The sequence below is a fragment of the Pseudomonas sp. WS 5411 genome, assembly GCF_012985595.1.
GTDB lineage: Bacteria > Pseudomonadota > Gammaproteobacteria > Pseudomonadales > Pseudomonadaceae > Aquipseudomonas > Aquipseudomonas shahriarae.
The window spans coordinates 513,782-571,452 of record NZ_JAARMC010000001.1 but is presented as its reverse complement, the minus strand read 5'-3'; the positions used below and the strand labels follow the sequence as shown (position 1 = coordinate 571,452).

The following is a 57,671-nucleotide window of genomic DNA, read 5'->3' as shown; positions in this document are numbered from 1 at the left end:
GGCGCCTTACCTGGGGCTGGAAATTGCCAGTCTTTCCAATGACCGCCTTACCACCAGCCTTTCGGGTCGTGAAGTGATCTGGTGGCAAGCCTGGGACATGATCCGCGAACGGCCGTGGCTCGGTTTCGGGCCGATGCACTTTGCCGATATCCCCAACCCGATTGCTGCCCATCCGCACCAGGCAATCCTGCAGTGGGCCAGTGAGTGGGGTGTGCTCTCGGCCCTGTGCGTCGCGTTGCTGGCGCTGCGCGGCGGCTGGGCCACACTGAGGGTCATTCATCGGCAAGGGCCGTCAGGGGCACCGCAAGACCTGCTGCGCCTGTGTCTATTCGCCGCGCTGCTGGGCGCGACGGTGCAGGCGATGGTCGACGGGATTATCGTGATGCCCTATTCGCAACTGTGGTTGGCGCTGGTGGTGGGTTGGTTGATGGCATTGCATCCGTGGCGCACGCCGGTTGTCGAGCCGATGCCGCTGTTGCGCGGGGCCTGGCAGGCGTCGGCTGTGCTGTCGGTGGCGTTGCTGGTATTTGTCGTGTACCGCGACCTGCCAGGCGCGACGGAACGCAGCCAGCACTACATCACTATCACCAAAAGACTTCTGCAGCCGCGCTTCTGGGTCCAGGGAGTCATTGCGCCGCACATTCGGTAAGTTGCCGGGCGCCCATTGCAGTGCTAGCTTTAGCCCACCGCCCGTGTAGCTCAGTTGGTAGAGCAGCGCACTCGTAACGCGAAGGTCGCAGGTTCGATTCCTGTCTCGGGCAAAAAGGCACCACAGTTTTCAGATGATCCCAGAATGGTTCTGAAGGCCAGACGAACCGGTATTCGTGCCCGTTCTTTTGTATCTGCGCAACCTTGATGACCCAGATGCATCCCCATTCCTTCGATCTAAGAGAACGACATGACCACGACAGAAATGACCCAGGAAGTGCGGCACGCAGAAGCCCTCAAGAAATACCTCGAGGAGTCGGCGCAGCTTAAGGAAGAGATCAAGGACCTGAGCGCTGATGATCAGCGCGACCAGATCCAGTGGGCATTCGAGGACGAGGCCGAGAGCCAGGGCTTCCAGCCTTGGGAACTGACCCTCAAGTACACCTGCACAGCGGAAGAATTCGAAGCTGCGCGCCTGGCCCTGCACAAAGAGGCGGCCGAGGTGCTGGGTGTCGAGTGGGAAGAGTATTGCGAGATGAACAATCTGGTGGTTTAGAAGCTACGGCAGGTTTCAAGCTGCAAGTGTCGCCACGCGCCCTTGCAGCTTGAAGTTTGCAGCGACTCAGATACTGAGCCGCATCGACAGATCCACCGCCTTCACATCCTTGGTCATCGCGCCGATAGAGATGTAGTCCACGCCGGTCTCGGCAATGGGCAGCAAAGTGCTTTCGTTGATCCCGCCACTGGCTTCCAGCTTGGCCTTGCCGCCGTTCAAGCGCACGGCTTCGCGCATGTCGTCCAGGCTCAACTCATCCAGCATGATGATGTCGGCACCTGCCGCCAGGGCCTCGCGTAACTCTTCCAGGCTTTCCACTTCGACTTCCACCGGCTTGCCCGGGGCGATCTTGTGGGCGGCAGTAATGGCCTGTGCAATCCCCCCGCAGGCGGCGATATGGTTTTCCTTGATCAGGAACGCGTCATACAGACCGATGCGGTGATTGTGGCAACCGCCGCAGGTCACCGCGTACTTTTGCGCCAGGCGCAGCCCCGGCAGAGTCTTGCGGGTGTCCAGCAGCTTGACCTGGGTGGTGGCGACAAAGTCCGCCAGGTACTGCGCGCGGGTGGCCACGCCTGACAACAGTTGCAGGAAATTCAGCGCGCTGCGTTCGCCGGTCAGCAATGAGCGGGCAGGACCTTCGAGGTGGAACAGCGCCTGGTTGGGGCTGACGCGTTCACCGTCGCGTACCTGCCAATGCACGGCAACCCGTGGGTCCAACTGGCGGAACACGGCATCGACCCAGGCGGTGCCACTGATAACCGCAGCATCACGGGTGATGATCGTGGCCTTGGCCAGGCGTTCGGCCGGGATCAGTTGCGCGGTGATATCGCCGCTGCCGATATCTTCCAGCAGTGCGCGGCGCACGTTGGCTTCGATTTCGGCGGTGAGGTCGGCGAGGCGTAGATTCGGCATAGCGGGCTCCACATACAAAGTGCCTCGATTATAGGGGCATGGCAGCGCCGAACCCAAGGTATGCCGGCATAACCTGGCTGATTACAAAGCCCGTACAGAGTTTGCTGGCGCTACAGGGTCTATTTGCAAGATAATCTAGCGCCTTGCAATTGGCGTCATAGCTTTGACGTCTCGGTGATCTACAAATAATCGTGGTAGCCGCCGGTATTCCATCGGTGGTTGTGGCGATCGTTCACAAAACCGAACCCCGTCGCTCCAGGAGGCCAGCATGCACAATGACGCAAAGGTGGTGCCGATCAACAGGATCGCCGCACAAGCGATGCCGTCGCCGCTCGCCCGCCTGCCTGTGATTGTGCTGCAGGTGCGTGACAAGGCCACGCAGCAACTCGACCGGGGGCTGCAGGAGTTGTTCGATAACGCCGACGACACTCTGTTCGAGATGGCCGACAAAGCCCGCAGCAGCGCCGACCACAATATTTTTTTTGAAGCCATGCGCGACCTGCGCCTCAAGCGCAAGAACTTCGAGCGCATGTTCATGGAACAGCTCTTCGACGCATTTGCCAACCTGGGGCAGGCCGGGCAAGGCGAGTTGCTGTTGCCGACGGTCTCCTACGAAGCAGCGCCCGGCGCGTGCGCCGATGACCTGGAAAAAGCCGTGGCCCTGGAGGCCATGCTCGACAAGGTCATGCACCGTGACGGCCTGGCCCTGGGGCAACTGACCGCCCGCCTCGGTGCGCTGCTGGGCAAGCACCTCGACGATCGGGAAAACCCCCTGGGCCCGGCGATGCTCTGCGAGTACTTCCTGCGGGCCGGGCGCAGCCTGGGGGTGGAGATCCGGGTCAAGCTGATCATTTTGAAACTGTTTGAAAAATACGTGCTCAGCGATGCCGACCTGCTGTACGGCGAGGCCAATCAGTTACTGGTGGCCACGGGTGTGCTGCCCGAGCTCAAGGCTGTGCCCTCACGACGTCCCGGCGAACGTGCCAGCCGGGTCCGCCCGCCGGCGGAGGTAGCTCCGGCTGCCGACGCCCAGGCCGACGAGGGTGAGCAACAAGTGTTCGCGGCCCTGCAGGAACTGTTGCTGACAGTGCGCGGCAGCGTCGCCCCGACCTTGGAGGCCAGCGCCCAGGCCCAGCCTATTTCCACCCGCGACCTGCTGCGTCTGCTCTCCCACTTGCAGCAATATGTGCCAGACCCTGCGGTCGAGGACGATTTTGACCTGCGCCGCCAGTTGGAAGAACTGCTGACCCGGGTCAGCGTCAAGAGTGGCAAGTCGCGGGTGGTAGAGGATGCCGACGAGGACGTGATCAACCTGATCGCCATGTTGTTCGAGTTCATTCTCGACGACCGTACCTTGCCCGACTCCCTCAAGGCGTTGATTGCGCGCCTGCAGATTCCCATGTTGAAAGTGGCCGTGCTGGACAAGAGTTTTTTCAGCCGTGGCAGCCACCCGGCGCGGCGCCTGCTCAATGAAATCGGCACGGCCGCCTTGGGCTGGGGCAAGCGTGATGACTATCAGCGTGACAGTCTTTATGTGCGCATCGAGCAGGTGGTGCAGCGCCTGTTGAACGACTTTGTCGATGACCCGGCGATTTTCGCCGTACTTCTGCAGGAGTTCACCGCGTTTACCCAGGACGAGCGCCGCCGCAGTGAGCTGCTCGAACAGCGTACCCGCGACGCCGAAGAAGGGCGCGCCCGCACCGAACAGGCGCGGCAGCGGGTCGCCGATGCGGTGAATCAACGGTTGCGGGGCAAGGTCTTGCCGCACTTCGTGGTGCTGTTCCTGCAGCAGGCCTGGAGCCAGGTGTTGTTGCTCGAATGCCTCAAGCACGAGCAACCCTCGCCGCAGTGGCAGGCGCGGCTGCGGGTCATGGACGAATTGATCTGGAGTGTCGGCCTGAGTGAAGACACCGAAGCCGGCCGCCGCCTGCTGGAACAATTGCCCGCGTTGCTCAAGGCCCTGCGTGAGGGGCTGAGCGAGGCGGCGTTTGATTCCTTTGTGACCCGTGAGTTTTTTATCCAGTTGCAGGCCCTGCATACCCAGGCGTTCCAGGGGGCGGCGCTTCCCAATGTGACGCTGATCGAAGTGCGCGAAAACTCAGGCGCTGCGCCGCCGGTGGAGGCGGTCAGGCTGGCAGAGGACGATCCCGATCTGCTCAAGGTCCGGCAATTGCGCATCGGCAGTTGGGTCGAGTTCCGTGAAGATGAGGAAAACACCCTGCGCTGCAAGCTGACGGCGATCATTGCCCCGGCCAACAGCTATATATTTGTCAATCGCACTGGCCTCAAGGTCCTGGAAAAAACCTGCACGGAGCTGGCCCTGGAGTTCAAGCGTGGCGGGGTCCGCACCCTGGATGATGCACTGCTGTTCGACCGCGCGCTGGCGTCGGTGATTGGCAGCTTGCGCCAACTCAATCGCGCCAAGTGATCGCAACCACCCTGCGGATCACGGCATACTGAGCGCTCCCAAGTCGTGCGCAAGGAACCTGTATGCAGTTGGACCCCACCAGCGGTTGGTGCCAGGGCATTGCCCATTGCCCGTCGCCCAACTTCAATGAACGCCCAGGCGGCGAGATTTCCCTGTTGGTGGTGCACAACATCAGTTTGCCGCCGGCCCAGTTCGCCACGGGCAAAGTGCAGGCGTTTTTCCAGAATCGTCTGGATGTCACGGAACATCCCTACTTTGCAGGCATCGCTGACCTACGGGTATCCGCGCATTTTCTGATTGAGCGTGATGGTACGGTGACGCAATTTGTCTCCTGCCGGGACCGTGCCTGGCATGCTGGCGTCTCCTGTTTCGAGGGACGCGAGACCTGCAATGACTTTTCCCTGGGGATCGAGCTTGAAGGGACCGACGACCAACCCTTTACCGACGCCCAGTACCATTCCCTGATCGAACTGAGTCGCCAATTGCTGGCCGCCTACCCGGGCATCACGCACCAGCGCATTTGCGGTCATAGTGACATCGCCCCAGGACGCAAGACCGATCCTGGACCGGCTTTTGATTGGGCGCGTTTTCGCGGCGCCTTGCAGGATGGAGGACATGCACAATGAGTTTCCTGGTGTTGGTGCTGGCAGTGTGGATCGAGAAATTCTCGGCCTTGCGTCAGCGGGTACAGCGTGATGGCCGTTGGCTGCGCCAACTGGCCCGGCTTGAGTCGAGCGCGCGGCTGGGCAAACAACCCTGGCTGATCCTGGCGCTGCTGGTGTTGCTGCCGGTGGCATTGCTGGGGCTGTTACTGCTGGTCCTGGAGCCGCTGGCCTATGGTTTGCTGGCGCTGCCGGTGCACCTGTTGGTGGTGATCTACAGCCTGGGCCGCGGCGATTTGCTGGGCCAGTTGGGGCCGTTTCGCGATGCCTGGCGCCGGGGTGACTTGCAAGCCGCTGAACACGTTGCCGAACGTGACCTGGGCATTGGCGCCGACAGCGGCGAGCAACTGCTGGAGCGGGTCCAGGGCCATTTGCTGTGGCAGGCCTATCAGAGTTTTTTTGCGGTGATTTTCTGGTACTTCCTCCTCGGCCCGGTGGTGGCCCTGGCCTACCGCCTGTTGGCCCTGGCCAGTGAACACGGGCAGAACCCGCTGGTGGTCGAGCGCGCCGGGCAATTGCGCCATGCGTTCGACTGGTTGCCGGTGCGGTTGCTGGCGGCGAGCTTTGCCTTGGTCGGCAATTTTGTCGCGGTCAGCCGGGTAATGCTGCATGAACTGTTGAACTGGGATATCAGTGCGGCGCAGTTGGTGGAAAAGGTTGGCCTGGTGGCCGGCGAAATTCCTGCGCCGGTGGTCGGTGCCGAAGGGATCAACAGCCTGGATCGGTTGTGGGAACTGCTGCTGCGAGCGGCCGTGTTGTGGTACGCCGGGTTTGCGATCTGGACCGTCCTGCCCTGAAAAACACCTCTTGTGGGAGCGGGCTTGTGTGGGAGCGGGCTTGCCCGCGATGCGGTGTAGCAGTCAAAAAATCCGGTACTGACACACCGCTCCCACACAAACCCGCTCCCACAAAGAGCCCGTAATGGCTTCAAAAATCGGTCGGCCGCCAGGCCCCGCCGATCGCGTTAACCTTAAGTTACAAAACTTCCCGCCGATTTAAGCTATACAGACAGCGCGCCCAATAGTGGCTTTCTGCCGCTGCCCTGCGCCTTCAATAAAAATAAAAGAAAAGGGAGTTCATCTGTGAAGAGCTTGCTCTATCCCGCCATCGCGCTGATGAATCGCCTGAGCTTCGGCATGAAGTTCAGCCTGATCAGTGTGTTGTTTTTCCTGCCCATGCTGGTGACCAACTATTACCTCGTCCGCGATTCCTGGCGTGAGTTCCAGGGCACGCAGGTTGAGTTGCAGAGCCTGGACCTGTTGGGCAGCAGCCTGATCCTGCGGCGCGACCTGGAAACCCTGAACAATCAGGTGCAGATCAACGCCACCCTTGGGCAGGCGGGCAAGGCGGGGGATATCGAAAGTCAAATCAGCGCTTTGGAGCAGCGCGTACTGGAGCGTCTGCAAGGTTTCCAGGCGATGACGACCGATCCCGAGCAGGTCGCGGTGTTCGAGGGCAAGCGCGATGAGATGATTGCGGCCTTCAAGGCCCAGCAAAGCGAGTCTTCACTGCTGAGCAAAAGTGCCTTGATCGGCAAGTTGCTGAACAAGGCGCAGATGTTCAGCCAGATCATTGCCAGCCAGTCGGGGTTGAGTCGTGATGTCCAGGGCGACGTGCGCCAACTCAGCGAACTGATTACCAGCGTCACTCCGCAAGTCACCCAGACCCTGGGCGAAGGCCGGGCCATGGGCGCATATTCCCTGGGCCAGGGTTTTCTCAACTCATCGTCCAGCACGCGTTTTGACGAACTGCTGCAGCAATTGGAAAAACTCCAGGCGGAATACGGTTTGAAAGTGCAGGACGCCCTGGGCTCCAGCAAGGCCGCCCATGGTTCACTGGATGCCTTGGCCCAAGCCAGCCAGGCCAGCCTCAAGCAGGGCAGCGAGCTGTTTGAAGAGCAGGTGGTGATGGCCGAAACCCTGGAGGCGCCATGGCAGACCTTCTATGACGAAGTGACGGCCTTGATGGCCAAGACCTATCAACTGGACGACGCGACCCTGTCCTTCCTCGACCAGCAACTGCAGCAGCGCCTGGCCCAGAACCGTACGCACATGGTGCTGCTGGTCACAGCGCTGGCGGCGGTGTTCTTGTTGATTTTCTATCTGTACGGCGGCTTCTACGCCTCGACCCGCACCACCCTGCGCCACCTGGGGGCAATGATGGATAAGGTCGCTGCCGGGGACATGACTGTCAGCTTCAAGTCCCAGAGTCGCGATGAGCTGGGTGAATTGGGCGAAGTGTTCAATGGCACCGTGGCGAAAATCCACGACCTGATCGAGCGGGTAGGGCAGACCGTCCAGGAGGTCGAGCATCAGGCCGGGCAGGTGGAGTCGGTGTCGGCGCGCAGCAATCAGGCGGTGTCGGGCCAGCGCAGCCAGATCGAGCAGGTGGCGACGGCCATGAACCAGATGTCGGCGACTGCCCATGAAGTGGCGCGCAGTGCCGCGGCGGCTGTCAGCAGTGCCCATAGCGTCAACGATGAAACCCTTAACGGGCGTGGCCTGGTGCAATCCCAGCAGGGCAGCATCGCGCTACTGGCATCGGAGATCGACCAGTCAGTGCTGGTGATCAACCAACTGGCCATCGACAGTCAATCCATCAGCAGCGTGCTGGAAGTGATCAAGAGCATTGCCGAACAAACCAACCTGCTGGCCCTGAACGCGGCCATCGAGGCGGCGCGGGCGGGGGAGCAGGGGCGTGGGTTTGCCGTGGTGGCCGATGAGGTGCGCACCCTGGCCCGGCGCACCCAGCACTCCACCGAAGAAATCGAGCAGATGATCGCCAAGTTGCACCAAGGCGTCGGCGCGGCCGTGAAGGCCATGGGCAGCAGCCATAAAATGGCCAGCGGCACGGTCGGGCAGTCGGAACAGGTCCAGTTGGCCCTGGAAAATATCCTCGGTGCGGTGGGCATGATCGTCGATCAGAACCAGCAAATCGCGGCGGCGGTGGAGCAGCAGACGGCGGTGGCCCACGACATCGACCAGAATATCGTCGAGATCAATCGGGCTGGCGAGCACGCGGCCCAGGGCGCGCACCAGACCGAAGAGGCCAGCCGGCAATTGTCCTTGCAGGTGATTGAGTTGAAAAAGCTGATCGGTGCCTTCCGCGTGTAAGACTTGGTTGTAGGCTTTATCCCTTTGCTATGTGGTGCATGTCCTGTTTTCCCGCGTGAGCTTTTTTTGCGCTGGGATTGGGTGAGAATTTGTTTCACCCCATCCAGCGCTTCCGGGAGGCAGGGCCATGACCGCGACAACTCCAGGCGTGAAAGGGCATTGCGCCCATTGCGATATCACCTTTGTGCTCAAGCCCTGGCAGCTCAATGCCATTGCACTCAACGAGCCCTTTGATTGCCCGTATTGCCACAAAGTCCTGCTGCTCAATTGCCCCAGGCAACTGCGTCAGTTGAAGTCCCTGGACAACCTGGCCCTGCTGCGCCCGAGCATGCTGGTGCTGACCTGCGTGGCCTTGTTGGTGGCCCTGGTGGTCGAGTGGGTCGGCTTGATCAGCAAGATCGGGCAATTGAATGTGTCGCTGGTGGCGATCCTGATTCACTTCCTGACCCTGCGCCACGCCCGCCACCGGCACCGCATGACCCTGACGCTAGAGGCGGTCAACCCCGTCATCGACGGGCCAGTGGAACACTTCGCAGGCGTTGCGGGTGCTCGCTTCGGCCAGCGCTGAAGGGCTGATGCCCATCAGTTCGGCCAGGGCGCTGCAGATGGCCGGCAGGTGTTGCGGGCTATTGCGTTGGCCGGGGTACATGGCGGGCGCCATGTCCGGCGAGTCGGTTTCCAACACCACTGATTCCAGCGGCAGTTGGGCGATGACCTTGTGCATGCGCAGGGCCTGAGGCCAGGTTGGCGCGCCGCCCAGGCCCAGCTTGAACCCCAGCTTGATGTATTCGCGGGCTTCTTCGCGGCTGCCGGCGAAGGCATGGATGATCCCGCCCCGGGGCAGGCGAATGCGCTTGAGGGTGGCGATAACGGCCGCATGGCTGCGCCGCACATGCAGCAGCGCCGGCAACTGGAAGTCCACGGCCAACTGCAACTGGGCTTCAAACAGGGATTGCTGGCGTTCGCGGTCCAGGTGCGCCAGGAAGTAGTCCAGGCCGATTTCACCCACGGCGCAGAGCTGGCGATGGCCCTTGAGGCGGGTCAGCCAGTCGCCCAACTCGATCAGGTCTGCGGGGCGATGCTCATCCAGGTACACCGGGTGCAGGCCGAAGGCCCCGTGCAGGTCCGGGTCCTGTTGTGCCAGGTCCCATAGCCGTTGCCAATTGCGCTGGTACACCCCTAGCACCACCATGCGCCGCACGCCGAGCTGGCGACTGTGCCTGAGCACCTCGTCGCGATCAGCGTCGAAGTCCTCGAAGTCGAGGTGGGTGTGGCTGTCGACCAGCTCCATGCCTATATCTCGTGAATCCGCTGCTTGAAGGTCCGGCCAATGGCATGCACACCCGGCTGGTAGTGTTGCTCTTCAATCGCCGCGAGTGCCAGGCGCAGGGCCGTCTCGGCGATCAGCGCGTGCTGCTGGGCCATGGCGTTGACCGGCAGCGGCAGGAAGTCCAGCAACTGGGTGTCACCAAAAGTGCCCAGGCGCAGCGGCCGGGATTTGAGCGGGAAGTCATGCAGCGCGTCAAACACCCCTTGCAGCAGGACGTAGGAAGTCGTCACCAATGCATCGGGTAAATGCCCCAGGCGTTGCAGGAGTTCTTCCATCAACTGGCGACCGCAGTCGCGGCTGAAGGCTTCGCCGTGCTCGACCAGCACATCACCTTTGAAGTCTTCAAGTGCTTGCTGGAAACCCGCCGCGCGCTCCTGGCTGATGCTCAGCTCGGGGCGGGCACCGATCAGGACGATCTGCCGGGGCAGGGGTTGCAGCAGGCTGCTGGTCAATTGCTGGCAGGCCTGGCGGTCATCGCTGACCACCGAGCAGAACTGCTCGGCGTCCATCACCCGGTCGATGGCAATCACCGGCAGGCCCTTGGCTTGCAGCTCGCGATAGCTGTCATCGCTGGCGGGCAGGCAACTGGCGACGAACAGTGCATCGCAACGCCGCGCGCGGAACAGTTGCAGCAACTGGCGCTCGCTGTTGGCATCGTCGTCGGAACTGGCGATCAGCAACTGATAGCCACGGGCCCGTGCGCCTTGTTCCAACAGCTTGGCGATCCGTGCATAACTGGGGTTTTCCAGGTCCGGCAGGATAAAGCCCAAGGTACGCGTGTGCCGGCTGCGCAATCCGGCGGCCTGGGGGTTGGGGGTAAAGCCGTGCTCCTCGACCACCGCCTGCACCCGTTCCACGGTGGCGCTGCTGATCCGTTGCTGTGCGGCTTTGCCATTGATGACGTAGCTGGCGGTGGTCACGGACACACCGGCTAAGCGTGCAATATCACTGAGTTTCAAACCGGGATTTCCTTGTTTTTTAGAGCTTGCCCCGACATTTTGTCCAATCGTAACCGATTCCTGCACGCGACCATTGTCGCAACTCAAGCGCCGAGCGGTGCTTCAAGGATGCAGAATTACCCAGTAATCTGCCATAAATTATAGATTAAACGTTTCAGCAGGCGTATTTTTACGATGATCGCTGCTGAGTGCCTACTGCCAATTGACCACTCAGTCAGTTATTTTTGCACGGTTTAATCAAAACAATACCTAGTGCGCACCCCGCACTAACTAGGAGAAAGGCATGCTTGAGCTCACCGTAGAGCAGATATCCATGGGCCAGGTGGCTGTGGATAAGTCTGCTGCCTTGCAACTGCTCGCCGAAAAACTGGTGGCCGATGGCCTGGTCGCCGAGGGTTACCTGAGCGGCCTGCAAGCCCGTGAAGCGCAAGGCTCGACCTTCCTTGGCCAAGGTATTGCGATCCCCCACGGCACTCCCGAAACCCGCGACCAGGTATTCGCCACCGGCGTGCGCCTGCTGCAATTTCCCCAAGGCGTGGATTGGGGTGATGGCCAGATCGTCTACCTGGCGATTGGCATCGCGGCCAAATCCGATGAACACCTGCGCCTGCTGCAACTGCTGACCCGCGCCCTCGGTGAAACCGACCTGGGCCAGGCGCTGTGCCGCGCCACCTCGGCCGACGCCTTGCTCAAACTGCTGCAGGGTGCGCCCCAGGAGCTGGCGCTGGATGCACAGATGATCGGCCTGGGCGTGTCCGCCGACGATTTTGAAGAACTGGTGTGGCGCGGCGCGCGCCTGTTGCGCCAGGCCGATTGCGTGAGCAATGGTTTTGCTGCCGTGTTGCAGCAAGTCGATGCATTACCCCTGGGTGATGGCCTGTGGTGGCTGCACAGTGAACAAACGGTCAAGCGCCCGGGCCTGGCCTTTGTCACCCCGGACAAACCCATGCGCTACCTTGGCCAGCCATTGAGCGGCCTGTTCTGCCTGGCCAGCCTCGGTGAGGCCCACCAGGCCCTGCTTGAGCGCCTGTGCGCCTTGCTGATTGAAGGGCGCGGCCAGGAACTGGGGCGCGCCACCAGCAGCCGGGCGGTCCTCGAAGTACTGGGTGGCGAACTGCCCGCCGACTGGCCCAGCGCACGCATTGCCCTGGCCAATGCCCACGGCCTGCATGCGCGGCCGGCCAAGGCACTGGCGCAACTGGCGAAGGGCTTCGACGGCGAGATCCGCGTGCGAATCGTCGACGGGCAGGGCGGCGCAGTGTCGGTCAAGAGCTTGAGTAAGCTGCTCAGCCTCGGCGCCCGCCGTGGCCAGGTGCTGGAGTTTGTCGCCGAGCCGGCGATTGCCGACGATGCGCTGCCGGCGTTGTTGGCGGCTGTGCAAGCGGGGCTTGGTGAAGACGTCGAGCCGCTGCCGGCCGTCAGCGCGCGGGTTGAAGTCATCGAGGCCGAACCACCGCTCAGTGCGCCGCTCTCCGGCAGCCTGATTCAGGCAATCCCTGCGGCACCGGGGATCGCCATCGGTCCGGCCCATATCCAAGTGTTGCAGCCTTTCGATTATCCACTGCGGGGCGAGTCGGCCAGCGCCGAGCGCGAGCGCCTATCCGCTGCGCTGCGTGATGTGCGCCACGATATCCAGGGCTTGATCGAGCGCAGCACGTCCAAGGCGATCCGCGAGATTTTCATCACCCACCAGGAAATGCTCGACGACCCGGAACTGACCGACGAAGTCGACACCCGCCTCAAGCAAGGCGAAAGCGCCGAAGCGGCGTGGATGAGCGTGATCGAAGCGGCCGCCAAACAGCAGGAGTCCTTGCAGGACGCGTTGCTCGCCGAACGCGCCGCCGACCTTCGGGATATCGGCCGGCGGGTGCTGGCGCAACTGTGTGGCATCGACACCCCGCAGGAGCCCGACGAACCTTACATTCTGGTGATGGATGAGGTCGGCCCGTCGGATGTGGCGCGCCTCGACCCGACGCGCGTGGCGGGGATCCTCACCGCACGCGGTGGTGCCACCGCACACAGTGCCATCGTCGCCCGCGCCCTGGGGATTCCCGCATTGGTTGGCGCGGGGCCGGCGGTCTTGCTGCTGGCCTCGGGCACGCCACTGTTGCTCGACGGCCAGCGTGGGCGCCTGCATGTGGATGCCGATGCCGGCACCTTGCAGCGCGCCACGCAGGAGCGCGACACCCGCGAACAACGCCTGCAGGCCGCCGCCGCCCAGCGCCATGAACCGGCCATGACCCGTGATGGGCATGCCGTGGAAGTGTTCGCCAATATCGGCGAAAGCGCAGGAGTGGCCGCGGCGGTCGAGCAGGGCGCCGAAGGCATTGGCCTGCTGCGTACCGAACTGATTTTCATGGCCCATTCCCAGGCCCCGGACGAAGCCACCCAGGAAGCCGAATACCGCCGGGTGCTCGACGGCCTGGCTGGGCGACCGCTGGTGGTGCGCACCCTGGATGTGGGTGGTGATAAACCCCTGCCTTACTGGCCGATTGCCAAAGAAGAAAACCCGTTCCTGGGTGTGCGCGGCATCCGCCTGACCCTGCAACGCCCGCAGATCATGGAAACCCAACTGCGTGCGCTGTTGCGTTCGGCGGACGGTCGCCCGCTGCGCATCATGTTTCCCATGGTCGGCAGCGTCGATGAGTGGCGTCAGGCCCGGGACATGACCGAGCGCCTGCGCGAGCAGATCCCGGTAGCGGACCTGCAACTGGGGATCATGATCGAAGTGCCTTCGGCGGCCTTGCTGGCGCCAGTACTGGCCAAGGAAGTGGACTTTTTCAGCATTGGCACCAATGACCTGACCCAGTACACCCTGGCCATCGACCGTGGGCATCCCACCCTGTCGGCCCAGGCTGACGGGCTGCACCCGGCAGTGCTGCAACTGATCGACATCACCGTGCGCGCCGCCCATGCCCATGGCAAATGGGTCGGGGTGTGCGGTGAGCTGGCGGCCGACCCGCTGGCCGTGCCGGTGCTGGTCGGCCTTGGCGTCGACGAGTTGAGCGTGTCGGCCCGCAGCATTCCCGAGGTCAAGGCCCGGGTCCGTGAATTCACCCTGAGCGAGGCCCAGACCCTCGCACAAAACGCCTTGGCCGTGGGCTCTCCCGCGCAAGTGCGCGCCCTTGTGGAGGCTGTGTAAATGGCAAGGATTCTAAGCCTGACGCTGAACCCGGCGTTGGACCTGACCGTACAACTGGCGCGCCTGGAGCCAGGGGCGGTCAATCGTAGCCAGGCCATGCTGACCCATGCGGCGGGCAAGGGCGTGAATGTCGCCCAGGTGTTGGCGGACCTTGGCCATCAAGTGACGGTTGGCGGATTCCTGGGGGCAGACAATCCCCAGGCGTTCGACGCGTTGATTGCCCGTCGGGGTTTTGTCGATGCGTTTATTCGTGTGCCGGGGGAAACCCGCAGCAATATCAAAATCGCTGAGCACGACGGCCGGGTGACCGATATCAACGCCCCGGGGCCACAGGTCAGCGCGCAGGCGCAAGAGGCGATGCTTGAGCAGTTGACGCGGATTGCCCCCGGCCATGATGTGGTGGTGGTCGCTGGCAGTCTGCCCCATGGGGTCAGCCCGCAGTGGCTGTACGCCTTGTTGCAGCACCTGAAAACCCTGGGTCTCAAAGTCGCCCTGGACACCAGCGGCGAGGCTTTGCGTGCCGGGTTGCAGGCCGCTCCCTGGTTGATCAAGCCCAACACCGAAGAACTGGCCGATGCGCTGGATTGCCCAGCCGACACGCCTGCGCAACAGGCCCAGGCGGCCAAGCGCCTGCATGCGCAAGGTGTGGAGCATGTGGTGGTGTCCCAGGGTGCCGAGGGGGTCAATTGGTTCACTGCAAACGGCGCGCTTCATGCCACGCCGCCCCGCGTCACCGTCGCCAGTACGGTGGGCGCGGGTGACTCGTTGCTGGCCGGCATGCTCCACGGTCTGCTGGTACAGGACAGCGCACATACGACCCTGGCGCGGGCCACGGCCATCGCCGCCATGGCCGTCACACAGATCGGTTTCGGCATCAGCGATGACGCGCACCTGGCGCGCCTCGAAAGCGGCGTGCAAGTACGCCCGCTGACAGAACAATAAGAGGGTTTGTCATGAAGTTAGCCATTGTTACCGCCTGCCCCAACGGCATGGTCACCAGTGTGCTGTGCGCCCGCTTGCTGGACGCCGCCGCACAACGCCAGGGCTGGAGCACCAGCGTGGAAGTGGTGGACGTGAACCACCCCGAGCGCGCCCTTTCCCAGGCCACCCTCGACGCGGCCGAATGGGTGTTGTTGGTCGCCAGTACGCCCGTGGACATGCAGCGCTTTGTCGGCAAGCGCGTGTACCAGAGCACTCCGGCCCAGGCGTTACAGGACGTTGAAGCGGTGCTGCAACGGGGCGCGCAAGAGGCCCAGTTGTACGTTGCCAGTACCACAGTGCCGACGGTAAAAAACGTGCCGCGCATTGTCGCCATCACCGCCTGCCCCACCGGCGTGGCCCACACCTTTATGGCCGCCGAAGCGTTGCAGCAGGCCGCCAAGGCCAAGGGTTACGACCTGCAGGTAGAAACCCAGGGCTCGGTAGGCGCACGTACGCCCCTGAGCGAGCAAGCCATTCGCGATGCCGACGTGGTGCTGCTGGCCGCCGATATCGAAGTGGCCACCGAGCGCTTTGCCGGCAAGAAAATCTACCGCTGTGGCACTGGCATTGCGCTCAAGCAGTCCGCCGCGATCCTCGATAAAGCCCTGGCCGAAGGCCAGCAGGAAAGCGCCGCCAGTGGTACGGCGGCCAAACCAGAGAAAACCGGGGTCTACAAACACCTGCTGACCGGCGTGTCATTCATGTTGCCGATGGTCGTGGCCGGGGGCTTGTTGATTGCCCTGTCCTTCGTCTTCGGTATCCACGCCTACGAAGAGCCCGGCACTCTGGCGGCGGCTCTCAAAGCGGTCGGCGACCATGCCTTCACCCTGATGGTGCCGCTGCTCGCCGGCTACATCGCCTATTCGATTGCCGACCGTCCGGGCCTCGCGCCGGGGATGATCGGCGGCCTGTTGGCCAGCACCCTGGGCGCAGGTTTTATCGGCGGGATCTTTGCCGGGTTCCTCGCCGGCTACAGCGTCAAGCTGATTACCCGCGCGGTGCCATTGCCGCAGAGCCTGGAGTCGCTCAAGCCGATCCTGATCATCCCGTTGCTGGCGAGCCTGATCACCGGCCTGGCGATGATCTACCTGATCGGCCCGCCGGTGGCGCAGATGCTGGCGGGCCTGACGGACTTCCTCAGCACCATGGGCACCACCAATGCGGTGCTGCTGGGCATCCTGCTGGGCGGGATGATGTGCGCCGACCTTGGCGGGCCAATCAACAAGGCGGCCTACGCGTTCTCCGTCGGCCTGCTGGCCTCCCAGAGCGGCGCACCGATGGCCGCCACCATGGCCGCGGGCATGGTGCCGCCGATTGGCATGGCAATCGCCACGTTCCTGGCCCGGCGCAAGTTCGCCCAGACTGAGCGCGAGGCCGGCAAGGCTGCGTTGATCCTAGGCATGTGCTTTATCTCCGAAGGCGCCATCCCGTTTGCCGCCAAGGACCCGCTACGGGTGATCCCGGCCAGCATCGCCGGCGGCGCATTGACCGGTGCCTTGTCGATGTACTTCGGCTGCAAGCTGATGGCACCCCACGGCGGGCTGTTTGTGATGCTGATCCCGAACACCATCAACCATGCGCTGTTGTACCTGTTGGCGATCGTCGCTGGCAGCGTGCTCACCGGCTTGGTGTATGCCGTGATCAAGCGCCCCGAGGCCGTCGCCTCAATGTAGGTGTCGGCGCCTGTCATCTGTGCTTCATCCGCCCATGCTTTAGTTTTCCTTTTGCTGTGCAGAGGGAAAGCCATGAGCCACTTCAACCCCGGCCGTCGCCGGGTGATTCAGGGTGTCGGCGCCGGCCTGCTGTTGCCGGGGCTGGCACCGGCGGTGATCGCGTCGGTCAAGGACCGGCCGCAGTTGACCGATGGCGTGCAGTCCGGCGACTTGCTGGGCGACCGCGCCATGATCTGGAGCCGCTGCGACCGCCCGGCACGGATGGTGGTCGAGTGGGATACCCGCAGCCTGTTCAGCAACCCGCGCCGATTCATCTCGTCTTTGGCCGACAGCCGCAGCGACTTCACCGCCCGCGTCGAGTTGACCGGGCTGCCCGCCGACCAGGCGATTTTCTACCGTGTGCAATTTGAGGACGCGCAGACCGGCGTGGCTAGCGAGCCCTGGTTCGGCCACTTGCGCAGCGTGCCGCAACAGCGCCGCGATATCCGCTTTGTGTGGAGCGGCGACACCGTCGGCCAGGGCTTCGGCATCAACCCGGACATCGGCGGCATGCGCATCTACGAAGCCATGCGTCTGCGCCTGCCGGATTTTTTTATCCACAGCGGCGACACCATCTACGCCGACGGCCCGGTGCCGGCGCAACTGACCACCGAAAGCGGGCGTATCTGGCGCAACCTCACCACCGAGGCCAAGAGCAAAGTCGCCGAAACCCTGGATGAATACCGTGGTAACTATCGCTACAACCTGATGGACGAAAACGTGCGCCGCTTCAATGCCCAGGTGCCGCAGATCTGGCAATGGGACGATCACGAAGTGGTCAACAACTGGTCGCCTGGCAAGCAACTGAACGAGCGTTACCAGACCAAGGACATCACCACCCTGGTGGGCCGCGCACGCCAGGCCTGGCTGGAATATGCGCCGATGCGCTTGCAGGGCGCCGACCAGGGCGGGCGTATCTACCGCAAGCTCAGCTACGGGCCGTTGCTCGATGTGTTTGTACTGGACATGCGCAGCTATCGTGAGGCCAACGATGACAACCTGGGCGCTGCCAAGCCGTTTCTGGGTCGGGCGCAATTGGACTGGCTCAAGGGCGGACTCAAGGCATCGAAGGCGCAGTGGAAGGTGATTGCCGCCGACATGCCCATCGGCCTCGGCGTGCCCGACGGCGAAGTCAGCCCCGGTGTGCCGCGCTGGGAAGCGGTGGCCAACGGCGACCCTGGCGCGGCCCAGGGCCGTGAGCTGGAAATTGCCGAGTTACTCGGTTTTCTGCGCGCGCAACAGGTGCGCAACCATGTGTGGCTGACCGCCGATGTGCACTACTGCGCGGCGCACCACTACCACCCGGATCGGGCGGCGTTCCAGGATTTCGAGCCGTTCTGGGAGTTTGTCGCGGGGCCCTTGAATGCAGGGAGCTTCGGGCCCAATCCGCTGGATAAAACCTTTGGCCCGCAGGTGGTGTTTGAAAAAGCCCCACCGGCGCAAAACACGTCGCCGTTTGCCGGGTTCCAGTTTTTTGGCGAGGTGCAGATTGATGGGCAAACGGCGGAGCTGACGGTCACGTTGCGCGACCTGGATGGCGTGTCGGTATTCGAACAAAAACTCCAACCCACCTGACCTGAAATGCGCCCAAACCTGTGGGAGCGGGCTTGCCCGCGATTGCGGTAGATCAGCCAGCCAATCGGTTACTGACAGACCGCCATCGCGGGCAAGCCCGCTCCCACATTTTGATAGGTGTAGGTCAGTAGACATCCCGGCGGTAGCGGCCCTGTTCGATAAGGCGTTGCACCGCCTCGCTTCCCAGAACATCCACCAACACCTGATCCACCCCGGCCGCCATGCCCTGCAAACTCCCGCAGACATAAATCGCTGCGCCCTCGGCCAGCCATTTACGCAGTACATCGGCGGATTCGCGCAGGCGGTCCTGGACGTAGATTTTCTCGTCTTGATCCCGCGAAAACGCCAGGTCCAGCAACGCCAGGTCGCCACTGGCCAACCAGCCTTGCAGCTCGTTCTGGCAGTGGTAGTCATGGGCGATGTTGCGTTCGCCGAACAGCAACCAGTTGCGCTGCTGGCCATCGGCGATGCGCGCCTTGAGCAGGCTGCGCAAGCCGGCCAGGCCAGTGCCGTTGCCCAGCAGAATCATTGGCACAGGCTCCGTTGGCAGATGGAAGCCGCTGTTGCGCCGCAACCGCAGGCTGATCGCGGCACCCAGCGGCGCGTGCTCGGTCAGCCAGCCCGACCCCAGGCCCAGGCTGCCGTCAGGGTGGCGTTCCTGGCGCACGATCAGCTCCAGCACGCCGTCGCTGGCAATCGAGGCGATGGAGTATTCGCGCACGCCCACTGGCACCAGTGCCTCCACCAGCGCCTGGGCGTGCAGGCCGACCAGATGGGAGCGGTTGTCCGGCAATTGGCGGCTGGCCAGCACCTGTTCCAGGGGCCGCGCCAGGCCATCGACAAGCACTTCGTCCGTGCCGGCGATGCCCAGGCCATCGAGGAAATGCTCGACGGCCCACGGGCAATGGCGTGGCAGAATTTCCACCAGGTCGCCGGCCAGCCAGTCGCGCGGGGCGGGCGGGTTGAGGCCCAGCAGGTAGACACCCGTGCCGCTGCTGTCTGGGTTGAGCAAGGTACGCTGGCTCAGGGTCCAGCTTTCATAGTGGGCGCTGGCCCAGGCGGCCGGTGCATGGCCGGTGATCTGCCCCAGTTGGTGTTGCCAGTGCAGCAGGGCCTCCTGGTCGCCGCTGTCGACTTCGACCGGGGCGAACAATGCGTTGCCGCCCTGGTGGGTCAGCCAGAAGTGCAGGCGCCGGGCAAAGCCGCAGAAGTGCTGGTATTGGCGATCGCCCAGGGCCAGCACCGAGTAGTTCAGGCCCTGGAGAGAAAGGTCGCGCCCCAGCACGCTGCGTTCGAAGCCGCGCGCGCTGTCCGGTGCTTCGCCATCGCCGAAGGTACTCACCACAAACAGTGCGTGTTCCGACTGGCGCAAGTCCTCTTCGCTGACGCTGCCCAGGGGCTGGACCTTCACCGGCAGCCCGGCGGCCTGCAACTGGCCGGCGGTCTGCCAGGCCAGTTGCTCGGCAAACCCGCTCTGGCTGGCGAAACCGATCAGCCAGGCCGGTGCATCGCTGTGGTTCTCGCCCAGGCCTTTACGGGCATCGCGCACCTGGCGCTTTTTGCGGCGGCGGTCCAGGTACAGCAACCAGCCGGTAATAAAGAACAGCGGCATGCACAGCGCAGTGACGGTAAGAATGATCCGCCCCACCAGGCCGAAATAGCTGCCCACATGCAGGGCATAGATGCTGGTCAGCAGCTGCGCCTTGAGGCTTTTGTCGCCATAGCGCTCGACGCTTTTGACGACGCCTGTGGCCGGGTCGAGGTTGATCTGGTTCAGCGCGCGGTCATGGGGCGAGCTCTGCAACAGGTAGTAGACCGTGGCCGGCTGCCCGGCGACAGGTGGCATACGGATGTTGTAGGTGCTCAAGCCCGGGCCGGCAGTGCTGTAGATGCTGCTCCAGATCGCCTCGTAATTGGCGATGGGCGCCGGGCCCGCAGGCGCCGGGCCGCGATTGCGCACCCGCTCGTTCTGCGGTGCATCGGACAGCAGCCGGGTCAGGCCTTTGTTGTACCACTCGTAGGACCAGGACAGCCCGGTAAGCGCGGCCAGCAGATAGAACAGCAGGCACCAGGTGCCGAACACCGAGTGCAGGTCCCAGTTGAAGCTGCGGCCTTTCTTGCGCCAGTCCAGGGTCAGCCAGGCACGCCAGCTCGCCACCTGGCGCGGCCAGCGCAGGTACAGGCCGGAAAGGCAGAAGAAAATCAGAATCAGCGTACAGGCGCCGGTGATTTGCCGGCCGGTGTCACCCATGGCGAGGAAGCGGTGCAGTTGCAGCATCAGGCCGAAAAAATCCTGGCCGACGGCGTCGCCCAGGTAGTCGCCGGTGTACGGGTCGAAGTAGCGCATCTGCCCCCGGCGCTCGCCCGGTGGCGGGGTGAAGAACACCCGTGCAGCGTTGCCGCTTTCGCTTTCCACCCACAGCATGGACACGGCCTTGCCTTCGGTGGCTTCGAGTTTGCGCACCAGTTCAGCGGGCGGCAGCACCCCGGCGGGTTGTTTTTGCACGGTCAGTACCGTGGGGTTGAGCGCCCGCAGGATTTCATCCTGGAACGAGTACGCGGCCCCGGTAATCCCCATCAATGCCAACACCAGCCCGGCGGTAATGCCGAAAAACCAGTGCAACTGGAACAGGGTTTTCTTCAACACGTCGGACGGCCTCGCTGAGCTGGATATGATTTTTACGGCGCGCATTATGCCGTGGGTGGTCGAGAAACTTTCTTTTTTACAGACGAAAGCCCCGGGCAGCCAATGCGCGGGGCTTTTGCATGAAACGTCTAGCGCCTTAGAAGTGGAAGCTGGTGGTCAACAGCGCGGTACGACCGGCTGCCTGGTTGGCGAAGTGCGCGCCATAGGCCTTGTCGTAGTAGGTCTTGTCGGTCAGGTTTTGCACGTTCAATTGCAGGTCGACGTTTTTGGTCAGCTTGTAACTGGCCATGGCGTCGTAGCGGGTGTAGGACGGCACGTAGACGGTGTTGGCCGGGTCGCCGTAGACGTCGTCCACATAGAACGCGCCGCCACCGACGGTGAGTTTCGAGGTGATGTCATAGGTGGTCCACAGGCTGAAGGAGTGCTTCGGCGTGTTGGGCATTTCGTTGCCTTTGTTGGAACCGGCAAGGACGCTACCCCGGCGGTCACCGTTTTTGCCTGGGTCCACCAGCTCGCTTTTCAGGTAGCTGTAGCCGGCGAACACCTGCCATTGCTCGGTGAGTTTGCCGCTGGCGGAAAGCTCCAGGCCATCAACCCGGGACTCACCGGCATTTTCATAGGTGTTGGAGTTCACCAGGATGCGCGCGTTTTTCTTCTCGGTGCGGAACACGGCAGCGGTCAGGGACAGGCGGTCGTGGAACAGATCCCACTTGGTGCCCAACTCGTAGTTGACGGTTTCTTCCGGCTTCATGTCGCTGGTGTTGATGCCGCTAGCAATGCTGTTGGGCTCAACACCTTCGCCCACCAGGCCACCAGGAGGCGAAGCCGAAGTGGCATAGGAGGTGTAGATGCTGCCGTTTTCCATCGGCTTCCAGACCAGGCCGGCCTGCCAGTTGAAGAACTGGCTGTCGTCCTTAAGCTTGGTACGGGCTTGTACCGTGGAGCTTGGTACGGCGTTGGTGTTGGCGACGGTGTCGAAAGTGTCATAACGCAGACCAACGTTCAGCAGCCACTGTGGATCGAGCTCGATGGTGTCGAACACGTACGCGGCGCGGCTGGTGGCCTTGGTGTTGGTGCCCATGTAGTTGCGGGCGACGCTGCCGGTCCAGGCATCGTTTGGGTTCGGGTCGCTCAATGACGTGCACTGACCACCCTTGCCACCCCCGGCCACAGTGCAGACAGGGTTAGTGTTTGGGCTGACGGTGTAACCGCTGACACGGGTTTCTTCCCCGGTAAATTCCAGGCCGGTGGAGTAGCTGTGCTTGAAGCCCAGAGCCTGGAAGCTGCCAAACAGATCGGTCTGGTTGGTGGTGGTCGTGGTGGTCGACACACGGCTATTGGCCCGGCGCCAGACGGTGCCGAACTGGTTGACGTTGAGTTTGCTGTCGTCCGGCTGAGTGAGGACGTAATCCTGACCCGTACTGCCATGACGCAGGGTGTTCTTGATCGTCATGTTGTCGTTCAGGTCGTGCTCGATGGAGAACGTACTGATATCGGCGCGGGTCTTGCGGAAGTCGCGATCCTTGAGGCCGTAGAAGTTGCTGCTGTCGCCGCCGTCGGTAGGCTTGTCGTGACCATGGGCGGTGGCTGCGGCGGAGCTATAGCCATAAGGAATGCCCGAATCCGGCAGGTCGTTGCTTTCCATATGGTAGTAGCTGAGGTTGACGCGGGTCGGGGTGCCCAGGCCAAAGGTCAGCGACGGTGCCACGCCCCAACGGTCGTAGTTGACTGCGTCGCGGCCGGCCACGTTCTGTTCGTGGCTCATCAGGTTCAGGCGAAACGCGGCACTGTCGAGGAACTGGCGGTTGACGTCGAGGGCATAGCGACGGGTCTGGTCGGAGCCGTAGGTAAAACCGCCGTTGAGGAAGTCCCGTGCTTGTGGGGTTTTGCTCACCAGGTTGAGGCTGCCACCGGCCGAGCCACGGCCACCGAACGAGGAGTTGGGGCCCTTGCTGACTTCGATGGACTCGATATCGAAAATTTCCCGGCTCTGGCCGCCGGTGTCACGCACGCCGTCCAGGTAGGTGTCGCCCTGGGCATCGAAGCCGCGGATGAACGGGCGGTCGCCCTGGGGGTTGCCGCCTTCGCCAGCACCAAAGGTAATGCCCGGCACGGTACGCAGAGCGTCCTGCAGCGAGGTGGCGGCAGTGTCCTTGAGTACCTGCGCCGGTACCACGGTGACGGAGCGCGGGGTGTCGACCAGCGGCGCGGTGTATTTCTGCGAAGAGGCGTTTTCGGTCTGGTAGGAGGTCGCGTCCTGTTCCTGGCCGGTGATGCTGGTGGCTCCCAGGGAAATGCTGTTGCGCTCGCCTTTTTGTTCGGTCTCTTCGGCCGCTTGCGCCATGTGGGCCACGGAGCTGGCGCTGATGGCCACGCCAATGGCCGAGGCCAGCAAGCGCGGTGAACTGTTTGGTGTTTTTGTAATGTGGCGCGACATGAAATTCCCTACCCCAAGGATGTTAGGGCGCGAAATATATTGTAAACAATTATGCATAGCAATTGAGAGGCATTGCTATTTGCGTCCTATTTACAAAATTTACACTTCGGGAGTTACGGTTTTTGCGGGCTCATACGTCTGCCCGTCGGATCAGGGTTTTACAGCGCCAATAGTAATCAATACCATTGGCGCCCCTCTGCTCTCAGGTAACGCCCCATGCTGCTGCATATTCCCGGCCTGTTCTCCCGCGACGAGGTATTGCGCATCCGCGAAGCCCTGGAGCAGGCGGACTGGGCTGACGGCAAGATCACCGCCGGTCATCAGTCGGCCAAGGCCAAGCACAATCTGCAATTGCCGGAGGGCCATCCACTGGCCAAGGAAATCGGCGCGGCCATGCTCGAGCGCCTGTGGCAAAACCCGCAGTTCATGTCGGCGGCGCTGCCGCATAAAGTCTTCCCGCCCCTGCTCAATTGCTACACCGCCGGCGGCAGCTTCGACTTCCATATTGATAACGCCGTACGCCAGCCCAAGGGCAGCCACGAGCGGGTACGCACTGACCTGTCCTCTACGCTGTTTTTCAGCGACCCGGATGAATACGACGGCGGCGAACTGGAGATCCAGGACACCTTCGGCCTGCAGCGGGTCAAGTTGCCGGCCGGTGACATGGTGCTGTACCCAGGCTCCAGCCTGCACAAGGTCAATGCCGTGACCCGGGGTGCGCGCTATGCCGCGTTTTTCTGGACCCAAAGCCTGGTGCGCGAAGACAGCCAGCGTACGTTGCTGTTCGAAATGGACGGTGCGATCCAGCAACTGAGCCGTGACGTACCGGACCACCCGGCGCTGATCCAGCTCACCGGCACCTATCACAACCTGTTGCGTCGCTGGGTCGAGGTCTGAGCATGGCTTTTCACTTGCGCCGCGAAGAACGCCTCGACGGCGAACAACTGCGGGCCATGCTCGACGAATCACCGGCCCGCGCGGCCCAGGCGATCCTGATGGCGGCGAAGGAGGGCGTGCTCGATGCCCAGGCGCTACTGGGGCAAATCCTCCTGGAAGGGCGCGGGATCGAGCGCGATGAAGCGCTGGCCCTGCGCTGGTTCCGGATTGCCGCCCAGGGCGGCCACTTGATGGCCCGCAATATGGTGGGGCGCTGCCAGGAGCATGGTTGGGGTTGCGCCGCCAATGAGCGGGCGGCTGCCGGGGAGTACCGCCAGGCGGCAGAAGCCGGGTTGGATTGGGGGCTGTACAACTACGCCAACCTGCTGGCCACCGGGCGCGGGGTGACGCAAGACCAGCAGCAGGCACTGGCCTGCTATCGCCAGGCTGCCGAACGGGGGCATGCCAAGTCGATGAACCTGTTGGGGCGTTACCTGGAAGAAGGGCAGTTCTGTGCGCAAGACGTGCCCGCAGCGCTTGAGTGGTATCGCCGCTCGGCGCAAGGTGGGGATTTTCGCGGGCAGTTCAGTTATGCGGCCATGCTGGCTGAGCACGAGCAGATCGAAGCGGCGCTTGAGTGGTTGCACAAGGCGCTGGAGGGCGGGAATCTGAAGTTCTTGCGGGTGGCCCATAAAGCGCTGGCAGCGGCCAATGATCCGCAGATTCGCGCCATGGCCGATGCCTACCAACAACGCGCAGAGGAATTGCAGGAGCCGGCAAGCCGGCTCCTACGGGATCAGACGTAGAAGGATTTCAGCGGCGGGAAACCGTTGAATTCAACTGCGCTATAGCTGGTGGTGTACGCACCCGTGGACAGCCAGTACAGGCGGTCACCAATGGCCAGGTTCAGCGGCAGGCCGTACTTGTAGTTTTCGTACATGATATCGGCGCTGTCGCAGGTAGGACCGGCGATCACCACTTCTTCCATCTCGCCCTTTTTCTCGGTCCAGATCGGGAACTTGATGGCTTCGTCCATGGTTTCGATCAGGCCGGAGAACTTGCCCACATCCGTGTACACCCAACGCTCGACGGCGGTGCGGGATTTACGGGCGACCAACACCACTTCACTGACCAGGATCCCGGCGTTGGCGATCAACGAACGGCCTGGTTCCAGGATGATTTCCGGCAGCTCGTCACCGAAGTCTTCCTTGAGGAAGCGGATGATTTCCTCGGCGTAGGTTTCCAGGCTGTTGGTGCGGGTGATGTAGTTGGCCGGGAAGCCACCGCCCATGTTGATCAGCTTGAGGTGGATGCCGTCTTCTTCTTTCAAACGCTCGAAGATCACCTTGACCTTGGCAATGGCGGCGTCCCACACGCTGATATCACGCTGCTGCGAACCCACGTGGAACGAGATGCCGTAAGGCACCAGGCCCAAATCGCGGGCGAGGATCAGCAGGTCCATGGCCATGTCGGTCTGGCAGCCGAATTTGCGCGACAGAGGCCAGTCAGCCGTGGTCGAGCCTTCGGTGAGGATGCGCACATAGACTTTCGAGCCCGGCGCGGCCTTGGCGATGTTGCGCAGGTCGGCTTCGGAGTCGGTGGAGAACAGGCGCACGCCCTTCTCGTAGAAGTAGCGGATGTCCTTGGATTTCTTGATGGTGTTGCCGTAGCTGATACGGTCGGCGCTGACGCCGCGGTCCATGACCTTGTCCAGCTCGTAGATCGAGGCGATGTCGAAGCTCGAACCCTTGTCTTTCAACAGGTCGATGATCTCGACAGCCGGGTTGGCCTTGACGGCGTAGTACACCTTGGCGAATTCGAAACCGGCGCGCAGGTCATCGTAGGCCTGGCTGATCATCGCGGTGTCGATCACCACGAACGGGGTTTCTTGCTTGTCGGCGAACGCCTTCATTTTGTCAAAAGTGGCGCGCGCGAAATAATCTTCGACGTTGATCGACATGCTGGGAACTCCTAAGGGCAAACTGAAATTAACAATGGGTGCAAATGAACGTCCTCCGTATCCCCACTTTGGTTCGCCTACTTCCCAAGGCATGTCGCCGAAAGCAAAAAGGCCACGGGATAAGCTTCCCTTGGCCTTGCTGTCTCGTCGTCAGTACTTGAGCCGGATGGATCGTTTCCAGCATGGACGTTCGGCGCGAACTTTAGGGCGTGAGGGGCTTGAGATCAACTAAAAATGTCGCGTTTTTGCACGCGTTCGTCGCGTGACCCAGTTCAGCTACTTATGTAACCGACCGGTGTGACGGATTGATGTTCCCCAATGAGGAGGAATCAGGCTATTTCCTGACACCCAGCAGAACTAAATGCGGGAGCGGGCTTGCTCGCGAAGGCGGTGGGTCAGCACCCATTCAGTGACTGACACACCGCTTTCGCGAGCAAGCCCGCTCCCACAATTTTGACCGAGTGGTGTCAGGCCAGTGCAGTCTCGGCAGGCGACACAATACTGGTCTTGCCCCCACGGGACTTACCAGAGCTCAGGTACTCGGCAATCGACTCCTGGGTCACCTCACCCAAAAACACCCGCTCGGCATCCATCACCGGCAGCCACGAGCGGTTGAACTCGTACATGCGCGACAACAGGATGCGCAAGTGCTCGTCAAACGCCGCCGTGGCGTTGAACTCGCGCAGGTATTGGGCGCAGGTACCCGTCTGACGATGCAGGTCGCGACGTCGTACATAACCCAGCGCCTTGTTCTCGGCGCAGGTGACCACCACATAGCGGCGGTCATGCTCGTCCATCAGCTCCAGGGCATCGGCCACCGGGGTTTCCGGGCTGACCGACGGGGCGTTGTCCGCCGCGTCTTCGGCCTTGACCAGCAGCAGGCGCTTGAGGGTGCTGTCCTGGCCGACAAAGTTGCTGACAAACTCGTCGGCAGGATGGGCCAGCAGAGTGTCCGGGTGGTCGATCTGCAACAACTTGCCGGCGCGGAAGATGGCGATTTTGTCGCCCAGCTTGATCGCCTCGTCGATGTCATGGCTGACCATGATCACCGTCTTGTTCAGCGCGCGTTGCATCTCGAAGAACTCGTTCTGGATCATCTCGCGGTTGATTGGGTCGACCGCGCCGAACGGCTCATCCATCAGCAGCAACGGCGCGTCGGCCGCCAGGGCGCGGATCACGCCGATGCGCTGTTGCTGGCCACCGGACAGCTCGCGCGGGTAGCGGTGCAGATACTGCTTGGGTTCGAGCTTGATCATGCTCATCAACTCGCGGGCGCGGTCGTGGCATTTCTGCTTGTCCCAGCCCAGCAGCTTGGGCACGACCACGATGTTTTCCTCGATGGTCATGTTGGGAAACAGGCCGATCTGCTGGATCACGTAGCCGATATTGCGGCGCAGGGTCACTTCGTCGAGGTCGGTGGTGTCTTCGCCGTTGATCAGGATCTTGCCCGAGGAGGGCTTGATCAGGCGGTTGATCATCTTCAGCGTGGTGCTCTTGCCGCAGCCCGAGGGACCGAGGAACACGCAAATCTCGCCTTCATTGACAGTCAGGCTCACGTCGTTAACGGCGGTGACAGTCTTGCCGTTGCTTTGGAAGGTCTTGGACAGGTTTTGAAGTTCGATCATTTGAGCAATCCTTTTGGAGTCAGCGAGCGTTGCAGCCATTGCAGAAGCAGGTCGGCGAAGATGGCCAGGAGACTGACCAGCACGGCGCCAACGATCAGCATCGACATGTCGCTGCGGCTGATGGAAGCCAGAATAAGTACACCCAGGCCACCGGCGCCGATGGTGGCGGCAATGGTCATTACACCGATGTTCATCACCACGGCGGTGCGCACCCCGGCGAGGATCACCGGCACTGCAATCGGCAGCTCGACCATGCGCAGGCGCTGGCCGAAGGTCATGCCGATGCCTTTGGCGGCTTCGCGGATGCCCGGCTCGACGCCGGTCAGGGCCAGGTAGGTGTTACGCATGATCGGCAGCAGGGAGTAGAGGAATACGGCGGTGATCGCCGGCATCGGCCCCAGGCCCTGGCCAAACTTGGAGTAGAACGGCAGCAGCAGGCCGAACAGGGCAATCGATGGCACCGTCAGCAGCACCGTGGCACTGGCTTGCAACGGGCCGGCCAGGGTCGGGAAGCGGGTCATCAGCACGCCCAGGGGCACGCCTACGACGATCGCGAGGATCACGGCGATCCCGACCAGGGTGATGTGCTGCCAGGTCAGGTGCAGGACTTGGGCCCAATCAAGATGGGAAAAGGCGTTCAGAAATTCCATGTCTTCTCCTCTTTTAGTTGAGTGGGTGCTGGCGCAGGAAATCAGCGGCTACAGCCGATGGGCTTTCATGGTCGACGTCGACCCGCGCGTTCAGCTGGCGCATGGTTTCATCGTCGAACAGCGCTGCCAGTGGCTTGAGGTCGGCGGCCAATTGCGGGTGGGCATCCAGATAAACCTGACGCACCACGGGGGCTGCGGTGTAGTCCGGGAAGTAGTGCAGGTCATCTTCCAGCAGCTTCAATTTGAAGGCATTGAGGCGACCGTCGGTGGTGTACACCAGGCCGGCAAATACCTGGCCATTGCGCAAGGCGGTGTAGACCAGACCGGCGTCCATCTGCCGGGTGTTCTTGCGGGTGAGGTTCATGCCGTACAGCTTGACCATGCCGGCCATGCCGTCGGAACGGTTGGCGAACTCGGTGTCCAGGGCCACCAGGCGGTTTTCACGGGTTGTCTCGTCCAGCGCCTGGGTCAGGTCGCTGATGGTGTTGATCTGCGGATACTCCTTGGCCACGTTTTCCGGCAGGGACAGGGCGTAGGTATTGCTGAATTTCGACGGCGACAGCCAGACCAGGCCTTTTTTTGCGTCGAGTTCTTTAACCCGTGCGTAGGACTGTTCGCTGTCGAGCTTCTCGTCCACATGGTTGTAGGCCACCAGGGACACGCCGGTGTATTCCCAGATCAGGTCCAGTTGCCCGCTTTCCTGGGCACTGCGCGCCAGGTTGCTGCCCAGGCCGCCCGTCACGCGGGTGTCGTACCCCTTGGTGCGCAGGTACTGGGAGGTGATTTCGGCGAGCAGGGTCTGTTCGGTGAAGACCCGGGCGCCGATGCGGATCACCGGTTTTTCAGCAGCTTGCGCAATGCCTGCAAACAGCAGGACGCAGCTCAGTATCAAAGTCAGTTTTTTCATGTGAATTCCTTTGCCAAGCCTTAAGACGGACGCAACCCGCGTTCCAGCCAGAGGCGGCTGGCCATGGTCACCAGACCGTCAAGCAGCAATGCCAGCAGCGCGGTGCACGCGGCGCCGAGCAGCAATTGCGGCTGGTTGTTCAGGGCGATGCCGGGGAAGATCAGGCTGCCCAGGCTATTGGCGCCAATCAGGAACGCCAGCGGTGCGGTGCCGACGTTTATTGCCAGGGCCACACGTACGCCACCGATAATGATCGGCACGGCGTTGGGCAATTCGACGCGAAACAGCACCTGGCGTGGGGTCATGCCGATGCCGACGGCGGCTTCCTTCAAGGAACCCTGCACGTTTTTCAGGCCTTCGTAGGTATTGCGCACGATGGGCAGCAAGGAGGCGAGGAACAGGGCGAAGATGGCCGGGCCACTGCCGATGCCGAGGACGCCGAGGGCGATGGCCAGTACGGCCAGGGGAGGGACGGTGTTGCCGATGTTGAAGATCTGCATGAAGCGTTCTGCGCGCCCGACCATATTCGGTCGGCTGAGCAGGATACCGGCGGGGATCCCTACGATCAGGGCAGCCAGCATGGAGACAAGTACAAGAATCAGGTGAGCTTGCAGGTAAAACAACAAATCGTCGCGGTACAGTTCGATCGTGTTGATGCCGATCCAGTGGACCAGCAGGGCCAGGAGAGCGACGACAACCGCTCCTCCTATCAGCCCTTTGCCATAGCGAATAGCCACAGGCGGACTCCTTTTTTCTTTTGTCGGCGAACACATTTCCGAGCGGCAATGCCATTCCTGGCTGTCGGCGAATATGTTCGCGAAAAGCAGCTCGCCGATACCGGCAACGCGGTATGCGATCAAGCCATGAGCGCAGCCTCGTCAGGCTAACTTGCTGATTTTTCAGCCCCTGTTACGAGTGCGGTAGCAGGGGAGTGGACGTCTCTACCTTTTAAAAGGTTCCATACTTGGCAGCATTTAGCCACCCCCAATCGGGTGAACGGTGGTCTGGCTCCCCGGGTTTGCGCTATACTCGCCGCCCTTTTTTGACTCACCTGCCAGGCGATTTCCCATGACCCACCAGGCCGCCGAAGTCGCGAAACGCCGCACTTTCGCCATTATTTCCCACCCCGATGCCGGTAAAACCACCATCACCGAAAAGCTCCTGCTGATGGGCAAGGCGATCGCAGTGGCCGGCACGGTGAAATCCCGCAAATCCGATCGCCATGCCACCTCTGACTGGATGGAGATGGAGAAACAACGGGGTATTTCCATTACCACGTCGGTCATGCAGTTCCCCTATCGCGACCACATGGTCAACCTGCTCGACACCCCGGGCCACGAAGACTTCTCCGAAGATACCTACCGCACCCTGACTGCGGTGGACTCGGCCTTGATGGTCCTCGACGGCGGTAAGGGCGTCGAGCCACGCACCATCGCGCTGATGGACGTGTGCCGCCTGCGTGATACGCCGATCGTCAGCTTTATCAACAAACTCGACCGTGACATCCGCGACCCGATCGAACTGCTGGATGAAATCGAAGCCGTCCTGAAGATCAAGGCCGCGCCGATCACCTGGCCGATTGGCTGCTACCGCGACTTCAAGGGCGTGTACCACCTGGCCGACGACTACATCATTGTCTACACCGCCGGCCACGGTCACGAACGCACCGATGTGAAGATCATCGAGAAACTCGACTCCGATGAGGCCCGCGCCCACCTGGGTGACGAGTACGACCGCTTCGTCGACCAACTGGAACTGGTGCAGGGCGCCTGCCATGAGTTCAACCAGCAGGAATTCCTCGACGGGCAACTGACCCCGGTGTTCTTCGGTACCGCCCTGGGCAACTTCGGCGTCGACCACGTACTGGACGCGGTGGTCAATTGGGCACCGAAACCACTGGCGCGGGTTGCCAACGAGCGTACCGTGGAGCCGGTTGAAGAGAAATTCAGCGGCTTCGTGTTCAAGATCCAGGCGAACATGGACCCCAAGCACCGCGACCGTATCGCCTTTATGCGTATCTGCTCCGGCAAGTACGAAAAAGGCATGAAGATGCGCCACGTACGCACCGGCAAGGACGTACGCATCGGCGACGCCCTGACGTTCTTCTCCTCGGAGCGTGAGCAACTGGAAGAAGCGTTTGCCGGCGATATCATCGGTTTGCACAACCACGGCACCATCCAGATCGGCGACACCTTCACCGAAGGCGAAGCCCTGAGCTTCACCGGTATCCCGCACTTCGCCCCGGAACTGTTCCGCCGCGTACGCCTGCGCGACCCGCTGAAATCCAAGCAGCTGCGCCAAGGTCTGCAGCAATTGGCGGAAGAGGGCGCCACCCAGGTGTTCTTCCCCGAGCGCAGCAACGACATCATCCTCGGCGCCGTGGGTGTGCTGCAGTTCGATGTGGTGGCCAGCCGCTTGAAAGAGGAATACAAGGTCGAATGCTCCTACGAGCCGATCACCGTGTACTCGGCACGCTGGATTGATTGCAGTGACAAGAAGAAGTTGGAGGAGTTCTCCAACAAGGCCGTGGAAAACCTCGCCATCGACGGCGGTGGCCACCTGACCTACCTGGCGCCTACCCGGGTGAACCTGGCGTTGATGGAAGAGCGCTGGCCGGATGTGAAATTCCGTGCGACCCGTGAACACCACTAAGGGTTAGCGGTATAAAAAAAGGCGAAGCTGTGATGGCTTCGCCTTTTTTTGCGGTAGATTACCGGGTGTTGGGGCCAACTTTAAGTTGTTTAAGGGACAGTTCAGCGCCGGCCATTAGCGTTTCAACTTGTGCGGCTATTGCATCCTTGACAATGGCTTCGCCCACATCAGTGATTTCCTGGTCCTTTATGTAGTTCAGGCTCAAAAACAATAAGTGCATGGCAACATCCATCGAACTTTGAAATGCCAGCAATGTATTGTTTTTCCCCAGTTCATCGACCACCCTTCCCCAACGCAGGTCGGATTCAACCTGCAAGGCCTTGAACTCCATCAGCGACACGTCGCCGTCCTCGTAGATATCAGACAGCAGCTTTTTCAGAGATTTTGAAATTTCTCTCATGACAGTTCTCGCAAAGAATATAGGAAGTTGTAGCTGGCGGACTTTATTCTTCTGAGATTGCGTTGCGCAATTGCGGAAACATGGTAGTTACAAGTTGCAGAAAGTTTGCCTTGGTGGTGGGCGGCAGTACTGTTTTTAATGTCGGACTTGTCGTTGGTTTGCTCGCGAATAAACGGTAATTGCTAGTACTTAATTAAAGGTAACACCCACTGGTGGCGAGGGGATTTGTCCCCTCGCCAAAGTGTCCAGACACAGCTGACTATTCAAAAACCTTCAACGGCATGGCCCTTAGAACGAAGCCGTCACCGACGCAAAGTAAGCCCGACCCGGTTCGTTATACGTCTGGGCACCGGCATCGTCAGCATTGCCTTTGCGATACAGGCGCTTGTCCAGCAGGTTCTCGATACCTACGCGCACGCTCAGGTTCTTGGTGAACTCGTAGCCGCTGCTCAACCCCATCAAACCGTACGGGTCCACATCCTGTTGGGCGCTGCGATCATAGCGGTTGGCGCTGCGGGAGTTGAGGGTCGGCGCCTCCTGCTTGCCGTAGTAGGTGCCGCTGACCTGGAACGACAGCTTGTCGGTGGCCTGCCAGTCCAGAGTGGTGTTGACCGTGTACTTGGGAATGACACTCAGCGGTTCGCCGGTGTCCTTGTCCTTGGAGTCGATCATGTAGGTCAGGTTGGTGTTCCAGTCCAGATCGTCGCGCAGGGTCATGAACAGGTTGCCCTCGACCCCCTGCACCAGTGCCGCCCCGCTGTTTTCCCACTCCAGCACACGGCGCCCGCCGTCCAGGCGGTAGGCGGCGGTGTTGCTGGCGTTGATTTTGTTCTTGTAGTCATTACGGAAGTAGGTCGCGCTGGTGCGCCAGGTGCCTTTGTCATAGGCCAGGCCGATTTCCTTGTTGACGCTGATTTCCGGTTTCAGGTCCGGGTTACCCACCAGGTAGCAGCCGCCGGAGTTGGCTTCGCTGGCGTTGCAGCCGTTGCCACGGCTGTACAGCAAGTAGTTGGGGTTGGACTGGTACAGGTTGGGCGTCTTGTAGGCGCGGGCAATACCGCCCTTGAGGCTTAGCTCATCGGTCAGTTGGTGCGAGGCGTTGAGGCTCGGGCTCCAGTTGCCGCCGTACTCTTCATGATCGTCGTAGCGCAGGCCGGGGGTGATGATGGTCTTGCTGCCGACTTCGATGTTGTCCTCGGCGAACAGCGCATAGCTGGAGGCCGTGGTCTTGGTGCTGCTGCGGCTCATCCCCGGAATGCTCGGTACGCCACCTGTGCCAGGGTCGTAGCTTTGTGGGCGCAGCGACCCCGGGTCGTTCATCGACTCGTAGAGGTATTCGCTGCCCAGGGTCAGCACCTGCTCGGTACCGAAACTCAGGGGCAGGTTGACCTCGGCCGTGGCCCGGGTGTTGCGCAGCCGCGATTCGAAACGGCCAGCGGTGGCGGAGGGCGCGCCCTCGCCGGAACCCGCCAGGCCTTCGTTGAGGCGTGCGTTGCGGGTCAGGTCGTGGCTCAGCGATGCCATGGTCGAGCCCCAGTCGAACTCGCCACGGTGGGTGGCGGAGAAACTGCTGCGCTGGATCACGCTGGTTTCCTTGCCGACCAGGCTGTTCACGAATACACCGCCGCCGTTGAGCATGGTGTCGCCGGCGAAGATATTGCCCTGACGGCTGTAGCTGGCTTCCAGGTCCAGGGTCTGCTCGGGGGTGAATTGCCAACTGAGCAAACCGTTGACGTCCTTGTTGCGCACACCCTCGCGGCCGGCGACCAGCGAGTCTGCGCTAGCCTGCTCGGCCTGGTTGATGGTGGAGTCATCGGCATCGGTCTTGTTCAGGCCGCCATACACCCGGAACGCCAAGGTGTCGCTCAACGGGCCGCTGAGGTTGAAGTTGGTGCGTTTGCTCATGCCTTCGGCATCGTCTTCGGGCAGCGACACGTAGGTGGTCAGCGAGCCGTGCAACTGGTCGGTGGGGCGCTTGGTGATGATGTTGATCACCCCGCCCATGGCCCCGGAGCCGTAGCGAGCAGCCGCCGGGCCACGCAGGATTTCAATGCGTTCGACCTCTTCGGCCGGCACCCAGTTGGTTTCGCCACGGGTGTCACGGTCGCCGCTCCAGCCGTAGCGCACGGCGTTGCGCGAGGTCGAGGGCTTGCCATCGATCAGGATCAGGGTGTTTTCCGGGCCCATGCCGCGCAGGTCGATCTGGCGATTGTTGCCTCGACTGCCGCTGGAGCTGTTGCCACTGAGGTTGACGCCCGGTTCACGGCGGATGATGTCCGACAGGTCGTTGGTCGGCGGGCGTTTCTTGATGTCTTCGGCGGTGATGATTGACACGCCGGGGGCTTGTTTGAGTTCTTCGGCAGCGGTGCCCAGGATTCGTGTTTCGCTCAACTCCAGGGCTTGGGCGGTGCCATCGACGGGCAGGTCGGTAGCGGCTACCGGCACTTTGCCGTGTTCTCTTTCCAAGGTATCCGCCAGCAGTGCGGGAGACGAGAGGGCGGCGATAAACGCCAGGGAGAAATGGCTGAGCCTGAATCGAGGTGACATGTCCGCAGAATCCTTTAGGGAAGGTGGCAACTGAGCGAGATGCACCAGAACTGCCTTCCAGCAGGATTCGGCGCCCTCTGTGCGCCGGAATGCTAGTCATTATCAAATACAAGTAAATGTCATTTACAACTTTTACACTTTGCTAAAAACAAAAAAGCCCCTCCCGCCAGACTGATGCGCAATCTGGCGGGAGAGGCTGTACAACGCTGTATCGCCCTGTGGGAGAGGGCTTGTGTGGATAGGGCTTGCCCGCGATGCAGGCACCTCGCACTGTCAGTTAAACCGCGCTGATGCTATCGCGGGCAAGCCCGCTCCCACACAAGTCCACCCCTACAGGGGGTTAGGCCACGAACTGCTCCGCGTGATGGCAAGCCACTTGGCGGTTGTCCAGTTCACGCAGCAGCGGCTCTTCACTGCTGCAGCGCTCGGTGGCATACGGGCAGCGCTTATGGAACGCGCAGCCGGAGGGCGGGTTAAGCGGGTTGGGCAGCTCGCCGACGATCTTGATCTTCGGCTTGTTCGGGTCCGGGTGAATGGTCGGGGTGGCCGACAGCAGCGCCTGGGTGTAAGGGTGCAGCGGGCGCTCGTAGATGTCGTTCTTCGCGCCCATTTCCACCGGGCGACCGAGGTACATCACCATCACGTGGTCGGCAACGTGTTGCACCACCGCCAGGTTGTGGGAAATGAACACGTAGGCCGTGTTGTACTGCTGCTGCAGGTCCATAAACAGGTTGAGCACCTGGGCCTGGATCGACACGTCGAGGGCCGAGGTCGGTTCATCCGCCACCAACACCTTGGGTTGCAGCATCATGGCGCGGGCCAGGGCAATGCGCTGGCGCTGGCCACCGGAGAACATGTGCGGGTAACGCTGATAATGCTCAGGGCGCAGGCCCACTTGCTTCATCATCGCCTGCACTTTTTCGCGGCGTTCGGCGGCGGACAGGTTGGTGTTGATCAACAGCGGCTCGCCCAGTTGATCACCGACTTTCTGCCGCGGATTCAACGAGGCATAGGGGCTCTGGAACACCATCTGCACGTCTTTGCGCAGTTGTTTGCGCTGGGCCTTGTCGGCGCCGGCGACTTCCTGGCCGGCGATTTTCAACGAGCCGGACGACGGCTCTTCAATCAGCGTCAGCGCGCGGGCCAGGGTGGATTTGCCACACCCCGACTCACCCACGACGGCGAGGGTCTTGCCGGCTTCCAGCTCGAACGACACGCCATTGAGGGCGCGCACGGTGGCGTGGCCTTTGAACAGGCCACGGGACACTTCGTAGTGACGGGTCAGGTCGCGGGCGGTAAGAACGACGGCCATTACGCCACCTCCTGGTTCAAGGGGTAGAAGCAGCGCACAAGGCTGTGGGCTTGCGGGTCCAGGGTCGGACGGGTCTGGCGGCAGCTGTCCTGCACATATGGGCAGCGTGGCGACAGCAGGCAGCCTTGCGGGCGGTCATACCGACCGGGGACGATGCCCGGCAAGGTCGACAGACGGGCGGCGCCCATGCTGTGTTCCGGGATCGCCGCCAGCAACGCTTCGCTGTACGGATGCGCCGGCACGTCGAACAGGCCGGGCACCTGGCCGACTTCCACCGCTTGGCCGGCGTACATCACGCACACGCGCTGGGCAGTTTCCGCGACGACTGCGAGGTCGTGGGTGATCAGCACCAGGCCCATGTTCTGTTCTTTTTGCAGAGCCAGCAGCAGTTCCATGATCTGCGCCTGGATGGTCACGTCCAGGGCGGTGGTGGGTTCGTCGGCGATCAGCAGCTTTGGTTCGCCGGCAATCGCCATGGCAATTGCCACACGCTGGCTCATGCCGCCGGACAGTTGGTGCGGGTAGGCATCCATACGGCTGGAGGCGCCAGGGATCTCGACCTTTTCCAGCAGTTCAATGGCACGCTTGCGCGCTTGCTTGCCGGACATTTTCAGGTGCAGGCGCAGTACTTCTTCAATCTGGAAGCCCACGGTGTAGCTGGGGTTCAGCGCGGTCATCGGGTCCTGGAACACCATCGCCAGGTCTTTGCCGACGATCTGCCGGCGCTGGCGATTGCTCAGCTTGAGCATGTCCTTGCCGTCGAAGGTCAGCGAGTCGGCGGTGACGATGCCGGGATGCTCGATCAGGCCCATCAGCGCCATCATGGTCACGGACTTACCCGAACCCGACTCGCCAACGATGGCCAACACTTCGCCTTTGTCCACGGACAGGTCGAGGCCATCGACCACCGGCACAGCGGTTTTGTCGCCGAAGCGCACATTGAGATTCTTGATTTCTAGCAGTGACATGGGAATCTCCTCACGCGGCATTCTTGAGTTTCGGGTCCAGCGCATCGCGCAGGCCGTCGCCCATCAGGTTGATTGCCAGCACGCTGAGCAAAATGGTCAAACCAGGCAGGCTCACGACCCACCAGGCACGTTCGATGTAGTCACGGGCCGAAGCCAGCATGGTGCCCCACTCAGGTGTCGGCGGTTGCACGCCAAGACCGAGGAAGCCCAGGGCGGCGGCATCGAGAATCGCCGAGGAGAAGCTCAAGGTGGCCTGCACGATCAATGGCGCCATGCAGTTGGGCAGCACGGTCACGAACATCAGGCGCGGCAGGCCGGCACCGGCCAGGCGCGCGGCGGTCACGTAGTCACGGTTGAGCTCGCCCATCACCGCTGCGCGGGTCAGGCGCACGTAGGACGGCAGCGACACAATGGCAATCGCGATCACGGTGTTGATCAGGCCAGGGCCGAGGATGGCGACAATCGCCACGGCCAGCAGCAGCGACGGCAGGGCCAGCATGATGTCCATCAAACGCATGATGGTTGGGCCGAGCAAGCGCGGGAAGAACCCGGCGAACAGGCCTAGCAGGATCCCCGGGATCAGCGACATCACCACCGACGACAAACCGATCAGCAACGATAGGCGTGAGCCCTGGATCAGGCGCGACAGCAGGTCGCGGCCCAGTTCGTCGGTGCCCAGCAAAAACTGGATCTGCCCACCTTCCAGCCACGACGGCGGGGTCAGCAGGAAGTCGCGGTATTGCTCGCTCGGGTTATGGGGCGCCACCCAGGGGGCGAAGATCGCGCAGAACACGATCAGCAACATAAACAGCAGGCCGGCAACCGCGCCCTTGTTCTTGGAGAAGGCTTGCCAGAATTCTTTGTACGGCGACGGGTACAGCAGGCTTTGATCGACTGCTGACACTTGAGTTGGTGTGGTCATGGTCATGATCTCAGCGCTGGTGACGGATGCGTGGGTTGGCGAAGCCGTAGAGGATATCCACCACGAAGTTCACCAGGATCACCAGACAGGCGATCAGCAGGATGCCGTTTTGCACCACCGGGTAGTCCCGCGCGCCAATGGCTTCGATCAGCCATTTGCCGATGCCGGGCCAGGAGAAGATGGTTTCGGTCAAAACCGCACCGGCCAGCAGTGTGCCGACTTGCAGGCCCACCACTGTCAGCACCGGGATCAGCGCGTTACGCAGGCCATGCACGAACACCACACGCGCCGGCGACAGGCCCTTGGCCTTGGCGGTACGGATGTAGTCTTCGCGCAGCACTTCAAGCATCGAGGAACGGGTCATCCGCGCAATCACTGCCAGCGGGATGGTGCCCAGTACGATGGCCGGCAGGATCAGGTGGTGCAGGGCATCCCAGAATGCGTCCGGCTCGTCGGCCAGCAGGGTGTCGATCAGCATGAAACCGGTGCGCGGCTCGATGTCGTAGAGCAGGTCGATACGCCCGGAAACCGGGGTCCAGCCCAGGCTCACCGAGAAGAACATGATCAGGATCAGGCCCCACCAGAAGATCGGCATCGAATATCCCGCCAGGGAGATGCCCATTACCCCATGGTCGAACAGGGATCCTCGCTTGAGTGCCGCGATCACCCCGGCCAATAGCCCGAGGATGCCGGCGAACAACAGGGCGGCCATGGACAGTTCCAGGGTCGCGGGGAACAGGGCGCTGAACTCGGTCCAGACGCTGGTGCGGGTGCGCAGGGATTCGCCGAGGTCGCCCTGGGCGAGCTTGCCGACGTAGTCCAGGTATTGCGCATACAAGGGTTTGTTCAAGCCAAGGCGTTCCATTGCCTGGGCGTGCATCTCGGGGTCAACCCGCCTTTCGCCCATCATGACTTCTACGGGGTCGCCAGGGATCATGCGAATCAACGCAAAAGTCAGCAACGTGATGCCGAAGAACGTGGGGATCAATAACCCCAATCGGCGGGCAATAAAACTAAACATCGTGTTGTCTACCTCAATCAGCCGGTTAGGCAGGTCCGGCTCCGTCAACGTCGACGGAACCGGGCGTCTCTTATTACTTCACCTGGGTGGTGGCGAAGTTATTGTTGGTCAGGGGGCTTTGGGTATAACCCTCGACGTTCTTGCGCATGGCGGTGAACATTTTCGGGTAGGCCATGGGGATCCATGGTTGGTCCTTGTCGAAAACGACCAGCGCTTGTTCATAGAGTGCGGCGCGTTCGGCGGGTTCAGCCACGGCGCGGGCCTTGTCGATCAAACCCTGAAACTCTTGGTTACACCAGCGGGCGTAGTTTTCGCCGTTTTTAGCGGCATCGCAACTCAGGTTGGGCGTGAGGAAGTTATCTGGGTCGCCGTTGTCTCCGGCCCAGCCGGCGGAAACCATGTCGTGTTCGCCGGCTTTGGCGCGCTTGAGCATTTCGCCCCACTCCATGACCCTGATATTGACCTTCAGGCCAATCTTCGCCAGATCCGCCTGCATGCGCTGGGCGCCGAGCATCGGGTTGGGGTTGGTCGGGCCGCCGCCGTTGCGGGTGAACAGGGTGAATTCGGTGCCTTCCGGCACGCCGGCTTCCTTGAGCAGGGCCCGGGCCTTGTCCAGGTCGCGGGGCGGGTTTTTCAACTGGTCGTTGAAGCCCAGCAGGGTCGGCGGGTACGGGCCGGTGGCGTCGATGGCATTGCCTTTGCCGTACAGGGATTCGTTATAGCCCTGTTTGTCGAACGCGATGTTGATCGCGTGGCGCACCCGCGCGTCGCTCATGTACTTGTGGGTGGTGTTCATGGCGGTGTAGGCGGTGGTCATCGCCGCCAGTTCCGCGACCTTCAGGTTTGGATCGGCCTTGATACTCGGCAGGTCGTCAGGCTTTGGATACAGCGCGATCTGGCACTCATTGGCCTTGAGCTTTTGCAGGCGCACGTTGTTATCCACCGCGATGGCCAGGATCAGCGGGTCGGCGGGCGGCTTGCCACGGAAGTATTCCGGGTTGGCCTTGAAGCGCACCTGAGCATCTTTCTGGTAGCGGGTAAAAATAAACGGGCCGGTGCCGATCGGCTTGCTGTTGAGCTCGCCGGTCTTGTTGGCGGCCAGCAGTTTGTCGGCGTATTCGGCGGAGTGGATGGCGGTGAAGGGCATCGCGACATCGGCCAGGAACGGGGCTTCGGGGCGGGTCAGGGTGAAGACCACGGTGTGGTCATCGGTCTTCTCGACGCTTTTGAGCAGTTCCTTGAAACCCATGCTTTCGAAATAGGGGAAACCGGTGGTGGACTTGTTGTGCCACGGGTGTTTCGGGTCCAGTTGACGCTGGAAGCTCCAGAGCACGTCGTCGGCATTCAGGTTGCGCGTGGGCTTGAAGTAGTCGGTGGTGTGGAACTTGATGTCATCACGCAGGTGGAAGGTATAGGTCAGGCCGTCTTCACTGATGTCCCACGATTTAGCGAGTGCGGGCCTGATTTCAGTAGTGCCGGGCTTGAAGTCCACCAGGCGGTTGAACATGGTTTCGGCCGCAGCATCGGCGGTGACGGCCGTGGTGTACAGGACCGGGTCGAAGCCTTCCGGACTGGCTTCGGTGCAGACCACCAGCGGCTTGGCCGAAATGCCCAGGGCCACACTCAGCAGTGCAGCGGTCATGGCGGCTTGTAACGGGAGCATTTTCATTGAAGAGCCCTCTGCAAACGATTCAACCACACAAATGTAGACGGCAGGCTCGTCCTGAGCCTGCCGCTTACCTGGCGCTAATTAAAGGATGTTGAATGGGATGGTGGTGACCAGACGGAATTCTTTCACGCTGCCGTCAAACTGGTTGGCACTGCCACGGTGTTCGACGTAGGTGGCACGAATCGCGGTGTCCTTGAGCGAGCCGCTCTGGACCGCGTATCCCGCGCCGACGCCGTATTCCTGGTGTTTTTCGCCGTCCTGCTTTTCGATGCCGGTGTAGGCGTAAGCGCCGTTGCTGTTCCCCGTGTAGTGGGTACCGTCGATGCCCCAGCCGCGTGCGGAGTAGATGTTGAACTTCAGGCCCGGCACGCCGTATTCGGCCATGTTGATTGCGTAGGCGACCTGGAAGGATTTCTCGTTCGGGCCGTTGAAGTCCGACGTCAGGGAGTTGGCCAGGTAGATGCCGTTGGTTTCGTGCAGGTAGTCGAAGTACTCGTTACCGTTCACTTGCTGGTAGGAGAAGGTCAGGCTGTGAGCCTGGTGAGCCAATCCAAGGGACAGGGAGTAGGTATCGTTGTCGATCTCCCCCATCAGTTTTTTGCCTTCATCGACAGTCTTGTAGTAGTTCAGGCCGGTGGTCAAGGCCAGGACTTGGCTGTCACCCAACTGGTGGGTCGCGCCGAAGTAGTACTGGTTCCAGAAATCCTTGACGTTGGCGCCGAAGAAGCTGGTTTTCAGGCTCTTGAACGGCTGGTAGTTGGCGCCCAGGGTGTAGACCTTGTCGGTTGTCGCACTGTTGGCGCCTTGTTGGCTGTACTCGCTGCGGAACTTCGACAGGCTCTGTTCGGAACGTGGGGAGACGCGGTCAAACACGCCGCCCTGGAACGACAGGTTGCTGAACTCTTCGCTGTTGAAGCTCACACCTTGGAAGCTCGATGGCAGGGGACGGTTGCCGATGTTGTCGACAATCGGCGTGCTGAAGTTCTGGCGGCCGGCAGTCAAGGTGGTGTTCGACACACGGAACTGCACGTTGGCCAGGCCCAGTTTGCTCCACTGGTCTACGGCATTGCCGTCAGAGTCAGCCAAGGTGCGGTTGGAGCCGCCCTTGATATCGCGTTTGCTGCGGTCCAGAACAAGAGCGTTGTACACCGCTACTTCGGTCTTGACACCCACAGTGCCCTGGGTGAAACCCGAGCTTGCGTTGATGATGGTGCCCTGGATCCAGTTGGTACGGTTGCGGTCGGTCTTCTCTACACCGTGCTCTTTGTATTTGAAGCTGCCCCCGCGGTACAGGTGTTCATTGGAGTACCAGTTGCGCGTACTGCCACCCAGGCTGAAGTCTTCGATAAATCCCTTGGCTTCGCTTTGGGCGCTGGCGCCGGCCAGTGTGGTCGGCACGAATTCCTGGCTTGCAGGTTCGGCGTAAGCGGTCGCGGTGATGCTGCTGATGGCCATGGCCAGTAGCACTTTGCTGCTTAGTTTCATGGGTGGAGCTCCTTTGGTTCTCTTTTTTTTATGCCGGCCTTATTAGGTGAACCGGCTATTGGGTGTGTAACTCTTCAAGCATTTGCAAACGTTTGCTGTAGGAGATTTCGCGAATTACAGCTGCACGTTTGCGGCAGAGCCAACTTCGCTCTGCGCATCCGGTTATTTTCTTATGGGGTGATACTGACGCCCGAGAACACGTTGCGGCCGAAGGGGCTGACTTTGAAGCCTTCGACCTTGGTGCTTAACGGCTGGTTGACCGTCGAGTGGGCGACAGGCGTGATCGGCACCTGTGTTTTAAGCAGTTGCTGCGCCTGTTTGTACAGAACAGTCCGTTGTTCACGGTCGGTGACGACCTTGGCTTGCTTGATCAGCTTGTCGTACGCCGGGTCACACCACATCGAGTAGTTGTTCCCGCCGATGGCGTCGCAGCTGTAGAGGGTGCCCAGCCAGTTGTCCGGGTCACCGTTGTCGCCGGTCCAGCCAATCAGGCTGACATCGTGCTCGCCGTTCTTGGTGCGCTTGATGTACTCGCCCCACTCATAGCTGACGATCTTGACCTTGAGGCCAATCTTGGCCCAGTCGCTTTGCAGCATCTCGGCCATCAGCTTGGCGTTGGGGTTGTACGGGCGCTGGACGGGCATGGCCCACAGGGTGATCTCGGTGCCTTCCTTGACGCCGGCCGCCTTGAGCAATTCCTTGGCTTTTTCCGGGTTGTAGGCGGCGTCCTTGATGCTGTCGTCATAGGACCATTGGGTCGGCGGCATGGCGTTGACCGCCAGTTGCCCCGCGCCCTGGTACACGGCATTGAGGATGCTCTGCTTGTTCACCGCCATGTCCAGGGCCTGGCGCACTTCGAGCTGGTCGAAGGGTTTGTGCCGCACGTTATAGGCGATGTAGCCGAGGTTGAAGCCGGGTTTGGTCAGCAGTTGCAGGTTCGGGTCGGCCTTGAGCGCGTCGACATCGGCGGGGCGGGGATGCAGGGTGACCTGGCATTCATTGGCCTTGAGCTTCTGCACGCGTACCGAGGCGTCGGTGTTGATGGCGAAAATCAGTTGGTCGAGCTTGACCTTGCTCGGGTCCCAGTAGTTTTTATTGCCGGCGAAACGGATCTGCGAATCCTTCTGGTAACGCTGGAACACGAACGGCCCGGTGCCGATCGGCTTCTGGTTGATATCGCTGGGTTTGCCGGTCTTGAGCAGTTGCTCGGCGTATTCGGCCGAGAGGATCGCGGCGAAGCTCATGGCGATGTTCTGGATAAACGCGGCATCCACCGTGTTCAGGGTCATTACCACGGTATGCGGGTCGGTTTTCTCGACCTTGGCGATGTTCTTGTTCAGGCTCATCCCGTTGAAGTACGGAAACTCGGTGGGGTAGGCCTTGCGAAACGGGTGGTTGGCGTCAAGCATGCGGTTGAAGGTGAACAGCACGTCATCGGCGTTGAAATCCCGTGTCGGCTTGAATTCCTTGTTGCTGTGGAACTTCACCCCTTCGCGCAAGTGGAAGGTGTAGGTCAGGCCGTCTGGCGAGATATCCCACTTGGTAGCCAGCCCTGGTACGACGCCGGTTTCACCCTTTTCGAACTCAACCAGGCGGTTGTAGATCGGCTCGGCCGCATCGTTGTCGGTGGCGGTGGTGTACTGCGCAGTATCGAACCCGGCCGGGCTGCCTTCGGAGCAGAACACCAGGCTTTTCTTTTCGGCAGCCTGGCCCATCGAAGCGACGGCCAACAGGCTGGTACCCAATATCGCGGATAGAACGGTGGTATGGCGCATGACGGTCCCCAATCCATGTTTATCGTTTTCGTCAGTGAACAATCACCACGCCTTACCTGGCATGGAGAAAGCACTGCTCCCATCCACAGCAAATGCCGTATCGGAACTGCGCGTTTGCCTACCTCGACGTTAGGGAACGAGGGCAGGGCGGTAAATGCGCCGAACCGGACAGACCTTGTAGGTATCGGACGTAACCTGCGCAGTTAGCTGCTGTAGGACGGCAGCCCATGCGGGGGTAGTTCGATTCCTAGGATCTGGGCGGATGCAATAACGGCGACGTTATGAAACGTCGCCGCTAGAGATCACTACTTGCTGACGCTCACCCCGTAGAAGGAATTCAAGCCAAATGGGCTGATCTTGAAGTCCTGCACGTTGTTGCGCATGGGTTGATACACCGTCGAGTGCGCGATAGGTGTCATGGGCACTGCATCTTTGAGGACGTGTTGCGCCTGTTTGTACAGTTCGGTGCGCTTGGCGACGTCCGATGTGGCCTTGGCTTCTTTCACGATGCCGTCGAATTTCTTGTCACACCATTTGGAGAAGTTGTTGCCGGCCAGGGAGTCGCAGCCAAACAGCACGTTCAGCCAGTTGTCCGGGTCACCATTGTCACCGCTCCAGCCGATGATCATGGCCTGGTTCTCGCCGCCCTTGGAACGCTTGATGTACTCGCCCCACTCGTAGCTGACGATGTTGACCTTCAAGCCGATCTGCTTCCAGTCGTTCTGCAGCATCTCGGCCATCAGCTTGGCGTTGGGGTTGTACGGACGCTGGACCGGCATGGCCCACAAGGTGATCTCGGTGCCTTCCTTGACGCCGGCCTCCTTGAGCAGTTCCTTGGCCTTGGCCACATCGTGCGGGACGTCCTTGATGGTGTCGTCATAGGACCATTGGGTCGGCGGCATGGCGTTGACCGCCAGTTGGCCTGCGCCCTGGTACACCGAGTCGATGATCTGCTGCTTGTTGACCGACATGTCCAGCGCCTGGCGTACGCGCAGGTCGGCCAGGGGGTTGGCGGCCGTCTGGCCCTTGAGCACTGGCATGACGTTGTAGGCGATATAACCCAGGTTGAAACCGGCCTGGTGCGGCAGTTTCAGGGTTTTGTCCTCGCCCAGGGCCTTGAGGTCGGCCGGACGCGGGAAGAGGGTGACCTGGCATTCATTCTTCTTGAGTTTCTGCACACGCACCGACGGGTCGGTGGTGATGGCGAAGATCAGGTTGTCGATCTTCACGTCTTCAGGCTTCCAGTAATCCTTGTTGCCGGTGAAGCGGATGTTGGAGTCTTTCTGGTAGCTCTTGAACACGAACGGACCAGTGCCGACCGGCTTCTGGTTGATGTCCTGGGGCTTGCCGTCCTTCAACAGTTGGGCGGCGTATTCGGCCGACTGTACCGAGGCGAAGCTCATGGCCAGGTTCTGGATAAACGCGGCGTCCACGGTGCCAAGGGTGAACTTGACGGTGTGGTCGTCGATTTTCTCGATGTTCTTGATGTTGGTGTCCATCCCCATGTCCGTGAAGTACGGGAACTCGGTGGGGTAGGCCTTACGGAACGGATCGTCTTTATTGATCATCCGGTTGAAGGTGAAGAGCACGTCGTCGGCGTTGAATTCACGAGTCGGCTTGAAATACGGCGTGGTGTGGAACTTGACCCCTTCGCGCAGGTGGAAGGTGTAGGTCAGGCCGTCTTCGGATACATCCCACTTGGTGGCCAGGCCAGGAATCACGGCGGTGCCGCCGCGCTCGAACTGGCTGAGCCGGTTGAACATGGTTTCGGCCGAAGCATCGAAGTCTGTTCCGGTAGTGTACTGGCCTGGGTCGAAACCGGCCGGGCTCCCTTCGGAGCAGAACACCAGATTAGTCGCCGCCTGGGCGAAAGGTGCAGCGGCCATTAAACCGGCGCTGACTAAAAACGGAATGACTGCGTGTTTAAGCATGTTGGCCTCATGATTTGTTGTCATTTTTGGAATTGAGGGCGACCTCGTGAGTCGGCCTGCGGATACTTATGCAGGCCCCATACCCAATGCAAGACGTTGAGAGGCAACAAGCGGCAAAGAGTGGTACGAACGTACAGGAATGTCGCATTCATATAATTTTCGACACGAAACTGTACTTTTGAGGGCTTTTTTCGGTGCGTGGAGTGCACCGAATAAGTCCAACCGAGGTGTCTGGCGCACCCGGTTGGGGCATAGTTGTTACTTATTCAGACTTACGCCGTAGAACGGTGTCAGGCCAAACGGGCTGATCTTGAAGTCCTGGACCTCCTTGCGCAGTGGCTGGAAAACCGTCGAGTTCGCAATAGGCGTTATAGGTACTTGATTCTTAAGTATTTTTTGCGCCTGTTGATACCACTTTATGCGTTCGTCACGGTCACTGCTGAGCTTGGCCTTCTGCACCAGTTGGTCGTACTGCGGGTTACACCATTTTGCATAGTTGCTGCCCTTGACCGCGGCACAACTGTAGAGCACGCCCAGCCAGTTATCCGGGTCGCCGTTGTCGCCGGTCCAGCCGTAGATCATCACATCGTGCTCGCCGTTTTTTGCGCGCTTGATGTATTCGCCCCACTCATAGCTGACGATATTGGCGGTGATCCCGACTTTGGCCCAATCCTGCTGGATCATCTGCGCCGACATTCGCGCGTTGGGATTGGAGGCGCGCTGCACGGTCATCGCCCACAGATTGATGGTGGTACCTGGTGCAACCCCTGCTTCTTTTAGTAGCGCCCGGGCCTTGGCAGGGTCGTGCGGTGCGTCCTTGATGCTGGGGTCATAAGACCACTGGGCCGGCGGCAGTGCGTTCTGCGCCAATTGCCCGGCACTTTGGTACACCGCCTGGATAATCGCCGGCTTATCGATGGCCATGTCCAGGGCCTGGCGCACCTTGAGCTGGTCCAGCGGCGGATGAGTCACGTTATAGGCCAGAAAGCCCAGGTTGAAGCCCGCCTGCTGCTGCACGCGCAGGTTTGGATCCTGCTTCATCACCTCGATATCCGAGGGGCGCGGATAGCCGCTGACCTGGCATTCGCCGGCCTTGAGCTTTTGTAGGCGCGACGCGGCGTCCGGGGTGATCGCAAACACCAGGCTGTCGAGTTTCACATCCTCAGGCTTCCAATAGTTTTTATTGGCGACGTAGCGAATCTGCGAGTCCTTCTGGTAGCGCTTGAACACAAACGGCCCGGTGCCGATCGGTTTCTGGTTGATATCGGCGGCCTTGCCGTCTTTAAGCAACTGCGCCGCGTACTCGGCCGATTGCACGGACGCAAAACTCATGGCCAGGTTCTGCACGAAAGCGGCATCGACGTTATTGAGGTTGAAGCGCACGCTGTGCTCGTCGAGCTTTTCCACACTTTTGATCGTGGTATTCAGGCCCATATCGGTTAAGTACGGCGACTCGGACGGGTAGGCCTGACGGAATGGATGGTTGGCGTCCAGCAGGCGCTGGAAAGTGAACAGCACATCGTCGGCATTGAAGTCGCGGGTCGGGGTGAAGTACTCGGTGCTGTGGAACTTGACCCCGTCGCGCAGGTGAAAGGTGTAGGCCAGGCCGTCCTTGGACACCTCCCAACGGGTCGCCAGGCCCGGCTCGACTTCGGTCCCGCCGCGCTTGAACTGGGTCAGGCGGTTGAACACGGTTTCGGCCGAGGCATCAAAATCGGTGCCGCTGGTGTACTGGCTCGGATCGAACCCGGCGGGGCTGGCTTCGGAGCAGTAGACCAGGGTGCTTGCCGCCTGGGCCGTGGGCATGCACGCCAGCAGGCTGGCAACGAGGAGGAGCGACTTGAAGACAGTTCTATCCATGGTGACCCCTGAAATGGCAGGTAAACAACGGCCAAAAAAAACGGCGGTCACCGAGGTTACCGCCGTTGTGGGCCATCAGGTAAGGCTTATGGCATCTGTACTTCAATCACGCCATCAGCGCTCATGCTGACCTGGCTGGTGCCGGCCTCGACCTCAGGTGTCGGCGCCGAATCCATCGCTGCCGCCTTCATCATCATCCCGCCATTTCGCGCGTACGGCATTGGGTAGCCGTTGGTATTGAAGTTCAGGTTGACGATCTTGTAGCCCTTGCCGCCGAGTGCATCGGTGGCCAGTTGGGCGCGGGCCTTGAACGCGGCGACCGCATCCTTGAGCAACGCGTCTTCGCTGGACTTGCGCGTGGCGTCGGCGATGGCGAAGTCCATATTGTCCATTTTCAGGGTGTTGAGCAGCTCGCCGGTGAGCTTGGACAGCGCCGGGAAGTCCGCGCTTTCCAGACGCAGTTCGGCGCGCTCGCGCCAGCCGGTGATCTTCTGGTTCTTGTTGTCGTAGATCGGATAGCTGTTGCGGCTGCCCTGGCGCAGGGTCACGCCTTTTACTTCGCGAGCTTCGCCCAGCGCCTTGTTCATGATGGTTGTGACTTCGGCGGCGAGCTTGGCCGGGTCAGTATTTTGCGACTCGGTGTAGAGGGTGACGATCATCTTGTCACGGGCCACTTCCTGGCTGACTTCGGCCCGCAGGGAAATCTGGTTGTAGTGCAGTTGATCGGCGGCCAGCGCGGGCAGGCTGGCAATGCTGCCAACGCTGAGGGCAATAAGGGCGGCACTGCGAGTGAAACGTGACATGGAAGCTCCTTGAGGGTGATCGTGTTCGGTAAGACTGTAGACGGGGGATTCGGGTTCGGCGGGTTACAAAATCTCTACATCTGGCGACGATGCCGACGAACGGTCATAAAGCCATGACCTGCGTCAAAGGGCCACAGACTCGCAGACTGTACCGTCGCTTCGTTTATACTTGCTGCGATCCGCCTGGAGCGCTCATCAGGAGAGCTCATGCTCGCCCCCGTAAAACTGACTTCCGCCACTCGCCAGAACCTCTGGCGCCTGACGTTTATCCGCACCCTGGTGCTGGCCGCCCAGGCCGGTTCCGTGGGGCTCGCCTATTGGTTTGAACTGTTGCCGCTGCCTTGGCTGCAACTGTGGGTGACCCTGGCCTTTTCCACGGTGCTGTGTGTGTTCACGGCCATCCGCCTGCGCACCACCTGGCCGGTGACGGAGCTGGAGTACGCGCTGCAACTGGCCTGCGACCTGTTTATCCACAGCGTGTTGCTGTATTTCTCCGGTGGCTCCACCAACCCCTTCGTTTCCTATTACCTGGTACCGCTGACCATCGCTGCCGTGACCTTGCCGTGGCGCTATTCGGTGATCCTGTCGGGGATCGCCCTGGCGCTTTACACCTTGTTGCTGGCGCAGTTCTATCCCCTGGAAACCTTCCCGATTGCCCGGGAAAACCTGCAGATCTACGGCATGTGGCTGAGCTTCGCGCTGTCGGCGGCGGTGATCACCTTTTTTGCCGCGCGCATGGCCGAAGAGCTGCGGCGCCAGGAAGAACTGCGCGCAATCCGCCGTGAAGAGGGCCTGCGTGACCAGCAACTGCTGGCCGTGGCGACCCAGGCCGCCGGTGCGGCCCATGAACTGGGCACGCCGCTGGCAACCATGAGCGTGCTGATCAAGGAAATGCGCCAGGACCATCACGACCCGGCCTTGCAAGACGACCTCGGCGTGTTGCAGGAACAGGTCAAGCAGTGCAAGCAGACCTTGCAGCAACTGGTGCGCGCCGCTGAAGCCAACCGGCGCCTGGCGGTGGATATGCAAGACGTCACCCAGTGGCTGGACGAAGCCCTGAACCGCTGGCACTTGATGCGTCCCGAAGCCAGTTACCGTTTCCACCTGCTGGGGCAGGGCGCAGTGCCGCGTATGGCACCACCGCCGGACCTGACCCAGGCGTTGCTGAACCTGTTGAACAATGCAGCCGACGCCTGCCCGGAAGGGTTGGAAGTGCAGTTGGACTGGGATTGGGAAAACCTCACCATCAGTATTCGCGACCACGGCGCTGGCGTGCCGCTGGCGATTGCCGAGCAGATCGGCAAGCCATTCTTTACCACCAAGGGCAAAGGCTTCGGCCTGGGCCTGTTCTTGAGCAAGGCCAGCGTGACCCGCGCTGGCGGCTCGGTGAAACTTTACCCCCATGAGGAAGGCGGCACGCTCACCGAGCTGCGCCTGCCCCGTGCTGCACGAGGAGACATCGATGAGTGACGAGATCCAAGTCGAAGGCGAAGAACTGCCGCACCTGCTGCTGGTAGATGACGATGCCACCTTTACCCGCGTAATGGCGCGAGCCATGAGCCGTCGCGGGTTTCGCGTCAGCACTGCAGGTTCCGCCGAAGAAGGCTTGGCCATCGCCCAGGCCGACCTGCCGGACTACGCGGCACTGGACCTGAAAATGGACGGTGACTCGGGCCTGGTGCTGCTGCCCAAGCTGCTGGAGCTGGACCCGGAAATGCGCGTGCTGATCCTCACCGGGTATTCGAGCATTGCCACCGCTGTCGAGGCGATCAAGCGCGGTGCCTGCAACTACCTGTGCAAGCCGGCGGACGCCGATGATGTGCTGGCCGCCTTGCTCTCCGAGCATGCCGACCTCGACACCCTGGTGCCGGAAAACCCGATGTCGGTGGACCGCCTGCAGTGGGAGCACATCCAGCGCGTGTTGACCGAGCATGAAGGCAATATCTCAGCCACGGCCCGTGCCCTGGGCATGCACCGCCGGACCTTGCAGCGCAAGCTGCAGAAGCGCCCGGTACGGCGCTGAACTACGGTGAGTGGGCTTGTGTGGGAGCGGGCTTGCTCGCGAAGGCGCAGTGTCAGTCAAGTCTTTAACTACTGACACTCGACCTTCGCGAGCGAGCCCGCTCCCACATTGGATCTCCATTGTTCTGCCGATCCAGTTCCAACAAAAAGCCCGGCTGATCATGGATCAGCCGGGCTTTTTGTATGGCTTGAAAACGACTTACTTTTTCAAGCCGTAATGCTCATCCAGCATGCCGGGGGCGTTCGGCGTCTTTGGCGCGTAGTCCCGCGGCGGCTCCTGGTTTTCCCGTGGCGGGGTCAGGCGCTCCCGTGGGGCTTGCGTGGCATCGGAATGCAGCGCGGCCAGCAGACGCTGACGGGTAATATCGTCCAGAGCCAGGCGGTTGGCGCCATCGGCGAGGTGATCCTGTACTTCCTGGTAGCTCTGGGTGAGCTTCTTGACCAGGGTCGCGGTGCTGTTGAAGTGGGTAACAACCTCGTTCTGATAACTGTCAAAACGTTCCTGGATGTCATCCAACTGACGCTGCGTGCGGTTAGGCGCGGCATTCGGCAGGAGGCGAGCAACCAGGAATCCAATGGCGACACCGGCAACCAGGGCAAGAGTCGGCAACAACCAAACTAAGAGCGAGTGTTCCACGAGTCCTTCCTCTATAAACGGCTTTGCTTTACGTTAACGGCTCGGACCTGCGCTGTATACCGCGATTAAGCTCGCAATGATGCCATGCACAGACTTTTAGCTAGACGAGTCGACCCCTTGAGAGGTCACGGAGTTCATTCCTTGCTCATGCGTGAAACCCCTGTTTTGATTGATGGCCCGGTAGGCCAATTGGAAGCCTTGTACCTCGATCACCCCGAGCCACGTGGCCTGGCGCTGATCTGCCACCCCAACCCGGTGCAGGGTGGGACCATGCTCAATAAAGTCGTCTCGACCCTGCAACGTACCGCCCGCGATGCCGGTTTGATTACTTTGCGTTTCAATTACCGTGGCGTCGGTGCCAGCGCTGGTAGCCATGATATGGCCACAGGTGAAGTGGATGATGCCGAAGCCGCCGTAAGCTGGCTGCGTGAAAAACACCCGGACCTGCCCATCACCTTGCTGGGTTTCTCGTTCGGTGGATTTGTTGCCGCCAGTCTCGGCGGGCGCCTGGAAGCCAAGGGCGAAAAACTCGCGCACCTGTTTATGGTGGCTGCGGCCGTCATGCGTTTGCGTGACGAGGACCCGCTTCCACAGGGCTGCCCGCTGACCGTGATCCAGCCGGAAACCGACGAAGTGGTCGACCCGCAGCAGGTCTACGACTGGTCTGCCGCCCTCAAACGCCCCCATGAGCTGCTGAAAGTGGCAGAATGCGGGCACTTTTTTCATGGCAAGCTCACCGATCTCAAGGATCTGGTGCTGCCGCGCCTTTCGAATTGATAGCAGTCTGATAAGCGATTACCCATGACGACTCGTACCCGTATCCTCACCGGCATCACCACCACCGGCACCCCGCACCTGGGCAACTACGCCGGTGCCATCCGCCCGGCGATCCTCGCCAGCCAGGATGCCAATGCCGATTCGTTCTACTTCCTGGCCGACTACCACGCCCTGATCAAGTGCGATGACCCGCAGCGCATCCAGCGCTCGCGTATGGAAATCGCCGCGACCTGGCTGGCCGGTGGCCTGGATGTGAACCGGGTGACCTTCTACCGTCAGTCCGATATCCCGGAAATTCCCGAGCTGACCTGGCTGCTGACTTGCGTCGCGGCCAAGGGCCTGCTCAACCGTGCCCACGCCTACAAGGCCTCGGTGGACAAGAACCTGGAAAACGGCGAAGACCCGGATGCCGGGATCAGCATGGGCCTGTACAGCTATCCGGTGCTGATGGCGGCGGACATCCTGATGTTCAATGCCCATAAGGTGCCGGTCGGCCGCGACCAGATCCAGCACGTGGAAATGGCCCGTGATATCGGCCAGCGTTTCAACCACCTGTTCGGCAAGGGCAAAGAGTTCTTCACCATGCCCGAGGCGGTGATCGAAGAAGGTGTCGCCACCTTGCCGGGCCTGGACGGGCGCAAGATGTCGAAGAGCTACGACAACACCATTCCGTTGTTCACCACCGCCAAGGACATGAAGGACGCGATCTCGCGAATCGTCACCGACTCCCGCGCGCCGGGTGAGGCCAAGGATCCGGATAACTCGCACCTGTTCACCTTGTACCAGGCGTTCGCCACCCCTGAACAGGAACAGCAACTGCGCAGCGAACTGCTCGACGGCCTGGGCTGGGGCGAGGCGAAAAACCGCCTGTTCCAACTGCTGGACGGCCAGTTGGGCGAAGCCCGCGAGCGCTACCATCAATTGATGGCGCGCCCTTCGGACATGGAAGACCTGCTGCTGGTCGGCGCCAAGAAGGCCCGTGCCGTCGCCGGTCCATTCCTGCAGGAGCTGCGGGAAGCCGTGGGCCTGCGCTCGTTCGTCAACCAGGCCACCGAGGCTGCCAGCACCAAGAAGAAGGCAGTCAAGGCCGCGCGGTTTGTCAGCTTCCGTGAAGACGACGGCAGCTTCCGCTTCCGCCTGCTGGCGGCTGACGGCGAGCAGCTGTTGTTGTCGCGCAACTTTGCCGATGGCAAGGCGGCCGGCGCTGTCACCAAGCAGTTGCAGTCCGGCCAGGCGCTGGATGTGCGCAGTGAGGCCCTGGGCTTTACGGTGTGGCTCGACGGCGTGTGTATCGCCGACAGCCCGGCCTTCGCCGACAGCGCTGCGCGGGATGCCGCCATCGAAGCCGTGCGCGTAGCATTGACGCCAATCGAAGACTGACCCGACCAAGGGTTGATTGCCATTATCCGGGGCCGTCGTTACAGTGACGGCCCGTTTTTGTTGCCTTGCTAACGAAATTATGACGCCCCTAGAACGATATCAAGCTGATCTGAAGCGCCCCGACTTCTTCCATGATGCTGCCCAGGAAACGGCGGTGCGTCACTTGCAGCGCCTGTACGAAGACCTGGTCGCCTCTTCCCAGAGCAAGCCGGGGATGCTCAGCAAGCTGTTTGGCAAGAAAGACCAGACGCCGGTCAAGGGCTTGTACTTCTGGGGCGGTGTGGGTCGCGGCAAGACTTACCTGGTCGACACCTTCTTCGAAGCGCTGCCGTTCAAGGAGAAGTCGCGCACTCACTTCCACCGCTTCATGAAGCGCGTGCACGAAGAGATGAAGACCCTGCACGGCGAGAAGAACCCGCTGACCATCATCGCCAAGCGTTTCTCCCAGGAAGCGCGGGTGATCTGTTTCGATGAGTTCTTCGTGTCCGATATCACCGATGCGATGATTCTCGGCACCCTGATGGAAGAGTTGTTCAAGAACGGCGTGACCCTGGTCGCCACCTCGAACATCGTGCCTGACGGCCTGTACAAGGACGGCCTGCAGCGTGCGCGTTTCCTGCCGGCCATCGCCCTGATCAAGCAGCACACCGATATCGTCAACGTCGACAGCGGCGTCGATTACCGCCTGCGACACCTCGAGCAAGCCGAGTTGTTCCACTTCCCCCTCGACGAAGCGGCCCACGAAAGCCTGCGCAAGAGCTTCCGTGCGTTGACGCCGGAATGCACCCAGGCGGTGGAAAACGATAAGTTGATGATCGAGAATCGCCAGATCATTGCCCTGCGCACCTGTGACGACGTGGCCTGGTTCGACTTCCGCGAGCTGTGCGATGGACCCCGCAGCCAGAACGACTACATCGAACTGGGCAAGATCTTCCATGCCGTGATCTTGAGCGGTGTCGAGCAAATGAGCGTCACTACCGACGACATCGCCCGGCGCTTTATCAACATGGTCGATGAATTCTACGACCGTAACGTCAAGCTGATCATCTCGGCTGAAGTCGAACTCAAGGACCTCTACACCGGCGGTCGCTTGAACTTCGAATTCCAACGGACCCTGAGCCGCTTGCTGGAAATGCAGTCCCACGAGTTCCTGGCGCGGGCGCACAAGCCTTAGGCAAACACCGAACCAAAATGTGGGAGCGGGCTTGCTCGCGAATGCGGTGTATCAGTCGACTTATTCGTTAACTGACACACCGCATTCGCGAGCAAGCCCGCTCCCACATTTGATTGTGTCCGGCTTTAGTTAGGCGGCCTGCTGGAACTGCTGGCGATACTGGTTCGGCGACAGTTCCGTGTGCTGCCTGAACAGCCGCGCAAAAAAGCTCGCATCGTCGTAGCCCACCTCATAGCTGATGGTCTTGATGCTCTTGCGGCTGCCCGACAGCAACCCCTTGGCCGTCTCGATGCGCAGGCGTTGCAGGTAGTGCAGCGGCTTGTCGCCGGTAGCGGTCTGGAAGCGCCGCATAAAGTTGCGGATGCTCATGCCGTGTTCTCGGGCCACGTCTTCAAAGCGGAACTTGTCGGCGAAGTGCTCTTCGAGCCAATGCTGGATCTGCAGGATGATCACATCCTGGTGCAGCTTCTGCCCACCAAAACCGATGCGTCCCGGCGCGTAGCTGCGCTGCACTTCGTAAAGGATGTCGCGGGCCACGGCCTGGGCGATGTTGGCGCCGCAGAAGCGCTCGATCAGATAAATGTAGAGATCGCAGGCTGACGTGGTGCCCCCGGCGCAGTACAGGTTATCGGCGTCGGTCAGGTGCTTGTCCTGATTGAGCTGGACCTTGGGGAAGCGTTCGCTGAAGGCGTTGAAGAAGCGCCAGTAGGTGGTCGCTTCCTTGCCATCGAGCAGGCCGGCTTCGGCGAGCCAGAACACTCCGGTGGCCTCACCGCATAACACCGCCCCGCGCGCATGTTGCTCGCGCAGCCAGGGCAGGATCTGTGGGTAGCGTTTGCTCAGGGCGTCGAAGTCATCCCAGAAGGCCGGCAGCACAATGATATCGGCGTTTTCCAGGCCGCCGTCGACCGGCATGATCACATCGCTGAAGCTGCACACCGATTGCCCATCGGGGCTTACCAGGCGGGTTTCAAAGGCCGGCGTGAGGCCCAGGCCCTGCTGTTTGCCGTAACGCAGGCTGGCGAGGTGGAAGAAATCCTTGGCTTGCATGAGGGTGGAAGCAAACACCCGGTCAATGGCCAAAATGCTGACGCGCCGCAAGGGCGTGGAGACGAGGTTAGACATAATTTCGATTATTCTTATAGGGGAAAGTGGTCAACTAACGGCTGGATCGTCTTATTTTTTGTCGCATGTGTCCAGTGTCCTGTGACGTCCGTGCAGCTTAGGCTCTGTGATCTTGTTTTTGTCCGACAATCGACGCAGGTGACTCATGATTCCCAGAACCTTGTTCAGCTCCGAGCACGAACTCTTCCGCCAGAGCGTGCGCACCTTCCTCGAAAAAGACGCGGTGCCGTACCATGCGCAATGGGAAAAGCAGGGCCATATTGATCGCGCCCTGTGGAGCAAGGCGGGGGAGGCGGGGATGCTGTGCTCGCACCTGCCGGAAGAATATGGCGGCCTGGGCGCGGACTTTCTCTACAGCACCGTGGTGATCGAAGAGATCGGCCGCCTGGGGCTGACCGGGATTGGCTTCTCCCTGCATTCGGACATTGTTGCGCCGTATATCCTGCATTACGGCAGCGAGGCGCTGAAGCACAAGTACCTGCCCAAGCTCGTTTCCGGGGAGATGGTCACGGCCATTGCCATGACCGAGCCGGGTGCCGGGTCGGACCTGCAGGGGGTCAAGACCACTGCCGTGCTGGACGGCGATGAGTATGTAATCAACGGCTCCAAGACGTTTATTACCAATGGCTTCCTGGCGGACCTGGTGATTGTGGTGGCCAAGACCGATCCCAAGGCCGGCGCCAAGGGCACCAGTCTGTTTCTGGTCGAGGCCAATACGCCGGGCTTCGACAAGGGCAAGCGCCTGGAAAAGGTCGGGATGAAGGCTCAGGACACCTCCGAGCTGTTCTTCCAGGACGTGCGGGTGCCCAAGGAGAACCTGCTGGGCCAGGCGGGGATGGGCTTTGCCTACCTGATGCAGGAGCTGCCCCAGGAGCGCCTGACCGTGGCGATCGGCGCCCTGGCGTCGGCCGAGGCGGCGCTGCAATGGACCCTGGACTACACCCGCGAGCGCAAGGCGTTCGGCAAGGCGATTGCCGACTTCCAGAACACCCGCTTCAAGCTGGCGGAGATTGCGACCGAGGTGCAGATTGGTCGGGTGTTTGTCGACAAGTGCCTGGAACAGCACCTGCAAGGCAAGCTGGATGTGCCGACGGCGGCGATGGCCAAATACTGGACCACTGACCTGCAATGCAAGGTGCTCGATGAGTGTGTGCAGTTGCACGGCGGCTACGGTTACATGTGGGAATACCCGATTGCCCGGGCCTGGGCGGATGCGCGGGTACAGCGCATTTATGCGGGGACCAATGAGATCATGAAGGAGATCATTGCGCGGGCGCTTTGAATCTCTGGTGCTGTTGAGGGCCCCATCGCAGGCAAGCCAGCGCCCACATTACCGATCAAATGTGGGTGCTGGCTTGCCTGCGATGGCGGCCTAAAGGTCAATCAAGGCGCAGGATTCGGGTGATCCTTCTGAATCGCCTCGATCCCGTCCAACACCTCTTTCGACAGTTTCAGATCAGCACTGGCGATATTGCTGTCCAACTGCGCAAGCGTCGTCGCGCCAATGATATTGCTGGTCACAAACGGCTGCTGCGTGACAAACGCCAGGGCCATCTGCGCCGGGTCCAGGCCGTGCTCGCGGGCCAGGGCCACATAGCGGCTGCACGCGGCTTCCGATTGCGGGTTGAAGTAGCGGCTAAAGCGGCTGTAGAGGCTCAAACGACCCTCGGCCGGCCGTGCGCCGCCTTCGTACTTGCCGCTGAGCATGCCGAATGCCAGTGGCGAATATGCCAGCAAGCCGCATTGCTCACGGATGGCGACTTCTGCCAGGCCCACTTCAAAGCTGCGGTTGAGCAGGTTGTAGGGGTTCTGAATCGATACCGCGCGGGTCCAGCCGCGGGCCTCGGCCAGGGCCAGGAACTTCATGGTGCCCCACGGCGTTTCATTGGACAGGCCGATATGGCGGATCTTGCCGGCCTTGACCTGCTCGTCGAGGGCTTCGAGGGTTTCTTCCAGCGGTGTGAGGTCGGGCTCTTCCTGGTGCTTGTAGCTCAGTTGGCCGAAGAAGTTGGTGCTGCGTTCCGGCCAGTGCAGTTGGTACAGGTCGATCCAGTCGGTCTGCAGGCGCTTGAGGCTGGCGTCCAGGGC

General features: G+C 61.2%; 45 protein-coding genes and 1 tRNA gene (2 of these 46 running past the window's edge). 21 read left to right on the top strand and 25 right to left on the bottom strand.

Annotation, left to right across the window (positions count from 1 at the left end; all coding sequences use genetic code 11):
* The 3 genes from HBR93_RS02560 to HBR93_RS02550 form a co-directional block, all read left to right on the top strand.
* Window positions 1-649, top strand: the final stretch of a protein-coding gene (locus tag HBR93_RS02560; protein ID WP_169959780.1) for an O-antigen ligase family protein. Its footprint begins 758 nt before the window's first position; the window shows 649 of its 1,407 coding nt (coding positions 759-1,407); the start codon falls outside the window, past its left edge; its stop codon occupies window positions 647-649.
* A gap of 39 nt (window positions 650-688) precedes the next feature.
* Window positions 689-761 (top strand) — tRNA-Thr (locus HBR93_RS02555).
* A gap of 137 nt (window positions 762-898) precedes the next feature.
* Window positions 899-1,204 carry a DUF6388 family protein gene (locus HBR93_RS02550; protein WP_057444407.1) on the top strand — a complete coding sequence of 102 codons (306 nt, stop codon included), beginning with the start codon at window positions 899-901 and terminating at the stop codon, window positions 1,202-1,204.
* A 66-nt stretch (window positions 1,205-1,270) separates the two neighbouring features.
* Here the strand turns inward: HBR93_RS02550 and nadC are convergent, their stop codons facing one another.
* A complete protein-coding gene (gene nadC / locus HBR93_RS02545; RefSeq protein ID WP_057958406.1) occupies window positions 1,271-2,119 on the bottom strand; it encodes a carboxylating nicotinate-nucleotide diphosphorylase in 849 nt (282 codons plus the stop codon).
* Window positions 2,120-2,387: 268 nt separating this feature from the next.
* Here nadC and HBR93_RS02540 point away from each other — a divergent pair, with 268 nt between their 5' ends.
* The 5 genes from HBR93_RS02540 to HBR93_RS02520 all read left to right on the top strand — a co-directional run bounded on the left by HBR93_RS02540 (window position 2,388) and on the right by HBR93_RS02520 (window position 8,890).
* The gene (locus HBR93_RS02540) at window positions 2,388-4,547 is read left to right on the top strand and encodes a DUF1631 domain-containing protein (protein WP_057441055.1); all 2,160 of its coding nucleotides are present in this window, start codon (window positions 2,388-2,390) and stop codon (window positions 4,545-4,547) included.
* Window positions 4,548-4,609: 62 nt separating this feature from the next.
* Complete coding sequence (gene ampD / locus HBR93_RS02535; RefSeq protein WP_057441053.1) at window positions 4,610-5,173, top strand: 1,6-anhydro-N-acetylmuramyl-L-alanine amidase AmpD; 564 nt, start codon at window positions 4,610-4,612, stop codon at window positions 5,171-5,173.
* On the top strand, window positions 5,170-6,006 hold the full coding sequence (gene ampE, locus HBR93_RS02530) for a regulatory signaling modulator protein AmpE (protein ID WP_057441051.1): 837 nt from the start codon (window positions 5,170-5,172) through the stop codon (window positions 6,004-6,006). The genes ampD and ampE overlap by 4 nt, the downstream gene beginning before the upstream one ends.
* Window positions 6,007-6,291: 285 nt before the next feature.
* Window positions 6,292-8,322, top strand: coding sequence for a methyl-accepting chemotaxis protein (locus HBR93_RS02525; protein WP_057441048.1), 2,031 nt, complete (start codon window positions 6,292-6,294; stop codon window positions 8,320-8,322).
* 127 nt (window positions 8,323-8,449) lie between these two features.
* Window positions 8,450-8,890: a hypothetical protein gene (locus tag HBR93_RS02520; protein ID WP_057958408.1), complete on the top strand. Its 441-nt coding sequence runs from the start codon at window positions 8,450-8,452 to the stop codon at window positions 8,888-8,890.
* Here HBR93_RS02520 and HBR93_RS02515 read toward each other — a convergent pair.
* The gene (locus HBR93_RS02515) at window positions 8,810-9,613 is read right to left on the bottom strand and encodes a TatD family hydrolase (RefSeq protein ID WP_115129022.1); all 804 of its coding nucleotides are present in this window, start codon (window positions 9,611-9,613) and stop codon (window positions 8,810-8,812) included. The genes HBR93_RS02520 and HBR93_RS02515 overlap by 81 nt on opposite strands.
* Before the next feature lie 2 nt (window positions 9,614-9,615).
* Complete coding sequence (gene cra, locus HBR93_RS02510; RefSeq protein ID WP_115129021.1) at window positions 9,616-10,611, bottom strand: catabolite repressor/activator; 996 nt, start codon at window positions 10,609-10,611, stop codon at window positions 9,616-9,618.
* Between the two features lie 283 nt (window positions 10,612-10,894).
* On the opposite strand from cra, the gene ptsP reads away from it, so the two are divergent.
* From ptsP to HBR93_RS02490, 4 genes are all read left to right on the top strand, one after another.
* Complete coding sequence (gene ptsP, locus HBR93_RS02505) at window positions 10,895-13,753, top strand: phosphoenolpyruvate--protein phosphotransferase (RefSeq protein ID WP_169959779.1); 2,859 nt, start codon at window positions 10,895-10,897, stop codon at window positions 13,751-13,753.
* Window positions 13,754-14,695, top strand: a complete 942-nt coding sequence (pfkB, locus tag HBR93_RS02500; RefSeq protein ID WP_169959778.1) for a 1-phosphofructokinase — start codon at window positions 13,754-13,756, stop codon at window positions 14,693-14,695.
* An 11-nt stretch (window positions 14,696-14,706) separates the two neighbouring features.
* The gene (locus HBR93_RS02495) at window positions 14,707-16,407 is read left to right on the top strand and encodes a PTS fructose-like transporter subunit IIB (RefSeq protein ID WP_169959777.1); all 1,701 of its coding nucleotides are present in this window, start codon (window positions 14,707-14,709) and stop codon (window positions 16,405-16,407) included.
* A gap of 72 nt (window positions 16,408-16,479) precedes the next feature.
* Entirely contained in the window at window positions 16,480-18,021 is a 1,542-nt protein-coding gene (locus HBR93_RS02490; RefSeq protein ID WP_169959776.1) for an alkaline phosphatase D family protein, read from the top strand.
* 124 nt (window positions 18,022-18,145) lie between these two features.
* Here the strand turns inward: HBR93_RS02490 and HBR93_RS02485 are convergent, their stop codons facing one another.
* Together HBR93_RS02485 and HBR93_RS02480 are read right to left on the bottom strand one after the other, a co-directional pair.
* Entirely contained in the window at window positions 18,146-20,668 is a 2,523-nt protein-coding gene (locus HBR93_RS02485) for a sulfite reductase flavoprotein subunit alpha (protein WP_169959775.1), read from the bottom strand.
* Window positions 20,669-20,804: 136 nt separating this feature from the next.
* Window positions 20,805-23,105: a TonB-dependent siderophore receptor gene (locus HBR93_RS02480; protein ID WP_169959774.1), complete on the bottom strand. Its 2,301-nt coding sequence runs from the start codon at window positions 23,103-23,105 to the stop codon at window positions 20,805-20,807.
* Window positions 23,106-23,321: 216 nt separating this feature from the next.
* Between HBR93_RS02480 and HBR93_RS02475 the strand changes: the two genes are divergently transcribed.
* Both HBR93_RS02475 and HBR93_RS02470 read left to right on the top strand, forming a co-directional pair.
* Complete coding sequence (locus HBR93_RS02475; protein WP_057441033.1) at window positions 23,322-24,002, top strand: Fe2+-dependent dioxygenase; 681 nt, start codon at window positions 23,322-23,324, stop codon at window positions 24,000-24,002.
* A 2-nt stretch (window positions 24,003-24,004) separates the two neighbouring features.
* On the top strand, window positions 24,005-24,787 hold the full coding sequence (locus tag HBR93_RS02470) for a tetratricopeptide repeat protein (RefSeq protein WP_169959773.1): 783 nt from the start codon (window positions 24,005-24,007) through the stop codon (window positions 24,785-24,787).
* Here HBR93_RS02470 and HBR93_RS02465 read toward each other — a convergent pair.
* The 5 genes from HBR93_RS02465 to HBR93_RS02445 all read right to left on the bottom strand — a co-directional run bounded on the left by HBR93_RS02465 (window position 24,778) and on the right by HBR93_RS02445 (window position 29,860).
* Window positions 24,778-25,941 carry a type III PLP-dependent enzyme gene (locus HBR93_RS02465; RefSeq protein ID WP_032861941.1) on the bottom strand — a complete coding sequence of 388 codons (1,164 nt, stop codon included), beginning with the start codon at window positions 25,939-25,941 and terminating at the stop codon, window positions 24,778-24,780. The two genes, HBR93_RS02470 and HBR93_RS02465, sit on opposite strands and share 10 nt — an antisense overlap.
* 467 nt (window positions 25,942-26,408) lie before the next feature.
* On the bottom strand, window positions 26,409-27,566 hold the full coding sequence (locus tag HBR93_RS02460) for an ABC transporter ATP-binding protein (protein ID WP_104910916.1): 1,158 nt from the start codon (window positions 27,564-27,566) through the stop codon (window positions 26,409-26,411).
* Entirely contained in the window at window positions 27,563-28,216 is a 654-nt protein-coding gene (locus HBR93_RS02455) for an ABC transporter permease (RefSeq protein WP_027604864.1), read from the bottom strand. The genes HBR93_RS02460 and HBR93_RS02455 overlap by 4 nt, the downstream gene beginning before the upstream one ends.
* Window positions 28,217-28,229: 13 nt before the next feature.
* Window positions 28,230-29,123 carry a glycine betaine ABC transporter substrate-binding protein gene (locus tag HBR93_RS02450; protein ID WP_057438044.1) on the bottom strand — a complete coding sequence of 298 codons (894 nt, stop codon included), beginning with the start codon at window positions 29,121-29,123 and terminating at the stop codon, window positions 28,230-28,232.
* A gap of 20 nt (window positions 29,124-29,143) precedes the next feature.
* The gene (locus tag HBR93_RS02445) at window positions 29,144-29,860 is read right to left on the bottom strand and encodes an ABC transporter permease (protein WP_003215977.1); all 717 of its coding nucleotides are present in this window, start codon (window positions 29,858-29,860) and stop codon (window positions 29,144-29,146) included.
* 331 nt (window positions 29,861-30,191) lie between these two features.
* Here HBR93_RS02445 and HBR93_RS02440 point away from each other — a divergent pair, with 331 nt between their 5' ends.
* Complete coding sequence (locus HBR93_RS02440; RefSeq protein ID WP_057438046.1) at window positions 30,192-31,775, top strand: peptide chain release factor 3; 1,584 nt, start codon at window positions 30,192-30,194, stop codon at window positions 31,773-31,775.
* Between the two features lie 58 nt (window positions 31,776-31,833).
* Here HBR93_RS02440 and HBR93_RS02435 read toward each other — a convergent pair whose 3' ends face one another.
* The 12 genes from HBR93_RS02435 to HBR93_RS02380 all read right to left on the bottom strand — a co-directional run bounded on the left by HBR93_RS02435 (window position 31,834) and on the right by HBR93_RS02380 (window position 48,468).
* Entirely contained in the window at window positions 31,834-32,175 is a 342-nt protein-coding gene (locus HBR93_RS02435) for a hypothetical protein (RefSeq protein ID WP_057958422.1), read from the bottom strand.
* Window positions 32,176-32,463: 288 nt separating this feature from the next.
* Complete coding sequence (locus tag HBR93_RS02430) at window positions 32,464-34,722, bottom strand: TonB-dependent siderophore receptor (RefSeq protein ID WP_169959772.1); 2,259 nt, start codon at window positions 34,720-34,722, stop codon at window positions 32,464-32,466.
* Window positions 34,723-35,062: 340 nt separating this feature from the next.
* Window positions 35,063-36,034, bottom strand: coding sequence for a peptide ABC transporter ATP-binding protein (locus HBR93_RS02425; protein ID WP_057958423.1), 972 nt, complete (start codon window positions 36,032-36,034; stop codon window positions 35,063-35,065).
* Entirely contained in the window at window positions 36,034-37,002 is a 969-nt protein-coding gene (locus HBR93_RS02420; protein ID WP_057438051.1) for an ABC transporter ATP-binding protein, read from the bottom strand. Before HBR93_RS02420 ends, HBR93_RS02425 begins: the two co-directional genes overlap by 1 nt.
* 10 nt (window positions 37,003-37,012) lie before the next feature.
* Window positions 37,013-37,924, bottom strand: a complete 912-nt coding sequence (locus tag HBR93_RS02415) for an ABC transporter permease subunit (protein ID WP_029291943.1) — start codon at window positions 37,922-37,924, stop codon at window positions 37,013-37,015.
* Between the two features lie 10 nt (window positions 37,925-37,934).
* A complete protein-coding gene (locus HBR93_RS02410) occupies window positions 37,935-38,945 on the bottom strand; it encodes an ABC transporter permease subunit (RefSeq protein WP_032860135.1) in 1,011 nt (336 codons plus the stop codon).
* Window positions 38,946-39,018: 73 nt separating this feature from the next.
* A complete protein-coding gene (locus HBR93_RS02405) occupies window positions 39,019-40,614 on the bottom strand; it encodes an ABC transporter substrate-binding protein (protein ID WP_115129010.1) in 1,596 nt (531 codons plus the stop codon).
* 81 nt (window positions 40,615-40,695) lie between these two features.
* A complete protein-coding gene (locus HBR93_RS02400; RefSeq protein WP_115129009.1) occupies window positions 40,696-42,099 on the bottom strand; it encodes an OprD family outer membrane porin in 1,404 nt (467 codons plus the stop codon).
* Window positions 42,100-42,269: 170 nt separating this feature from the next.
* The gene (locus HBR93_RS02395; RefSeq protein WP_115129008.1) at window positions 42,270-43,874 is read right to left on the bottom strand and encodes an ABC transporter substrate-binding protein; all 1,605 of its coding nucleotides are present in this window, start codon (window positions 43,872-43,874) and stop codon (window positions 42,270-42,272) included.
* A gap of 305 nt (window positions 43,875-44,179) precedes the next feature.
* Window positions 44,180-45,805 (bottom strand): ABC transporter substrate-binding protein, encoded by a 1,626-nt coding sequence (locus HBR93_RS02390; protein WP_057438055.1) that lies wholly within the window; start codon window positions 45,803-45,805, stop codon window positions 44,180-44,182.
* Window positions 45,806-46,063: 258 nt separating this feature from the next.
* Entirely contained in the window at window positions 46,064-47,665 is a 1,602-nt protein-coding gene (locus HBR93_RS02385; RefSeq protein WP_169959771.1) for an ABC transporter substrate-binding protein, read from the bottom strand.
* Window positions 47,666-47,751: 86 nt separating this feature from the next.
* Window positions 47,752-48,468, bottom strand: coding sequence for an SIMPL domain-containing protein (locus HBR93_RS02380; RefSeq protein ID WP_169959770.1), 717 nt, complete (start codon window positions 48,466-48,468; stop codon window positions 47,752-47,754).
* 207 nt (window positions 48,469-48,675) lie between these two features.
* Between HBR93_RS02380 and HBR93_RS02375 the strand changes: the two genes are divergently transcribed.
* Entirely contained in the window at window positions 48,676-49,938 is a 1,263-nt protein-coding gene (locus tag HBR93_RS02375; RefSeq protein ID WP_057958430.1) for an ATP-binding protein, read from the top strand.
* Window positions 49,931-50,491, top strand: a complete 561-nt coding sequence (locus HBR93_RS02370) for a response regulator transcription factor (RefSeq protein WP_057958431.1) — start codon at window positions 49,931-49,933, stop codon at window positions 50,489-50,491. The genes HBR93_RS02375 and HBR93_RS02370 overlap by 8 nt, the downstream gene beginning before the upstream one ends.
* A gap of 198 nt (window positions 50,492-50,689) precedes the next feature.
* Here the strand turns inward: HBR93_RS02370 and HBR93_RS02365 are convergent, their stop codons facing one another.
* Complete coding sequence (locus tag HBR93_RS02365; RefSeq protein WP_029291922.1) at window positions 50,690-51,127, bottom strand: DUF1043 family protein; 438 nt, start codon at window positions 51,125-51,127, stop codon at window positions 50,690-50,692.
* Between the two features lie 147 nt (window positions 51,128-51,274).
* Here HBR93_RS02365 and HBR93_RS02360 point away from each other — a divergent pair, with 147 nt between their 5' ends.
* The 3 genes from HBR93_RS02360 (at window position 51,275) to zapE (ending at window position 54,458) form a co-directional block, all read left to right on the top strand.
* Entirely contained in the window at window positions 51,275-51,904 is a 630-nt protein-coding gene (locus HBR93_RS02360; RefSeq protein ID WP_057438061.1) for an alpha/beta fold hydrolase, read from the top strand.
* 24 nt (window positions 51,905-51,928) lie between these two features.
* Complete coding sequence (locus HBR93_RS02355; RefSeq protein WP_169959769.1) at window positions 51,929-53,284, top strand: tryptophan--tRNA ligase; 1,356 nt, start codon at window positions 51,929-51,931, stop codon at window positions 53,282-53,284.
* Window positions 53,285-53,363: 79 nt separating this feature from the next.
* Window positions 53,364-54,458: a cell division protein ZapE gene (gene zapE / locus HBR93_RS02350; RefSeq protein WP_057438065.1), complete on the top strand. Its 1,095-nt coding sequence runs from the start codon at window positions 53,364-53,366 to the stop codon at window positions 54,456-54,458.
* Between the two features lie 129 nt (window positions 54,459-54,587).
* Here the strand turns inward: zapE and HBR93_RS02345 are convergent, their stop codons facing one another.
* A complete protein-coding gene (locus HBR93_RS02345) occupies window positions 54,588-55,508 on the bottom strand; it encodes a GlxA family transcriptional regulator (RefSeq protein ID WP_169866093.1) in 921 nt (306 codons plus the stop codon).
* 220 nt (window positions 55,509-55,728) lie between these two features.
* On the opposite strand from HBR93_RS02345, the gene HBR93_RS02340 reads away from it, so the two are divergent.
* Window positions 55,729-56,865 (top strand): acyl-CoA dehydrogenase family protein, encoded by a 1,137-nt coding sequence (locus tag HBR93_RS02340; protein WP_057958436.1) that lies wholly within the window; start codon window positions 55,729-55,731, stop codon window positions 56,863-56,865.
* A 101-nt stretch (window positions 56,866-56,966) separates the two neighbouring features.
* Here the strand turns inward: HBR93_RS02340 and HBR93_RS02335 are convergent, their stop codons facing one another.
* Window positions 56,967-57,671: the 3' portion of an NADP(H)-dependent aldo-keto reductase gene (locus tag HBR93_RS02335; RefSeq protein WP_169959768.1), read on the bottom strand. The gene runs 336 nt beyond the window's last position; 705 of the gene's 1,041 nt are visible here — the last part of the coding sequence; its start codon lies off the right edge, out of view — the gene reads right to left on this strand; its stop codon occupies window positions 56,967-56,969.

What these genes read in the sequence shown, in the direction of transcription:
- HBR93_RS02550 (WP_057444407.1), top strand. Translation starts at nt 899, where the DNA reads ATGACCACGACAGAAATGACCCAGGAAGTGCGGCACGCAGAAGCCCTC.
- nadC (WP_057958406.1), bottom strand. Translation starts at nt 2,119, where the DNA reads ATGCCGAATCTACGCCTCGCCGACCTCACCGCCGAAATCGAAGCCAAC.
- HBR93_RS02540 (WP_057441055.1), top strand. Translation starts at nt 2,388, where the DNA reads ATGCACAATGACGCAAAGGTGGTGCCGATCAACAGGATCGCCGCACAA.
- ampD (WP_057441053.1), top strand. Translation starts at nt 4,610, where the DNA reads ATGCAGTTGGACCCCACCAGCGGTTGGTGCCAGGGCATTGCCCATTGC.
- ampE (WP_057441051.1), top strand. Translation starts at nt 5,170, where the DNA reads ATGAGTTTCCTGGTGTTGGTGCTGGCAGTGTGGATCGAGAAATTCTCG.
- HBR93_RS02520 (WP_057958408.1), top strand. Translation starts at nt 8,450, where the DNA reads ATGACCGCGACAACTCCAGGCGTGAAAGGGCATTGCGCCCATTGCGAT.
- HBR93_RS02515 (WP_115129022.1), bottom strand. Translation starts at nt 9,613, where the DNA reads ATGGAGCTGGTCGACAGCCACACCCACCTCGACTTCGAGGACTTCGAC.
- ptsP (WP_169959779.1), top strand. Translation starts at nt 10,895, where the DNA reads ATGCTTGAGCTCACCGTAGAGCAGATATCCATGGGCCAGGTGGCTGTG.
- pfkB (WP_169959778.1), top strand. Translation starts at nt 13,754, where the DNA reads ATGGCAAGGATTCTAAGCCTGACGCTGAACCCGGCGTTGGACCTGACC.
- HBR93_RS02495 (WP_169959777.1), top strand. Translation starts at nt 14,707, where the DNA reads ATGAAGTTAGCCATTGTTACCGCCTGCCCCAACGGCATGGTCACCAGT.
- HBR93_RS02490 (WP_169959776.1), top strand. Translation starts at nt 16,480, where the DNA reads ATGAGCCACTTCAACCCCGGCCGTCGCCGGGTGATTCAGGGTGTCGGC.
- HBR93_RS02480 (WP_169959774.1), bottom strand. Translation starts at nt 23,105, where the DNA reads ATGTCGCGCCACATTACAAAAACACCAAACAGTTCACCGCGCTTGCTG.
- HBR93_RS02475 (WP_057441033.1), top strand. Translation starts at nt 23,322, where the DNA reads ATGCTGCTGCATATTCCCGGCCTGTTCTCCCGCGACGAGGTATTGCGC.
- HBR93_RS02470 (WP_169959773.1), top strand. Translation starts at nt 24,005, where the DNA reads ATGGCTTTTCACTTGCGCCGCGAAGAACGCCTCGACGGCGAACAACTG.
- HBR93_RS02465 (WP_032861941.1), bottom strand. Translation starts at nt 25,941, where the DNA reads ATGTCGATCAACGTCGAAGATTATTTCGCGCGCGCCACTTTTGACAAA.
- HBR93_RS02460 (WP_104910916.1), bottom strand. Translation starts at nt 27,566, where the DNA reads ATGATCGAACTTCAAAACCTGTCCAAGACCTTCCAAAGCAACGGCAAG.
- HBR93_RS02455 (WP_027604864.1), bottom strand. Translation starts at nt 28,216, where the DNA reads ATGGAATTTCTGAACGCCTTTTCCCATCTTGATTGGGCCCAAGTCCTG.
- HBR93_RS02450 (WP_057438044.1), bottom strand. Translation starts at nt 29,123, where the DNA reads ATGAAAAAACTGACTTTGATACTGAGCTGCGTCCTGCTGTTTGCAGGC.
- HBR93_RS02440 (WP_057438046.1), top strand. Translation starts at nt 30,192, where the DNA reads ATGACCCACCAGGCCGCCGAAGTCGCGAAACGCCGCACTTTCGCCATT.
- HBR93_RS02435 (WP_057958422.1), bottom strand. Translation starts at nt 32,175, where the DNA reads ATGAGAGAAATTTCAAAATCTCTGAAAAAGCTGCTGTCTGATATCTAC.
- HBR93_RS02430 (WP_169959772.1), bottom strand. Translation starts at nt 34,722, where the DNA reads ATGTCACCTCGATTCAGGCTCAGCCATTTCTCCCTGGCGTTTATCGCC.
- HBR93_RS02425 (WP_057958423.1), bottom strand. Translation starts at nt 36,034, where the DNA reads ATGGCCGTCGTTCTTACCGCCCGCGACCTGACCCGTCACTACGAAGTG.
- HBR93_RS02420 (WP_057438051.1), bottom strand. Translation starts at nt 37,002, where the DNA reads ATGTCACTGCTAGAAATCAAGAATCTCAATGTGCGCTTCGGCGACAAA.
- HBR93_RS02415 (WP_029291943.1), bottom strand. Translation starts at nt 37,924, where the DNA reads ATGACCACACCAACTCAAGTGTCAGCAGTCGATCAAAGCCTGCTGTAC.
- HBR93_RS02410 (WP_032860135.1), bottom strand. Translation starts at nt 38,945, where the DNA reads ATGTTTAGTTTTATTGCCCGCCGATTGGGGTTATTGATCCCCACGTTC.
- HBR93_RS02405 (WP_115129010.1), bottom strand. Translation starts at nt 40,614, where the DNA reads ATGAAAATGCTCCCGTTACAAGCCGCCATGACCGCTGCACTGCTGAGT.
- HBR93_RS02400 (WP_115129009.1), bottom strand. Translation starts at nt 42,099, where the DNA reads ATGAAACTAAGCAGCAAAGTGCTACTGGCCATGGCCATCAGCAGCATC.
- HBR93_RS02395 (WP_115129008.1), bottom strand. Translation starts at nt 43,874, where the DNA reads ATGCGCCATACCACCGTTCTATCCGCGATATTGGGTACCAGCCTGTTG.
- HBR93_RS02390 (WP_057438055.1), bottom strand. Translation starts at nt 45,805, where the DNA reads ATGCTTAAACACGCAGTCATTCCGTTTTTAGTCAGCGCCGGTTTAATG.
- HBR93_RS02385 (WP_169959771.1), bottom strand. Translation starts at nt 47,665, where the DNA reads ATGGATAGAACTGTCTTCAAGTCGCTCCTCCTCGTTGCCAGCCTGCTG.
- HBR93_RS02380 (WP_169959770.1), bottom strand. Translation starts at nt 48,468, where the DNA reads ATGTCACGTTTCACTCGCAGTGCCGCCCTTATTGCCCTCAGCGTTGGC.
- HBR93_RS02375 (WP_057958430.1), top strand. Translation starts at nt 48,676, where the DNA reads ATGCTCGCCCCCGTAAAACTGACTTCCGCCACTCGCCAGAACCTCTGG.
- HBR93_RS02370 (WP_057958431.1), top strand. Translation starts at nt 49,931, where the DNA reads ATGAGTGACGAGATCCAAGTCGAAGGCGAAGAACTGCCGCACCTGCTG.
- HBR93_RS02360 (WP_057438061.1), top strand. Translation starts at nt 51,275, where the DNA reads ATGCGTGAAACCCCTGTTTTGATTGATGGCCCGGTAGGCCAATTGGAA.
- HBR93_RS02355 (WP_169959769.1), top strand. Translation starts at nt 51,929, where the DNA reads ATGACGACTCGTACCCGTATCCTCACCGGCATCACCACCACCGGCACC.
- zapE (WP_057438065.1), top strand. Translation starts at nt 53,364, where the DNA reads ATGACGCCCCTAGAACGATATCAAGCTGATCTGAAGCGCCCCGACTTC.
- HBR93_RS02345 (WP_169866093.1), bottom strand. Translation starts at nt 55,508, where the DNA reads ATGCAAGCCAAGGATTTCTTCCACCTCGCCAGCCTGCGTTACGGCAAA.
- HBR93_RS02340 (WP_057958436.1), top strand. Translation starts at nt 55,729, where the DNA reads ATGATTCCCAGAACCTTGTTCAGCTCCGAGCACGAACTCTTCCGCCAG.